This is a genomic window from Paenibacillus sp. J22P165 (assembly GCF_059692015.1).
In genome coordinates, this window is sequence record NZ_JCAUAP010000009.1 from 288,357 (window position 1) to 346,027 (window position 57,671).

General features: G+C 44.8%; 51 protein-coding genes and 1 pseudogene (1 of these 52 only partly in view). 20 read left to right on the plus strand and 32 right to left on the minus strand.

Features of this window, described 5'->3' with window-relative positions; all coding sequences use genetic code 11:
* Nucleotides 1–424, minus strand: partial view of an SRPBCC family protein gene (locus tag AC58QM_RS23805; protein WP_497287336.1) — the 5' portion only. The gene continues 68 nt to the left of window position 1, outside the view; only the first 424 of its 492 coding nucleotides appear in the window; the start codon lies at nt 422–424; its stop codon lies beyond the left edge, outside the window.
* A gap of 244 nt (nt 425–668) precedes the next feature.
* Here AC58QM_RS23805 and AC58QM_RS23810 point away from each other — a divergent pair.
* The 11 genes and pseudogenes from AC58QM_RS23810 to AC58QM_RS23860 all read left to right on the plus strand — a co-directional run.
* Nucleotides 669–1,301: pseudogene (locus AC58QM_RS23810) on the plus strand (ABC transporter ATP-binding protein); the annotation flags it as partial.
* Between the two features lie 91 nt (nt 1,302–1,392).
* The gene (locus tag AC58QM_RS23815; protein WP_497287337.1) at nt 1,393–2,187 is read left to right on the plus strand and encodes an ABC transporter permease; all 795 of its coding nucleotides are present in this window, start codon (nt 1,393–1,395) and stop codon (nt 2,185–2,187) included.
* Between the two features lie 70 nt (nt 2,188–2,257).
* Complete coding sequence (locus AC58QM_RS23820) at nt 2,258–2,959, plus strand: response regulator transcription factor (protein ID WP_497287338.1); 702 nt, start codon at nt 2,258–2,260, stop codon at nt 2,957–2,959.
* A gap of 1 nt (nt 2,960) precedes the next feature.
* Nucleotides 2,961–3,896, plus strand: coding sequence for a sensor histidine kinase (locus tag AC58QM_RS23825; RefSeq protein ID WP_497287339.1), 936 nt, complete (start codon nt 2,961–2,963; stop codon nt 3,894–3,896).
* Between the two features lie 15 nt (nt 3,897–3,911).
* Nucleotides 3,912–4,847 carry an ABC transporter ATP-binding protein gene (locus AC58QM_RS23830; RefSeq protein WP_497287340.1) on the plus strand — a complete coding sequence of 312 codons (936 nt, stop codon included), beginning with the start codon at nt 3,912–3,914 and terminating at the stop codon, nt 4,845–4,847.
* Entirely contained in the window at nt 4,828–5,508 is a 681-nt protein-coding gene (locus AC58QM_RS23835) for an ABC transporter permease (protein ID WP_497287341.1), read from the plus strand. The genes AC58QM_RS23830 and AC58QM_RS23835 overlap by 20 nt, the downstream gene beginning before the upstream one ends.
* A 139-nt stretch (nt 5,509–5,647) precedes the next feature.
* Nucleotides 5,648–6,109 (plus strand): MarR family winged helix-turn-helix transcriptional regulator, encoded by a 462-nt coding sequence (locus tag AC58QM_RS23840; RefSeq protein ID WP_497287342.1) that lies wholly within the window; start codon nt 5,648–5,650, stop codon nt 6,107–6,109.
* Entirely contained in the window at nt 6,102–7,574 is a 1,473-nt protein-coding gene (locus AC58QM_RS23845) for a DHA2 family efflux MFS transporter permease subunit (protein ID WP_497287343.1), read from the plus strand. The genes AC58QM_RS23840 and AC58QM_RS23845 overlap by 8 nt, the downstream gene beginning before the upstream one ends.
* A 411-nt stretch (nt 7,575–7,985) precedes the next feature.
* Entirely contained in the window at nt 7,986–10,121 is a 2,136-nt protein-coding gene (locus AC58QM_RS23850) for an EAL domain-containing protein (protein ID WP_497287344.1), read from the plus strand.
* A 7-nt stretch (nt 10,122–10,128) separates the two neighbouring features.
* Nucleotides 10,129–11,775 carry a thiamine pyrophosphate-binding protein gene (locus AC58QM_RS23855; protein ID WP_497287345.1) on the plus strand — a complete coding sequence of 549 codons (1,647 nt, stop codon included), beginning with the start codon at nt 10,129–10,131 and terminating at the stop codon, nt 11,773–11,775.
* A gap of 33 nt (nt 11,776–11,808) precedes the next feature.
* A complete protein-coding gene (locus AC58QM_RS23860) occupies nt 11,809–12,471 on the plus strand; it encodes a hypothetical protein (protein ID WP_497287346.1) in 663 nt (220 codons plus the stop codon).
* Nucleotides 12,472–12,580: 109 nt separating this feature from the next.
* On the opposite strand, the gene AC58QM_RS23865 is transcribed toward AC58QM_RS23860, so the two are convergent.
* Genes AC58QM_RS23865 through AC58QM_RS23890 form a run of 6 tightly spaced genes read right to left on the minus strand, consistent with a single transcriptional unit; the run spans nt 12,581 to nt 17,391 of the window.
* Nucleotides 12,581–13,525: an ABC transporter permease gene (locus AC58QM_RS23865; RefSeq protein WP_497287347.1), complete on the minus strand. Its 945-nt coding sequence runs from the start codon at nt 13,523–13,525 to the stop codon at nt 12,581–12,583.
* A complete protein-coding gene (locus AC58QM_RS23870; protein ID WP_497287348.1) occupies nt 13,518–14,450 on the minus strand; it encodes an ABC transporter ATP-binding protein in 933 nt (310 codons plus the stop codon). Before AC58QM_RS23870 ends, AC58QM_RS23865 begins: the two co-directional genes overlap by 8 nt.
* A 20-nt stretch (nt 14,451–14,470) precedes the next feature.
* Complete coding sequence (locus tag AC58QM_RS23875) at nt 14,471–15,550, minus strand: hypothetical protein (RefSeq protein WP_497287349.1); 1,080 nt, start codon at nt 15,548–15,550, stop codon at nt 14,471–14,473.
* A 2-nt stretch (nt 15,551–15,552) separates the two neighbouring features.
* Nucleotides 15,553–16,296, minus strand: a complete 744-nt coding sequence (locus tag AC58QM_RS23880) for a hypothetical protein (RefSeq protein ID WP_497287350.1) — start codon at nt 16,294–16,296, stop codon at nt 15,553–15,555.
* On the minus strand, nt 16,297–17,010 hold the full coding sequence (locus tag AC58QM_RS23885) for an ABC transporter ATP-binding protein (protein ID WP_497287351.1): 714 nt from the start codon (nt 17,008–17,010) through the stop codon (nt 16,297–16,299).
* A gap of 3 nt (nt 17,011–17,013) precedes the next feature.
* Complete coding sequence (locus tag AC58QM_RS23890; protein WP_497287352.1) at nt 17,014–17,391, minus strand: GntR family transcriptional regulator; 378 nt, start codon at nt 17,389–17,391, stop codon at nt 17,014–17,016.
* Nucleotides 17,392–17,545: 154 nt separating this feature from the next.
* On the opposite strand from AC58QM_RS23890, the gene AC58QM_RS23895 reads away from it, so the two are divergent.
* Nucleotides 17,546–17,734: a hypothetical protein gene (locus AC58QM_RS23895; protein ID WP_497287353.1), complete on the plus strand. Its 189-nt coding sequence runs from the start codon at nt 17,546–17,548 to the stop codon at nt 17,732–17,734.
* Between the two features lie 374 nt (nt 17,735–18,108).
* On the opposite strand, the gene AC58QM_RS23900 is transcribed toward AC58QM_RS23895, so the two are convergent.
* Genes AC58QM_RS23900 through AC58QM_RS23910 form a run of 3 tightly spaced genes read right to left on the minus strand, consistent with a single transcriptional unit; the run spans nt 18,109 to nt 21,376 of the window.
* A complete protein-coding gene (locus AC58QM_RS23900) occupies nt 18,109–19,929 on the minus strand; it encodes a carbohydrate-binding domain-containing protein (protein ID WP_497287354.1) in 1,821 nt (606 codons plus the stop codon).
* A gap of 32 nt (nt 19,930–19,961) precedes the next feature.
* The gene (locus AC58QM_RS23905) at nt 19,962–20,642 is read right to left on the minus strand and encodes a DUF4956 domain-containing protein (RefSeq protein ID WP_497287355.1); all 681 of its coding nucleotides are present in this window, start codon (nt 20,640–20,642) and stop codon (nt 19,962–19,964) included.
* Nucleotides 20,639–21,376, minus strand: coding sequence for a polyphosphate polymerase domain-containing protein (locus tag AC58QM_RS23910; protein ID WP_497287356.1), 738 nt, complete (start codon nt 21,374–21,376; stop codon nt 20,639–20,641). The genes AC58QM_RS23905 and AC58QM_RS23910 overlap by 4 nt, the downstream gene beginning before the upstream one ends.
* Before the next feature lie 220 nt (nt 21,377–21,596).
* Between AC58QM_RS23910 and AC58QM_RS23915 the strand changes: the two genes are divergently transcribed.
* Together AC58QM_RS23915 and AC58QM_RS23920 are read left to right on the plus strand one after the other, a co-directional pair.
* The gene (locus AC58QM_RS23915; RefSeq protein ID WP_497287357.1) at nt 21,597–22,277 is read left to right on the plus strand and encodes a response regulator transcription factor; all 681 of its coding nucleotides are present in this window, start codon (nt 21,597–21,599) and stop codon (nt 22,275–22,277) included.
* The gene (locus AC58QM_RS23920) at nt 22,277–23,542 is read left to right on the plus strand and encodes a sensor histidine kinase (RefSeq protein WP_497287358.1); all 1,266 of its coding nucleotides are present in this window, start codon (nt 22,277–22,279) and stop codon (nt 23,540–23,542) included. Before AC58QM_RS23915 ends, AC58QM_RS23920 begins: the two co-directional genes overlap by 1 nt.
* A 324-nt stretch (nt 23,543–23,866) precedes the next feature.
* Here the strand turns inward: AC58QM_RS23920 and AC58QM_RS23925 are convergent, their stop codons facing one another.
* Nucleotides 23,867–24,664, minus strand: a complete 798-nt coding sequence (locus AC58QM_RS23925; RefSeq protein ID WP_497287359.1) for a GNAT family N-acetyltransferase — start codon at nt 24,662–24,664, stop codon at nt 23,867–23,869.
* 110 nt (nt 24,665–24,774) lie between these two features.
* Between AC58QM_RS23925 and AC58QM_RS23930 the strand changes: the two genes are divergently transcribed.
* Nucleotides 24,775–26,244 (plus strand): methyl-accepting chemotaxis protein, encoded by a 1,470-nt coding sequence (locus AC58QM_RS23930; protein ID WP_497287360.1) that lies wholly within the window; start codon nt 24,775–24,777, stop codon nt 26,242–26,244.
* A gap of 337 nt (nt 26,245–26,581) precedes the next feature.
* Here the strand turns inward: AC58QM_RS23930 and AC58QM_RS23935 are convergent, their stop codons facing one another.
* The 5 genes from AC58QM_RS23935 to AC58QM_RS23955 all read right to left on the minus strand — a co-directional run bounded on the left by AC58QM_RS23935 (nt 26,582) and on the right by AC58QM_RS23955 (nt 30,384).
* Entirely contained in the window at nt 26,582–27,019 is a 438-nt protein-coding gene (locus AC58QM_RS23935) for a hypothetical protein (protein ID WP_497287361.1), read from the minus strand.
* A gap of 24 nt (nt 27,020–27,043) precedes the next feature.
* Nucleotides 27,044–27,712 carry a YwrJ family protein gene (locus tag AC58QM_RS23940; RefSeq protein WP_497287362.1) on the minus strand — a complete coding sequence of 223 codons (669 nt, stop codon included), beginning with the start codon at nt 27,710–27,712 and terminating at the stop codon, nt 27,044–27,046.
* Nucleotides 27,713–27,727: 15 nt separating this feature from the next.
* Nucleotides 27,728–29,092 carry an arsenic transporter gene (locus tag AC58QM_RS23945; RefSeq protein ID WP_497287363.1) on the minus strand — a complete coding sequence of 455 codons (1,365 nt, stop codon included), beginning with the start codon at nt 29,090–29,092 and terminating at the stop codon, nt 27,728–27,730.
* Between the two features lie 154 nt (nt 29,093–29,246).
* On the minus strand, nt 29,247–29,741 hold the full coding sequence (locus AC58QM_RS23950) for a spore coat protein (RefSeq protein WP_497287364.1): 495 nt from the start codon (nt 29,739–29,741) through the stop codon (nt 29,247–29,249).
* A 199-nt stretch (nt 29,742–29,940) separates the two neighbouring features.
* Complete coding sequence (locus AC58QM_RS23955) at nt 29,941–30,384, minus strand: hypothetical protein (RefSeq protein WP_497287365.1); 444 nt, start codon at nt 30,382–30,384, stop codon at nt 29,941–29,943.
* A 77-nt stretch (nt 30,385–30,461) separates the two neighbouring features.
* Between AC58QM_RS23955 and AC58QM_RS23960 the strand changes: the two genes are divergently transcribed.
* Entirely contained in the window at nt 30,462–30,836 is a 375-nt protein-coding gene (locus tag AC58QM_RS23960; protein ID WP_497287366.1) for a hypothetical protein, read from the plus strand.
* Between the two features lie 845 nt (nt 30,837–31,681).
* On the opposite strand, the gene AC58QM_RS23965 is transcribed toward AC58QM_RS23960, so the two are convergent.
* The 4 genes from AC58QM_RS23965 to AC58QM_RS23980 all read right to left on the minus strand — a co-directional run bounded on the left by AC58QM_RS23965 (nt 31,682) and on the right by AC58QM_RS23980 (nt 37,178).
* Nucleotides 31,682–32,140 carry a hypothetical protein gene (locus tag AC58QM_RS23965; protein WP_497287367.1) on the minus strand — a complete coding sequence of 153 codons (459 nt, stop codon included), beginning with the start codon at nt 32,138–32,140 and terminating at the stop codon, nt 31,682–31,684.
* 53 nt (nt 32,141–32,193) lie between these two features.
* Entirely contained in the window at nt 32,194–32,550 is a 357-nt protein-coding gene (locus AC58QM_RS23970; protein ID WP_497287368.1) for a hypothetical protein, read from the minus strand.
* Nucleotides 32,547–33,752 (minus strand): Alp7A family actin-like protein, encoded by a 1,206-nt coding sequence (locus tag AC58QM_RS23975; protein WP_497287369.1) that lies wholly within the window; start codon nt 33,750–33,752, stop codon nt 32,547–32,549. Before AC58QM_RS23975 ends, AC58QM_RS23970 begins: the two co-directional genes overlap by 4 nt.
* 261 nt (nt 33,753–34,013) lie before the next feature.
* The gene (locus tag AC58QM_RS23980) at nt 34,014–37,178 is read right to left on the minus strand and encodes an ATP-binding cassette domain-containing protein (RefSeq protein WP_497287370.1); all 3,165 of its coding nucleotides are present in this window, start codon (nt 37,176–37,178) and stop codon (nt 34,014–34,016) included.
* Between the two features lie 213 nt (nt 37,179–37,391).
* Here AC58QM_RS23980 and metE point away from each other — a divergent pair, with 213 nt between their 5' ends.
* Nucleotides 37,392–39,662 (plus strand): 5-methyltetrahydropteroyltriglutamate--homocysteine S-methyltransferase, encoded by a 2,271-nt coding sequence (metE, locus tag AC58QM_RS23985; protein ID WP_497287371.1) that lies wholly within the window; start codon nt 37,392–37,394, stop codon nt 39,660–39,662.
* A gap of 23 nt (nt 39,663–39,685) precedes the next feature.
* Here the strand turns inward: metE and AC58QM_RS23990 are convergent, their stop codons facing one another.
* Both AC58QM_RS23990 and AC58QM_RS23995 read right to left on the minus strand, forming a co-directional pair.
* Nucleotides 39,686–40,627, minus strand: coding sequence for a LysR family transcriptional regulator (locus AC58QM_RS23990; protein ID WP_497287372.1), 942 nt, complete (start codon nt 40,625–40,627; stop codon nt 39,686–39,688).
* A gap of 24 nt (nt 40,628–40,651) precedes the next feature.
* On the minus strand, nt 40,652–41,005 hold the full coding sequence (locus tag AC58QM_RS23995) for a winged helix-turn-helix transcriptional regulator (protein WP_310499933.1): 354 nt from the start codon (nt 41,003–41,005) through the stop codon (nt 40,652–40,654).
* Nucleotides 41,006–41,151: 146 nt separating this feature from the next.
* Here AC58QM_RS23995 and AC58QM_RS24000 point away from each other — a divergent pair, with 146 nt between their 5' ends.
* Complete coding sequence (locus tag AC58QM_RS24000) at nt 41,152–41,505, plus strand: DoxX family protein (protein ID WP_497287373.1); 354 nt, start codon at nt 41,152–41,154, stop codon at nt 41,503–41,505.
* A 114-nt stretch (nt 41,506–41,619) separates the two neighbouring features.
* Here the strand turns inward: AC58QM_RS24000 and AC58QM_RS24005 are convergent, their stop codons facing one another.
* The 6 genes from AC58QM_RS24005 to AC58QM_RS24030 all read right to left on the minus strand — a co-directional run bounded on the left by AC58QM_RS24005 (nt 41,620) and on the right by AC58QM_RS24030 (nt 48,994).
* Entirely contained in the window at nt 41,620–43,158 is a 1,539-nt protein-coding gene (locus AC58QM_RS24005) for a lytic polysaccharide monooxygenase (protein ID WP_497287374.1), read from the minus strand.
* A gap of 450 nt (nt 43,159–43,608) precedes the next feature.
* On the minus strand, nt 43,609–43,878 hold the full coding sequence (locus tag AC58QM_RS24010; protein ID WP_497287375.1) for a hypothetical protein: 270 nt from the start codon (nt 43,876–43,878) through the stop codon (nt 43,609–43,611).
* A 78-nt stretch (nt 43,879–43,956) separates the two neighbouring features.
* Nucleotides 43,957–45,687: a CotH kinase family protein gene (locus AC58QM_RS24015; protein ID WP_497287376.1), complete on the minus strand. Its 1,731-nt coding sequence runs from the start codon at nt 45,685–45,687 to the stop codon at nt 43,957–43,959.
* A gap of 183 nt (nt 45,688–45,870) precedes the next feature.
* On the minus strand, nt 45,871–46,335 hold the full coding sequence (locus AC58QM_RS24020) for a DUF8821 family protein (RefSeq protein WP_497287377.1): 465 nt from the start codon (nt 46,333–46,335) through the stop codon (nt 45,871–45,873).
* Between the two features lie 114 nt (nt 46,336–46,449).
* Nucleotides 46,450–48,099 carry a stalk domain-containing protein gene (locus AC58QM_RS24025; protein ID WP_497287378.1) on the minus strand — a complete coding sequence of 550 codons (1,650 nt, stop codon included), beginning with the start codon at nt 48,097–48,099 and terminating at the stop codon, nt 46,450–46,452.
* A 214-nt stretch (nt 48,100–48,313) separates the two neighbouring features.
* On the minus strand, nt 48,314–48,994 hold the full coding sequence (locus AC58QM_RS24030; RefSeq protein WP_497287379.1) for a TetR/AcrR family transcriptional regulator: 681 nt from the start codon (nt 48,992–48,994) through the stop codon (nt 48,314–48,316).
* A gap of 131 nt (nt 48,995–49,125) precedes the next feature.
* On the opposite strand from AC58QM_RS24030, the gene AC58QM_RS24035 reads away from it, so the two are divergent.
* Nucleotides 49,126–50,478: an MATE family efflux transporter gene (locus AC58QM_RS24035; RefSeq protein WP_497287380.1), complete on the plus strand. Its 1,353-nt coding sequence runs from the start codon at nt 49,126–49,128 to the stop codon at nt 50,476–50,478.
* Nucleotides 50,479–50,536: 58 nt separating this feature from the next.
* On the opposite strand, the gene AC58QM_RS24040 is transcribed toward AC58QM_RS24035, so the two are convergent.
* The 3 genes from AC58QM_RS24040 to AC58QM_RS24050 are packed head-to-tail and all read right to left on the minus strand — an operon-like array spanning nt 50,537 to nt 53,917.
* Nucleotides 50,537–52,081 carry an extracellular solute-binding protein gene (locus AC58QM_RS24040; protein ID WP_497287381.1) on the minus strand — a complete coding sequence of 515 codons (1,545 nt, stop codon included), beginning with the start codon at nt 52,079–52,081 and terminating at the stop codon, nt 50,537–50,539.
* Between the two features lie 59 nt (nt 52,082–52,140).
* The gene (locus AC58QM_RS24045) at nt 52,141–53,007 is read right to left on the minus strand and encodes a carbohydrate ABC transporter permease (RefSeq protein ID WP_497287382.1); all 867 of its coding nucleotides are present in this window, start codon (nt 53,005–53,007) and stop codon (nt 52,141–52,143) included.
* A 16-nt stretch (nt 53,008–53,023) separates the two neighbouring features.
* Nucleotides 53,024–53,917, minus strand: a complete 894-nt coding sequence (locus tag AC58QM_RS24050) for an ABC transporter permease (RefSeq protein ID WP_497287443.1) — start codon at nt 53,915–53,917, stop codon at nt 53,024–53,026.
* Nucleotides 53,918–54,251: 334 nt separating this feature from the next.
* Here AC58QM_RS24050 and AC58QM_RS24055 point away from each other — a divergent pair, with 334 nt between their 5' ends.
* A complete protein-coding gene (locus AC58QM_RS24055) occupies nt 54,252–56,519 on the plus strand; it encodes a helix-turn-helix domain-containing protein (RefSeq protein ID WP_497287383.1) in 2,268 nt (755 codons plus the stop codon).
* Between the two features lie 68 nt (nt 56,520–56,587).
* On the opposite strand, the gene AC58QM_RS24060 is transcribed toward AC58QM_RS24055, so the two are convergent.
* Complete coding sequence (locus AC58QM_RS24060; protein ID WP_497287384.1) at nt 56,588–57,421, minus strand: LamG-like jellyroll fold domain-containing protein; 834 nt, start codon at nt 57,419–57,421, stop codon at nt 56,588–56,590.
* Nucleotides 57,422–57,671 lie beyond the last annotated feature (250 nt).

Here is a 57,671-nt window from a genome sequence, read left to right on the forward strand (position 1 = left end):
CCTTGCGCGAAGTAACGGTTCTTCCCTCCAACAACGCCTCAATCACATCAAAACAAACATGCCAACCAGCCAAATCTCTTGGGGTGTGCTCCGTAATTCTATGTAAAAATTCACTAAACACGAAGAGACATCCGCCGTCTGCCTCCGTTTGGAGTTCAAATCGAACGCGATCCTCGTCCCAGGTGAAAGCTAATACACGATGTGTCGTAAGCTCAAGAATCTCCATGGGAATGGACGTATCGTCTGGCATATGAAAATTGATCACGCTGCCCGCTCGGAGTTCCTCCACTTCAAGCTCGGGGAACCATTGCGTAAGCTTATCGTTTTCCGTCAACCATGACCATACTTCTTGCACATCATGCTGCCAATGACGCTCATAGCGAGCCAAATATCCACCTTGCACGGGTTGCAGATCAGCTATCATACGATGCCTCCTCCATTTGGTCCTATCAACAAGCACAACCGAGTTTCCTAGTTTCATCTTACCTGTAGATGCAGGTTTAAATCAAGAAATACGAGGTGTGCCCTATACTTCGTTCTAGGTCAGGGAACCAATCACCTCGCACATCGAAAGACTTTCTTAAGGTTTTGGAAAGAGTCCTGCATGATGTCTCTAGTAAGATAAGCGTATGAAACTTATTGGAGGTACACACATGAACAATTTGAACATACATCCCGTTGTTGAAGTACGCAATGTGACCAAACGGATTCGAAATAAGAACATTGTGGATCAGATTACATTTGATCTTTTCCCTGGCGAGGTCTTCGGCTTCCTCGGGCCTAATGGCGCCGGCAAAACAACAACCATCCGCATGATGGTCGGCCTCATCGGCATGAGCGACGGTGATGTTGTTATTAACGGTCACAGCATTCGCACAAGCTTCCGGGAAGCGATTCAGCACGTCGGTGCGATTATCGAGAATCCCGAGCTCTACAAGCATCTCACCGGGATGCAAAATCTAAAGCAATTCGCTCGCATGGTGGGAGATATCCCGCAAAGCCGTATCGACCAGATCGTGCAGCTCGTCGGGCTGACAGCCCGCATTCACGACAAAGTGAAGACCTACTCGCTCGGCATGCGCCAGCGGTTAGGGATCGCCCAGGCTCTGCTCCATAAGCCCGCTGTGCTCATCCTCGATGAGCCGACTAACGGTCTTGACCCCGCAGGCATTCGTGAAATGCGCCAGCTCGTCCGTCAATTGGCCGCCGAAGAAGGCATTGCTGTGATGGTATCCTCACATCTACTTGCTGAGATGGAGCAAATGTGCGACCGTTTTGGCGTCGTCATCGATGGCCGTTTACGTACCACCTTCTCGCTTGCAGACCTACAGTCCCAGACTGACACACAGACACTTGAAGAGAAATATATCCGCTTAACGGAGGTCGCCAACTATGCGTAATTTCATTAAACTCGTGCAAAATGAAGGTATTAAAATCTTCACCAAAATCGGAACTTGGGTGATGATTGCCTTCATTCCGATACTGGTTATCGCGGTAGCCCTGCTATGTAAATATGCGAACGAAGATGAGCTTGCCGCGAACAATGTATGGGAGTTCTTAGATCTGTGCCTTTCGGCTATTCCTAATCTCATGGATATTGTGACATTGTTCACGATTATCGTCGCCGCGGGCATTGTTGCCTCCGAGTTCTCCGGCGGTACGATCAAATTATTGCTCATCCGCCCCTTCAGCCGCTCCACAATCTTACTTTCCAAATTTGTAACAGTCCTGTTGTTCGGGTTGGGTCTTATGCTGTTGCTTTTATTAACCACTATTCTTGCAGGTGGCATATTTTTCGGATTTGACGGTGCTTCCGAGCTTCATACCGGGGCTGCGTTCTCGAATGCCGCTTACTCCTGGAAAGCTATCGGTTACAGCGGTATCGAAATGATCGTCATGGTCACACTTGCCTTCATGTTCTCTTCTGTATTTCGTGCAAGCTCCATGGCCATCGGGATTTCCTTGTTCTTCTTACTAACCAGTGGTCAGTTAGCCTATGTTCTTAAACAATTTGAATGGTCCAAATTTCTAATTTTCGCCAATACCAATTTATTGAGTTACGTGGACGGCAGGCCGCTAATAAGCAGTATGTCATTATCTTTTTCATTGATGGTGTTAGCCTGTTATCAACTGCTTTTCCTCGCTCTAGCTTGGTATGTGTTCGCAAAGCGTGATGTTTCTATATAAACCACATCCATTTCAATATAAGCGGACAAAGCGGTATACTGGAAGCATATGACATAAAGGTGGAAATTACATGCCTACTCACATTTTGCTTGTAGAAGATGACCCGGCTATTGCTGAAATGGTCCTGGGCCATTTAGCCAAAGAGAGTCTCACCGTTCGACATGCCCCAGATGGGGAGGCGGCACTGCGGCTCTTTGCCGAGGAAGCTTTTGATATGATACTGCTCGATCTGATGCTGCCAGGGGTTGATGGCATGGAAGTGCTTCGGAGGGTGCGGAGCGGAAGTACGGTGCCTGTTCTCATTTTGTCCGCGAAGGATAGTGATGTTGAAAAAGCATTAGGTCTTGGATTTGGAGCAGATGACTATTTGGCGAAGCCATTCTCTCTTATTGAGTTGTCGGCACGTGTCAAAGCGATTCTGCGGCGAGCTTCCCAATATGCCACTCCTTCTGCTATACAGGCTGAGCAATCCAGCTTGCGCATCCATGAGCTGACGCTTCATCCCGATGAGCATCTCGTGACCAAAAACGACACGCCCCTCAACCTCACGGCGAAGGAGCTTCTTATTTTAAAACTGTTGATGTCTCATCCCAAACGTGCTTTCTCTAAGGAGCAAATCTATCGCTCTGTATGGAATGATGCTTATTATGACGATGTGAATGCGATTCAGGTCCATATTTCACGCTTACGGGAGAAAATTGAGGACGATCCTGCGCACCCGCGGTACATCAAGACCGTTTGGGGGATTGGTTACAAAATGGGGGATTTCTGATATGCATGTTGTGTGGCCCTGCCTGTGTATCCTTCTTGGAATCGTTATCTTCATTCAAGTGAAGACCCGAATTGACCAATCGCGTCATCTCCGCTATTTGCAGACGAAATTAACCGATATTCTCGATCAGGAATCTTCCGAGAAAGTTCATCTCCATACCAATTCCACCCAGCTCCAGCACTTACTCATTGTTATAAACCGACTCCTCGATGCGAATCGCAAAGTGGAAGTCGACTATACCCGCATGGAAAATGCGATTAAGAAGATGGTTGCGAACATGTCTCATGATCTGAAAACGCCGCTTACGGTCGTGTTGGGTCTGACAGAGACCCTTGCACATGATCTAACGGCCAGCGAGGAGGAACGGAAGCGACTCTCCCTCAAGGTTCATGAGAGAACGCTCGACATCCTGAATCTGACGAACCAGTTTTTCGATCTAGCACGTCTGGAATCCGGCGATCGCCCCCTCCCTTTATCCAAAATCAATCTGAGCGAGGCTTGCCGGAACGGCATTCTTTTCTACTACGAATTAATTGAGTCACATGGACTCGAAGTCGATGTCGCGATACCTGAAACGCCGATCTATGCCTATGGCAATGCGGAAGCACTCGGACGGGTGCTGCAGAACCTGCTCTCCAACGCCATTCGTTATGGAAACGATGGAGGTCTGATTGGCATTGCATTACGACAGGATGAAACTAGTGTCTATATCGAGGTGTGGGATCAAGGCAAGGGCATTCATGAGCGCGATCGTTTGAACGTCTTCGAGCGGCTTTATACGCTGGAGGATTCAAGAAACCAGACCTATCAAGGCAGCGGCCTAGGTCTCACGATAACGAAGCGGTTAGTTGAACTCATGGAGGGGAGCATTTCCCTGCACAGCATTCCCCATGTGAAAACCGTATTTACGGTACGTTTTCCACTCTTCCGCTTTTGAAAGGAGCCCGATGTGATGAGCCTTATTCTGCAAACAAAACAATTGTCTAAACGGTACAAAAAAGCCGAAGTTGTCTCCGATGTCAACATGCATGTTCGTCGTGGCGAGATCTACGGTTTCCTCGGTCCGAATGGTGCGGGCAAAACAACGGTCATGCGTATGGTTACGAATCTCATCCCGCCTACTAGTGGAGAGATTGAATTATTCGGGGCTCCACTAACCCCCCACTCTTACGAAACGATGAAACGGATGGGCAGCATTATTGAGTATCCGATCTTCTATGACCATCTGACTGCACGTGCGAATTTGGAGCTGCACTGCGAATATATGGGCTATTACGATAAAAATGCTATTCGCGAAACACTGGATCTCGTTGGACTATCCGACATTGGCAATAAGCCTGTGAAGGATTTCTCGCTAGGTATGAAGCAGCGTCTTGGCATTGGCCGGGCCATCTGCACAAAGCCTGAACTGCTCATCCTCGATGAGCCTGTGAATGGCATGGATCCATCGGGGATTCGTGAAATCCGCGATCTATTTCGCATGTTGAGCAAAGAGTTTGGCATGACGCTGCTTATTTCTAGCCATATTTTACAGGAAATTGAGCAATTGGCTGATACGATCGGCGTCATCAACCATGGCAGACTGCTTGAAGAGGTCTCCATGGAACAGGTTCGTGGACGGCATAACGAGTATACAGAGATTGTCGTGACCGATGTGCCGCGGGCTGTACTTGTTCTTGAGGATAAGCTGGCTATCGTTAATTATAAAATTATGGACAACAGCGCCATACGCATCTATGATCCCCGACTTGCACCTGTAGAGCTAAATCGCTTACTCGTACAGCATGAGATTGGCGTTGAGGCGCTGAACAAGAAGACCCGCTCGCTCGAAGACTATTTCCTCGGGGTCATCGAAGGAGGAAACCGTGATGCTTTGGAAGCTCATTAAGCTGGAACTAAAGAAAACGAAGTGGCGAGGGCTGCTTCTTAGCGCCGTGATTACCAATCTCATGGTAGCGCTATGGGTTGTGAGCAGCGACGTACCGAACAATGGCGTCAGAACCTATGACCGCGTTTTCCAGAGTATTATGAACTATTCCGGAGTTACCTTCATCATTTTCGCTTCCGTATTGATGTCACGCATGATCATTGATGAGTATCGGAACAAAACGATTAGTCTTCTCTTCGCCTACCCTGTGCCTCGGAAGATGATCTTCTTGGCAAAATTGATCATTATCGGAACTTGGACATTCGTCACGGAGTTACTCAACAATATTTTCGTGGTAATCTCACTTCTGATTGCCAATTCACATTACCATTACATTACCGAAACGCTCACCACCGAGCGGCTTCAGCAAGAAGCGATTCGCATGCTGATTTTCGCTTTCGCTTGTTCAAGTGTAGCGCTGATTCCGCTCTATTTCGGCATGATCCGCAAAACGATGCCTGCCTTAATCATAAGTTCCTTTCTCCTATCTAATGCCGCGATGGTTATTGTCAATAACCTCTCCGTCGAAGATGGGTATGGAAACTTCATGACGGCAGCCTTATTGTGCTTTGCGCTCGGGGTTCTTACGGCGTACGCAGGCGTGCGAAGGAGCCAATTATAGGTTGGCTCTATTCATCTATATACACAAAATAGGATAAACAACCAAATTTATTAGTTTGACAGTACTTTGCAAAAACTTCTATAATAGTTCGCATACGAATTATTCGCGTGCGAAATTTAATTTGAAGGAAGGAATGAACATGGACGATCAGCAACAACAGCGTACAATCGAAATCATTCAGTCCGCACGAGAGGTCAAACAAGCTTTTCATCAGGTGATGAGTAAAGCTTACCAACATTTGAACGTCACACCGATTCAATCATTCGTCCTTCGAAAGCTAAGTGAGAAGCCTGGCATCACGCTATCAGAGCTAGCCGAATACATTCAATTGGGCAAAAGCACGACGAGCGGCATTATCGATCGCATGGTTAGAGATCAACTGGTATCCCGCGAACAATCCAGCACAGACCGCCGGTCGGTCACCCTTAAGCTGCTAGACAAAGGCGAGCAGTTGCTTCAACGCGTGCGAGAAAACCAAGTGGAGCGCATGTCTCCGCTCTTGCAAATGTCGGATGAAGAAATCGACAGTTTGCTTCGTATTCACCAAAAAATTGTGCGCATTCTGCACCAAGAACTGGAGGAAGATTCTACGTATGAGTAATGCTGTTACGAACACCCTACGAAGAGGCCCGATCGTCGCATCCCTGCTGATCGCGGCTTTTGTTGCCCTATTAGCTCAAACCTTGCTAAATGTTGCTTTGCCGAGCATGATGAAGGATTTAAATGTCAATGAAAACACCATTCAATGGTTAATCAATGGTTATATGCTCGCGAACGGTGTTCTCGTCCCGATCAGTGCCTTCTTGATTTCTCGCTTTACAACGCGAAAGTTATTCTTAGTCGCATCTGGATTTTTCGCACTAGGCACCATCATTTGTGCCTTCTCCCCAGGCTTTAGCCTTTTATTAACCGGGCGTCTCGTTCAGGCGATCGGTGCTGGTATTCTCATGCCGCTGATGACGATTGTGTTCCTAACGATTTTCCCCGTAGCTGAACGCGGGAAAGCCATGGGCCTTATGGGTCTTGCTATGATTTGTGCGCCTGCCATTGGACCGACTTTGTCTGGGTGGGTTGTTGAGCATCATTCTTGGCGTATGCTGTTCTATATTATTTTGCCATTATCTTTATTTGCATTGGTTTTCGGCGCTTTTTCCATGAAAAATGTGATCAAAACGTCTAGAGCTAAATTCGACATTCTTGGCGTCATTTTCTCTACGCTTGGTTTCGGTGGTTTGTTGTACGGATTTAGTGATGCTGGATCCGATGGTTGGGGCAGCACTACGGTTGTGAGTTGCTTAATTATTGGCGCGGTAGCCTTGCTTCTATTCGTATGGCGCGCGCTTAAAATAGAGAAACCACTTCTCGAACTACGCGTATTCAAATACAGCATGTTCTCTTTAACTACTGTCATTAATGTCATCATTACGATGGCGATGTTTTCTGCTATGGTCTTGCTACCGATCTTCTTACAAAATATCCGTGGATTCTCACCATTAGATTCTGGACTATTGCTTCTGCCTGGTGCCATCCTGATGGGCATTATGTCCCCAGTGACGGGTATTATTTTCGATAAAATCGGTGGACGTTGGCTCGCGGTTATCGGTTTGACGATTACAACGATTACAACTTTTGAATTCAGTCACCTTACTGTGGATTCTACGTATTCCCATCTCATGCTGATTTACACTCTTCGGATGTTTGGTATGTCCATGCTGATGATGCCAATTCAAACAGCAGGCTTGAATCAACTGCCAAGACGCTTGAACGCGCATGGTTCGGCCATGTCCCAGACACTGCGAAATGTCGCTGGTGCACTCGGTACAGCAATTCTGGTTACAATTATGACGAACACGGCAACTTCCCGAGCGAAAGATCTTGTTGTAGCAGGTAAAATCGACCCAAAAGACGCGGCAGCTATGGCTGACGTTACGCATCATGCCACGGTATATGGGATCAATTTCTCCTTTGAAATCGCAACATGGATGACGCTCGCCGCGCTGGTGCTAGCCTTCTTTATTAGAAAGACTACTCCAGCCGAAGAACCTAATGTTGATAAAGCAGCCTAAAGAAGACGCGATTTGTTTTACAAAATAGAACGACTAAAAAGCTCATCTGTGAAGATGAGCTTTTTCTACTCTAATCTTTCGTTTATGACAAATCACTATTGGCGATACTCATCACCCTAACGGGGTTTAAGTGAAAAATTGTAAAACCACTTTAGTGTTTACTTTTTTTTACAAAACTAAATATAAATAAATTGACAAAAAACGAGATAAATAGACATAATGAAAATGAAACGATAAATACTGGGGTTACTCTAGATTTTTCAAATATAATTTTTTGCAATTTCATGGTAGCGAAGGGGGATTGCTTTGAGCAATGTATCTTTAATCTTGGAGTCAAAAAAGAGATGTGAAAAGCTAGGTATTAATCCACGGGGGATTCCCACCTTTTCTAACATTTTATCAGAAGGCAATTTGACTCTAAAACGAGCCGAATACGAAGAAATATTATCCGTTATTACTTTTTTTGTTCATAAAATGCTAGAGCTCATGAAAGGGATACCTGTACTGATCTTAATCACTGATGAGAATGGCTGCGTTCTGGAAATGGCCGGAGATGAAGCGATTAAGAGTGTGATCGAGCAATCGGGCATTAAGGTTGGTCTCGTATTTAACGAATATGAAGCAGGAACCAACAGCGTTAATTTAGTTTTGGAACATCGTCAGCCGTTTCAACTTATCGGGGACGATCATTATTACGAATTTTTGGGATATTCTGCCTGCTATACTGTACCCTTCAAGTATTCAGATGGCAACAATTTGCTCGGAACGATATCGATCATGACAGCGATTGATCAGCATAATCCATTTTTATTAGCGATGCTATGCACAGTCGTAGATTCGATCGAAAGAGAACTCATGCTGAAAAAGCAAAATAGGCGATTGCACATTTTGAATCAGGTGGTCATCGAAACAACAAGAAACGGCATTATTATTACTGATCGGGATGGGATCATTACCGAGTTTAACAAGTTTGCTGAAATTTTAACAGGTTCCAAAAAACAGGATGTCATTAATAAACCTATCCCGGATGCCAAAACAAATGATTTCATTCAAGAGGTCCTTCAAACGGGAAAAGAATACGAAGATATGGAATTGATGCTTCTCCCTCAGAAGGGGCAAGACGAGCTGGTTTGCCTGTTCGACGCCTTCCCTATTCGCGATGAGAATATGCAGATCATGGGTGCATTTGCGCAGTTTCGCGATATCACGGAGCGTTATCATACGCAAAAGCAGATCAATTATTTGGCCTATCATGACGATTTAACTGGTTTACCGAATCGAAGATTTTTCACCCGGCATATTGATGAATTGCTGAGACACGGGGTACAAGAACAAAGTATCTTTGCCGTCATGTTTCTTGATCTGGACAGCTTCAAGAAGATTAATGACACGCTAGGTCATAACAATGGTGACACACTTTTGAAGCTAGTTGCCGAGCGTCTAAAAACTTGCTGCCATGCTCCTAATCAATTGGTTTCAAGAATGGGTGGGGACGAATTCACGATCCTATTGCAAGAGATGACGGATCATACAGAAGCCATTCATGTTGCGGAAGTAATTATAAAAGCATTTGAGAAACCGTTTGCAGTGGAAGGCTATGAGTTCTATATAACAGCTAGTATCGGTATTGCCTTCTATCCTCAAGATGGCATGAATGGCGAGATGCTGATGAAGAACGCTGACATTGCTCTTTACCGTATGAAAGAAGACGGAAAGAACAACTATACCATTTTCAAACCTAGCCCAAACAGCAGCGGTATTGAACAGCTTACATTGGAGAATTCGATCCGCAAAGCGTTGCGCGCAGAGGAATTCGTGTTATATTACCAGCCCCAAATCGATACGCAGACAGGGAAAATTATTGGTACCGAGGCGCTCGTTCGCTGGAATCACCCGACACTCGGCTTGGTCCCTCCAGCTAAGTTCATCCCGATTGCGGAAGAAACAGGACTCATTGTCCCCCTTGGGGAATGGGTACTTAGAACCGCTTGCATTCAAAATCAAATATGGAAAGAAAAAGGATACCCTCCTATGAGCGTATCGGTCAATCTTTCTTCTCGCCAATTCTCAAAGCAGAATTTGGTAAAGACTATTACTGAGATTTTACTCGAAACTCACATAGATCCCCAATACCTTGAGCTCGAAATTACGGAGTCGATGACTATGAATGTTGAAGTCGCGATTGAGGTACTCGGAAGACTGAAGGAATTAGGTATACAAATTTGCATCGACGACTTTGGGACAGGCTACAGCAATCTCTACTATTTAAAATTGTTCTCCATTGATCGGTTAAAGATTGATCAATCCTTTGTCAGGGATATTATGACGGATTCGAATGACGCAGATATTGTAGCTACAATAATCGCTATGGCCCATAACCTTGGAATTGATGTAATCGCAGAAGGTGTAGAAACTAAGGAACAATTGGATTTTCTGCGTAGTCAGAACTGCCATGAAGTACAAGGTTTTTATTATCATCGACCATTACCTGCAGAACAAATTGAGCAGTTGTTGATGAAAACAGTGGAAATCGATACCAAATTGTAAAGGTGATATGATGAAAAAGAGAGTGTATACATTATTAGTCGAACATTTTAAAAATTGGGGTATTTCTCACGTATTCGGCATTCCGGGGAAGTCTATTTCCCCGCTGATGCTGGAACTTGAAAATTACGGAATCGAATATGTGCTAGGTCGCCACGAAGCCGGCTGCGGGTTTGAAGCGTCAGGTTATGCACTGGCGAAAAAAACGATGGGAATTGCGATTGGCACTTCCGGACCTGGAGGAACGAATCTAATTCCAGGCGCGGGGCATGCCAAAGAGTTCCAGCTACCTGTATTATTTATCACCGGACAGCCTTCGATGCAAGAGACTGGACGTGCTTTAAGTCAGGATTCAAGCCAATTTTCAGTAGATTTGGTTAAAATGTTCGAACCCGTGACCCTCTTTAGTGCTCGCGTCGAGCGAGGCGATCTTCTTCACCTATACCTTAAACATGCCTTAGAAAAAGCCTACACGGGTGAAAAAGGTCCAGTTCATCTTTGTATCCCATTTGATGTGCTGATGGAAGAAGTGGATTCCTTCTATTTGCCTTTACCGGACCATATTTCACCACTTGTATCCCCTGATATTGATAAAGCCGTATCCTTAATCAATGAGGCTAAGAAACCTGTCCTCTTTCTGGGCAAAGGCGCCGTCGCAGCGGAAACATACAACCAAGTGCGGATTATTGCTGAACATTGGGGGATTCCTGTCGTAACTTCAACTGGTGGGAAAGGGGCATTTTCCACTAACCATCCCTTATACTTGGGCGGATATGGCCTCGGCGGTTCCATATATGCAACAGAATATATGAAATCCGGCATTGACTTGATGATTGTTGTTGGCAGCAAATTGTGCGACATGTCTTTGTCCGGATTTACGGCTGACATGGAGCCAGAGAAGGTATTGCAATTCGAGTATGACCTTACGTTCGCAGGTAAAACCATCCAAGCGCCGACGCAAGTCATCCTAGGCGATATCGCATACAACCTGAATCAACTCATTTTGCAAAGCGGAGCATCCCTCAAAGAGCATGAAGTGCTAGTAGCTCGTGCACAAGCGGCAGCAACGAGCGCTCCAATGGAAACCGCATTGTCAGCGGGGGCGGCGTTCAGAAGTTTGCGGGCTGTGCTTCCGAAAGAGGCGGTTATCTTCGGGGATGCAGGGAGCCACTCTTTTCATGCCGTACAAAATTTCGAAATCATCGAGCCTGGGACATTTTATTTAGCTGAAATGTTCATAACCATGGGAGCAGCGATCGGCTTTTCGATCGGGGCGAAAATTGGCATGCGCGAACGCCCTGTCGTCTGTGTGACCGGCGACGGCTGCATGATGATGCACGGCACAGAAATATCGACAGCAGTTAACCATGGGATTCCGGTTATTTTCTTTGTTTTGAATAACGGTCGGTTAGATATGGTAGAAAAGGGTATGTCTTATAACACGGGACGGTCAGTTGGAGCTATCTTTGAGCGACCGCTGGATGTTAGCTTATTTGCCCAATCTATGGGAGCAATGGCGTTTCGCTGTGAAAATGAAACAGACATTACGAACGCGGTTCAGTTAGCTTTGCAGTCCAATACAGCTACTGTCATCGAGGTAATGGTTGATCCGCTAGAAATTCCTCCGATTCTTACTAGATTGCTTAGTTTAGATTAAACTTACCACCAACAATGAAAAGAGGATCGCACGATGTCGAAGATAGCGGTCATGGACAGCCACTTGGCATCCCATCTCGAAATTCTAACAGGCCCTAAGATTAGAGAAATTATCGAAATCGTTTATCATATTAGCTTAGATGACATCTCCGCTAAAGGTGAAGGCAGTATATTAGCCTTATATCCACTCGAAATCATGAAACCTATTAGGCAATCACTTGGCATAGACCCTGCCTCTACGGATCGCGATGCTGAAATCATGTCTATGACAAAGATAGAAGCTATGGATAGATATCTGTTATCCTATGGACCTACGATAATAGGTGCAGAGATTCGAAGTCTCGTCAATGACATTTTCGGTGTCAATCTAGCAGGAATCGCTACTTTGGATAACGCTAGGTTATCCATCTTTTCGAAAGGTCAATGGATTTTACAAGACCCTGCGGATCTTATAAGTCTCATTACTGGAAAAGGCGATATTGATGTAACCATCAGCGCTACAGATTATTATAAGAACACAATAGGATTCGATCAATTCCCCACCGAACTTCATGACTTCTTACTCACACTAGGTTTTTCTTATCATATAGAGATGCAAAATTATCATTATTCAAACCCAGCAGGTCAATCTATTTCAGAAGCTTTCAAAGGGCAATTAATCGGGAAGCTTGTAACAGTTATAAAAGACTATTATTAAGATTGTGATATAACTATCATTTCTTAGTTCTACATGGATAGATAGCTGATTACGAAATGTAAAGAGGCACCCAGCGGGGTGCCTCTTTATTCTAGCTATTATCCACTTTTTACGCAGCCACATCTCTCTTCGTGAATACAAGCCACGCGGTTAGATTAAACAGGATGAAATAGATACTCAACACGATAATTGAAAATTCAAATGTCATTCCTGGTTGATACGGGCGGCCACTCAAGTACTGAGACAGATCAATATTAGAGAACAGCAGGTATTTACTCCACTCGTAAGGTTGTAAGAGCTCCAAGAAGATCGTCCCAGCAAATAGGGCAAAAATGGAGAATCCAATTGCCATGATACTGCTGCGGAAGGCAGAGGAAATCATGAAGGCCATGGTGACGAAGATAATCGTAGATACGCCATTAAGTAAGTAGGTTTTCCAGAGGTTAGCCACCATGCTTTTCTCTACAATCTGGCCTGCCGCATTCGTGGTCACTAGGGGCAGGTCGATCAACCCGAACTTATATAGAATTCCATTTACAAGAATAGACACAATGAACAGAATAATTAATAAGAACAAACCAAAAGCAATCATCGATATATATTTGGACACTAGGATCTTTGTTCGATTGGCAGGTCGAATCAAGAGCAGCTTGATGGTCCCGGTTGTGAATTCCCCAGCCAAGCTGTCCCCCGCAACGATAACCGTGAACAAGGTGATCAAGATAATCAAATGCGCCGAATCATTTATTCCGCTCCACATCGTCCCCCCTTCCGGGTGAATATTATGCTCGAGATGGTAATCGTACCTAGCGATCTGCTTTTCGATGCTTGCCTTGCTCTCTGCACTCCGTTTGGGCTCCTTCAGTGCATCTGCGAGCTCCTGCCTCTGCTCAATCACGTGATTCCGCCACGCATCGACCTCTCCCGATTTGTCATCGTAGTACCAATCCATGAAACTGCCTAAGAAAACGGCACCAATCATGATAGCGACCATAAGCCAAGTACGTACACGACGGTAAAGCTTCATATTTTCGTTCAGAAACAAACTAACCAACTTGTTCACCTCCTGTCATTTCCAAGAACCGATCTTCTAGGGATTGACGCAGCACCTGGACACCGTAAATGCGGATATCTCTACGCATCAGATCTGCCAAGATGTCAGGAATACAGTCTCTCTCTGTCACAACCTCTACGCCTTGCGGAACAATCTTCGCATCTTTCACACCTGTCATACTAACAATGGCTGAGTGCACCAACTCTGCAGGTGTAGCTTCGATCAAGTACGTTTGCGTCCCATCCTGCGAATCCGCCATGAAATCTTCAATCGTCTTCACATCAACCAGCTTACCTTGCTGAAGAATGGCAACACGATCACACATCAGCTCCATCTCGCTGAGCAAATGACTGGATACAATGACGGTGATGCCTTCTGATCGCGTCAGATAACGCAGGTAATCGCGCAGCTCACGTATCCCTGCAGGGTCCAGGCCATTCGTCGGCTCGTCCAGAATGAGCAGCGACGGCCTGTGCAGCAGCGCCTGAGCGACACCTAGTCGCTGGCGCATACCCAAGGAGTACTTCTTCACTTTGTCATGAATCCGCGTCTCCAACTTCACCAGCTTAACTACTTCGTCAATCCGCTCCTTCGTCACACCAGGTACCATGCGTGCATAATGAATGAGGTTATGATAGCCGCTTAAATACTTATACATTTCCGGATTCTCAACAATCGCACCTACATGGCGGATCGCTTGCTCAAAGTCATGCTTAATGTTCTTCCCTTTAATCATAATTTCGCCCTGCGTGATAGACATTAAGCCAACCATCATACGGATCGTTGTCGTCTTCCCTGCACCATTGGGTCCGAGGAATCCGAAGATCTCGCCTTGCGGCACGTCAAACGTTAGATTATCAATAATGGTTGTTCGCCCGATACGCTTCGTAACCCCGCGCAGGCTTACAATAGGTTCACTGCTCACAGATAAGCCTCCTTCTCGATTTAGTTAACTTGAAAAATGAGAGAGCCTGATGCTGCCTTGGCGTCTATTTTCCTTGTCCCTTTTCCTATGACACCGTTCATTCGGGTTCCATACTCGTTGTCAGTCACCTTCTGGATGGGTAATGGCAGCAAGGATTGTATGCGTCCCGCACGCACGGCAGCATCCAACGTATACCCCTCATCTTTGGCCAAAATGAACCTTATATGACCGCCCTCGTCCGACACCACTTGCGTGTCTCCCTGGATATGGTCAAATTTCATATCGGAACCATGTCCTACAACGGATATAGCACCTTTTATTTCACGAAAGAACACGGATCCGTATTTCGCATTCCCTGTAACTCCGCCTGTAATGTCGGTTAGATACGTATCACCTGATTGATGATCGAGGACCAAATTACCTTGTGTGTGATCAACGTTGGTATCGCTAGATCGGTTGACCAATTCCACATTTCCCTTAATGTCGGCCATGTATAGACTTCCATAGGAGGATTTCACCTTGAGATCTCCCTTTACATTTACGATTTCCAAGAGACCATTTGTAGAAGTAGCCGTAACATTCCCGTTAATCCCGCTAATTCGTACAGCGCCATCTTCATTCTCAATCGTCGACTTCATCGTATCGGGGATAGCAAGCACATAATCGATAGATACATAGTCGGGATCAATGGCCTTTCCGTTCGCTGTCGTAACAAACGTGAGTTGTCCATTCTGGAGTTCTTGTTCGACCTTAACAGCTTCTCTCCTGCGATTAGCTATCTCTGTATTCGCGGCTGAAACAGTTACCGTATACTTTAACTGAATCGTGGACGTCTCTGAACGTTGCACGGATATTTTTCCCCGCTGGCTTGTTAGCAGCACTTCTTTTATCTCTGGCTTGTTGATTTCTGTTAGATGCTGCGCGGTTGCCGTTACAGCTCGCTTCTCGCCGATATAGGCCTCTGTCTTCTCTTCATTCACGAATTGCTCGACGAACGCTTGAAAAACATCTTCCTTACGGATGAACACATCCAGAATGGCAAGTAGGAACAGCATCACAACCGAGATGAGAAGAACACTTCTTTTTTGCCGGAACGACATCCTCACACCTCCACTTCTTTCTCGAAAATGAAACCATTCAGCGCTATTAACCCTATACAGAGTAAGCCGAGGACAATAAAAGGTCCCGAATGCAAGAAAGCCATATCTGAATCCTTATGCCCAATCACGATCTCGGGCGTCCATACCAATAGGTTGGATAACAGCGGGCTGATAAGAAGGCACAGCCAGCTGATGCCAAAAAAGGCGCTAATCATCACAAACCATTTGAATTTTGCTACGAGCTGCCCACATAGAAACGTGAACTGCACGACAATTAATAAGAACAACATAACGAAAAGGCAGATCCAGTAGAGATTGAGCACTAGACTCATAAGGTTGGGCCCTAGCTCAGACCAATCCTCGCTTGTGCTTACTTTCTCCCACATCACACGGAGTAACAAGCTCGCAAAGCTTACTGCAATCGCAATAGACGTTGCAATCAGCAAGGATAGCACTGCCGCTAGCTTAGCCGCTAGCACCTTCCATCCTCGAATAGGCAAGGAAAGGAGGAGGTAAATCGAGTTCGTTCTCCACTCCACATGGAGTTGATAGTAGCCCGTTCCTATCGCTAAGGCGACTAAGAATAAGTAAGGGATTATGAGTGCCAATACCATCGTCGCATCCATTTGGAAATCGGCGCTTTTGTACAAAACAATTACGTGCAGCGCAATAACGCCCACTGCGAAAAAGCCGAATAAGGGAAAAATACTCTTTATTTCTTTCTTAAATAGGTTCCAGAGTGCCATCTACCCGTACACCTTCTCCCAAATGTTCTCTAGCGAGCAACCGTACGTTTCGCGCAAATTCTCGGTTGAATCGAATATCGTAACTTGCCCATCTTGTAGAAAAATAACATCATCGAACATGGGCTCCGATTCATTCACGGAATGGGTTGAGAGTATAATCGTCTGCTCATCCGATTGAAACTCGCTAATGATCGAGCGGATGATTTTGGCTCTAGACGATGGGTCAATACCAGAGAACGGCTCGTCCAGCAGGATTAATGGCACTTTCCGAGATAAGGCTGCAATCAATTTCAATCGCGCCCGCATCCCTTTGGACAGATTCCGAACCTTCTGGTTCTCATCCAGCTCCATTTTGACAAGCATCTCCGCCGCTCTCTCTGCCTGCCAATCCTTGTAGAACCCCGAGATAAATCGCAGCGTTTCCTTCACTGTCATCCACCCGTAGAGATTGTCAATCTCCGGCAAGTAAGCGACATGCTGCTTATTGTGGACATCCGGCTTCCTGCCGCCTACAAGAATCGTCCCCGAAGTTGGATAGATAAGACCGGCCATCATCTTGAGCAGTGTTGACTTGCCACTCCCGTTCGGCCCCAGTAAGCCGACAATTGTCCCCTTCTTAACCTGAAGGTCGATGCCTTTTATGGCTTGTTTTAATAAATACTTCTTCTGAATGCCTTTGAGCTCAATCATGTACGGATTCTCCTCGATCGACACGGTCTATCCCTCCTTACGTTCCATATGTAAAGTATCGCGGAGCATATCCGCCATTTCGTCCGATTTAATGCCTAAACCGCGCATTTCCTCAATGAATTGATGAACCGCAGCCTGCGCCATTTCAGAACGAATGGATAGGAGCATCTCCGGATCATTCTTGATAAAAGTACCCTGCCCTCGTAACGTCTCCGTCAAACCCACCCGCTCCATCTCTTGGTAAGCCCTCATCACCGTATTAGGATTCACTTGTGATATTTGTGCCCGTTCCTTATGGGACGGAATTTTATCACCTGGCGATAACTCGCCCCTAGCCAATGCCTTCTTGACCTCATCGACCATCTGCAAATAAATCGGTTTCGGGCTATTAAAATTAAGTTGCACCGTCCTACCCTCCTCTTCACCGCAAACCAGTGCACTATTGAACTAGTGCACTATAAGAATATTTGCATCCTTACGAATTGTCAATGGCTTTTTCCAGATAAGAGAAAAGTGTGGGGTGGTAAGCCCTCTTGGGGGGAAAACGGGAGCTGGGACGGTGGTGATAGAGGTGGGGATTGGAGTGGGGGTGGAAGTGGAGGTGGCGTTTGGGGGAAATGAGGGAAACGTGCCTTACACAGTTGTATTAACTGGAAAATATGTAGCTATTTTCGAGGCATTTCTTCGAAAACCCGATTTAACTGTAAAATATGTAGTTAAAACCGCCAATTTTGCTTATATTAGATAAACTGTATAAAATTAACTGTAGGTTATCCATCTATTCCTCATTTGGTGGGAAAATGCTGAAATTTAACTGTATAAAATCCATCTTTTTGCCTAGAACACAGTAGATTCACGGATTTTCTTGCCCCCTTTCATATGGGTCAGCAATTCAAATTTCTCTATTTCTACTGACTACATCTGCTACTGCTCCAACTGCTACTCCTGTTCTACACACAACCAGCTTGACATGCGTCATTCCCCCTGCTAATTAGCGGGAAGCCTCGCTCTCCAACATGCAAAAAGAACGCTGCTCAATCCTCTTAGCGTGCGTGTATGAGCGAAAAAGCCGTCCCCACATAGATGATCTACGTGAGGACAGCTTCTTAAACAACATTCAACTTACTGTGCGGTTCGTTGCGGACGTTGTCCACCACCTTGTGGCGGCATCCCGCCTCCACCTCCGCCTTGCCCGCCAGGGCCTCCGCCACCGGGACCACCCATCATCCCGCTTCTCGCGGCGGTAACACCCGATTCGGACAACCACGTAATCAAGGTTGATGTCTTGAAATCAACGACCTTTGTTCCGCCTTGGTACGTGCCACCGTCATAAAGGCCTTTTGCAGCGGTGCCTGTCGATGTTCCGCCCGTGCTGAGCGTATACGAAGCATCCTGCTTCAGGTTCGGTGAGCTGACGAACACGGACTGATAGTTCTTCGCTGGCGCAAAAGTGATAATGGCGTTGCCTGCGCTATCTTCGAGATGAACCAGCGCCCCCGCTTGCTGGGTCTTGGTGTATGTCATGAGCACGCCGGCTTGCGTCGACTTGTCGGACGTCGCTTGCACCATGCCGGAGCTTCCCGCTGCGACGAGGAAGCCACCAGTCATGACGAACGTGCCGTCATAATCGAGAGCGCCGTTGTTGTTCTCCGTCGGCCCGTTGACTACTACTGTACCACTACTCATCGTGATGGAACCGTTCGAGTCCAACCCATCGCCCTTCGAGTCGACGGATAGGAAGCCCCCAGTAATCGTCAGCATATTGGTCGAATTTGCACCGGATGCGCCTGGTGCACCGCCTGACCTCCCAGCCGGAGCCGCCCCAGCCTTGCCGGCGGCAGCTCCCTGAGCCCCGCCGCCACCCTCAGCGGACTCAGCGTCGCCGCTGGAGATGTTCACACCGTCGTCCGTAGAGACGACATTGGTCGTACCACCAGAGATCAGAACCGCAGGTGCCTCGATCCCTTCATTGCTTTGCGTGATATCGATCGTACCACCTGCGATAGCAAGGGATACCTCAGCGTGAATGCCATCATCGCCAGCATGAATGTGAACATCTCCACCGCTCACATCTAAGCCGCCGCTGCTATGCAGCGCATCCTCGCCGGATTTGATCGTGAAGGTTCCACCTGCAACGCTGATATAGCCTTCCTCACCCGCAGTATCGTTCGAGGTTTTGATGCCGTGTCCACCCGCATCGATGGTCAAGGTACCCGCTTGGACAGCGACCAAATCGCGGCCCATTACACCGTCATCCACTGCGAGAACGTCCAGGATGCCTCCTGTAATTTTCAGCTTATCCTTGCTGGTAATGCCATTGTTGTAGTTCCCTTTCACGACAAGTTTCCCTGTGCCATTAATCGTCAGATCGTCTTTACTGAAGATCGCCGAATTAGGCTCGTCTGTCGCCGCATCCGGATACACATACTTCGTTGCATCCGAAACAAGGTTCTCTGTCCCCTCGGGTAAGCTAATAATTACCTTACCCGCTTCTTCGACAAAAATTGCAGAAGACGTGCTATTCGAAATCTCCACGCCGTTTAAAACCAAACGAACGACGCCCTTATCCTTCACATTCACCGTTATTTGACCATCTGTCAATTTACCATTCAAGACATACGTTCCAGCCGCCGTAATGGCAATTTTACCGTCTTTTGCCGCTGCGCCAGAGCCCTCAATCGTTGCGCTGCTCCCCGTCAACGAGATCTTCGTCGGATTCGCAGAGGCCCAGTCTGTAAAAGCATCATCCGCTGCATACTTAACTTTCTGGATGATGTCTGTCGTCGTTTCTTTTCCACTTGTAGCCGTCGCTCCCGTTACCGCTGATGTTGCTGCAACCTCGGTCGTAGTCGAAGCTATCTCAGTCGTTTCATTGCATGCTGCTAGCACAACAGTGCATAATAGCAGAACACCTGCGCCTTTCATATTCAACGGTTTTTTCATAAAAATCTCATCCTCTCACATTCGCATTATCTTTAAAATTCAGCAGCTGTAGGGCTCATCGTTAATGTGATATCTAAGTTCCCATTTCTGCATCTAATGGCGTCTAAGAACTCTTTTTGACTCGTCAAATGATCAATCGTCACGATGTAAACCAATTCATATAGGCTGCCTAACTCAGTTGTGCGTACTTTTTTCAATTCATAGGCAATATCGTACATCTTGAACACTTCATCAAACGCTTCTTCATATCCCAGACTCTCGGGAATTGTCACTTTCAATAGCTTCTGTGCTGCCTTCTTGGCACCAAAATTGGTTACTTTCAAGACAAACATCAGGACACACAGGATAAGTGTGAAAAGTACCGCATAACCAAACGATCCCACGCCGCAGGCAAGACCTGCTGCCATTGTGAACAACACGAAGGCAATATCCTTTGGATCTCCCGGAGCGCTTCGGAAACGAATGATGGAGAATGCTCCTGCAAGGCTGAACGCTCTTGCGATGTTGCTGCCGATTAATAGAATAATAATGGCTACGATAACTGGCAAAACAATTATGGTTAATGTGAAGCTCTGTGTGTAGTTAATTTGTGTTTTCATATAGGTGAAGCTGATCATGGCACCTAGTAGAATCGCAATAATTATCGTTAATACAGCATTCATGAGTGTTAATTCTGTGCCTGCTGTGACTTGTGCAAAAATCGAATCGATCATAATGGAATCCTCTCCCCCGTTAATTGTTCATTTCGCATTTTCTTATATTCGTTGCCGTACTTCGAGAAGCTCGTTCGAAACATCTGGTGCTCAGACAGCATCTTCGACAGCCAGAGCGGAATTGTTTTTTCTGCTTTCACTTCCATGAGCCATTGCCCGCGACCCATCAACTGCTCCCCATGATCGCCGTTCTCCAGCTTGAGATCATACCGTCTGGAACGGATATTCGTGTCGAATGTGATCCGCAAATCTCGATTATTTTTGCAAAACATCGCAATCCGGTCATATGCCAGATACACCTTCGGCTCGAGGTCGTAACGCTGTAGGAAATACTTAATTTCCTGAATAACCTGCTTGTTCATATAGTCCTTGAATTCAGGCTCGACCTTCGATCGTACAAAATCATACGACTCATTCAGCTTCAGCGCTGTTCTTCTTTTATTCACAAGACCAAACACCTTCTTCTTTAGCTCCAGATATACTTTCGCATCTCGATCCGGCACCCCGTAAGCTCTTATTCGCAGCTTCTCACGGTACTTCGGCTTCGCCAGCGAATTTCGAATTAATGAATCATGTTCCGTGTCAAAATAGATGTTACTGATCGAATAGAATTGTTCATTCTTGTTGTAAGCGTCCATCTCCATATATTCGAGCAGTCGATTATAGATCGTATAAAAGGCTTTCGTATCCATCAGATACTTGTTTTCATACCGATTAAATACTTCAATCGCCATTGTGATGCGCCTCCTTCTTGTTCATCCTTGCGTGTCGCTTGCTGTTCATGTCTGTATCTTAGCCCCCGAACCTTTAGTGAAGCTTAAATGGGAGATGGTTTATGTTTTTTTCGTAAATCCACATGGGTAGTGCTACTATTAAGGTTGATTAAAGGTTCACACGCCTATAATGAAGCCATGCCATTTGCAAGCACCTTGAGGCACTGAGGGGGAAACGACCATGAGAATTCTAATCGTGGAAGATGAAGTACATTTAGCAGAAGCTTTAACTCAAATTTTAAAAAAACACCATTATTCCGTTGACGCCGTTCATGACGGCCAATCCGGGCTGGATAACGCGTTAAGCGGTATATATGATCTACTTTTGCTCGATATCATGTTGCCTGAGATGGACGGGATCACGATTCTCAAGACACTGCGTGCCAAAGGGATTTCAACACCTGTCATTTTGCTTACGGCTAAAGGAGAAATTTCGGATAAAATCGCGGGGTTGGATTACGGTGCCGACGATTATGTCGCCAAACCGTTCTCAACGGAAGAGCTCTTAGCTCGGATACGCGCGGCGTTAAGACGCAAGGGCGAAGTAGTACCAGAGGATGCCTTGAAATTCGGGGATATCGAATTGCATACGGGAAATCTCAAGTTGACCTGCAAAGGGAAAGAATTAAAGCTGATTTTGAAGGAAAGCGAGCTTCTGGAGCTCCTCATGACGAGAAAGCAGGCCGTAACTTCTAAGGAACAGATCATTGAGAAGTTATGGGGCTTCGATTCTGAGGTGGAGCATAACAACGTGGAGGTTTATATTTCTTTTTTACGCAAAAAACTAACCTTCTTACACGCGGCTGTTCGCATCACCACACTAAGAGGCGTCGGATATGTGCTGGAGGAGGTGACATCCTAATGTTCAGTAAGCTTCGCAACCGATTCCTGATTGTGAATCTCGTTATAATCTCCTGTATCATGCTCTTATCTTTCGCTACGATTTATTTCATTACTTATCAGAACGTGCGAACCGACATCGATATGGAGCTGCACCGCGTTTCTGAATTCTTTTTGAAGCCTGATGGGAAAAAGGGGAATCCACAGAATGGACCTGGAGGAGGCCATCCTCCGCAGGAATATCAGGGGTTTACGAACCCACCGCCAGAGCGGTCTGTTTCTTTCCAACTGCAGACGAATGCGCAGTGGGAACTCATGGGAACCAACTCCCGTTTTGACATGGACACGGAATTCTATGAGCTTGCAAAGGACAAAGTTGCCACCAGCAAATCGGATATCGGCCAGTTCACACTCGATGGCAACCGCTGGGCCTATATGGTGCAGAAAAATAACGCAGGTTATGGCATCGTCTATCTCGACGTTACGGCTCAGCAAAACATTCTTACGAATCTCGTCTATACATTCACGATCGTCGGCTTGGTGATGTTGATTGTTATCTTCTTTACGAGCCGATATTTCGCGAATCGTTCCATCGCGCCAGTCCGCGAAGCCTTCCAGAAGCAGAAACAATTCATCGCGGATGCTTCCCACGAGTTGAAAACACCATTAGCGGTCATCAATACCAATGCAGATGTTCTCTTAGCGAATAGTGAGGATACCATCGAAAGCCAGTCAAAATGGCTGCATCGCATCAAATCGGAGACGGAACGGATGAAGACGCTCACGAATGATCTCCTCTACCTCACTGAAATGGATGATTCCAGGGCAAGTATGCTGTACAGTGATTTCAATGTGAGTGAATCGGTTGAAAGTGTCCTTCTGACCATGGAAGCTGTCGTGTTCGAGAAGGATCTCTCGTTAGACTATGAAATCGAACCTGACTTGATTTTGCACGGCAATAGCGAGCAAATCAAACAGGTTATCATGATTCTGCTGGATAATGCGATCAAGTACACGCCACCGAAAGGCGCTATCACGCTCACCTTCAAGAAGCATCATAACGATACGCTTCTCACCGTAACGAATACAGGGGAAGGGATCCCGCCGGAGCATGTGGAACGGATCTTCGATCGCTTCTACCGTGCCGATCCCTCGCGTTCACGCAAGCATGGCGGCTACGGGCTGGGCTTAGCTATCGCGAAGTCCATTGTAGAGCAGCATAAGGGGAAAATTTATGCCAAAAGTGTGCAGCATGAGCTGACGTCGTTTTATGTGCAGCTCCCTTGATAGATTATTTGAGAGCTAAGCGGCTTATTAAGCGTTTAGCTCTTTTTCGTTTACCGGGAGCCGCGTGATAATTCCGCGGCAAGCGGGGCTTTAAGACCCAACAAGTGCCTTATCCTTCGGCTATTTGGCCCCGACCACTGCAATAGCGCCCTTTTGGGGCGCTATTCCTGCCTCTACCGCGCCGCAGCTCTGGCACGCAGGGCTTTAAGACCCAAAAAGGGCCTTATCCCGCGGCTATTTAGCCCCGACCACTACAATAGCGCCCTTTTGGGGCGCTATCTGTGCCTCTACCCCGCCGGGCTTTACAGAGAAGCGTTCCACCTCTTATTTCTTAATCCACAATGTATTCATGTATACCGTCTTGAAGCCTACCTTTTCCATGTTCGCGTGGCTTATGGAGCCAAATTCAACGTCTGTGAACACCGTTTTCAAGCCTAATTGCTCAGCATATGCTAGCCTTTGCTTTAGCAGCGCTGATTGGCAGCCTCTGCCTCGGAAAGCGGGGAACGTGAAATCGTTCGCGATGTATCCCGCTTCCCCACTCCGAAAGAGAGATCCCATTGCCGCAGGCTCCCCTTCCATGGTCATCAGGTAATTGATGAAATTAGGGCTGTAGAAATACGGCTTCGCGCGTGCAATCATCTCTTCCGTCACGATCATATTCTCGTGTGATAACTGAATCCACTGGATCAGCTGCTCAGCATTCGCCTCCGTAACCCGCTCAATGAGGTGAGAAGTCCTATTTTCTGCTAAATTGGCGTTACCAGGATGAATCACCATAAAGACCAGTTGTTCCACGGGGAACATTCCTTGGGCGATTAACGCACTTGTCACCTCTTCGGTCATATGATTCGGTGTCATATCAAATGAGGGAACAGCAGGCTTATATTGGCTGATAAGGGTAGGCAAATGCTGCATATCCTCGGGACCGAAACCTTTGATCCGGTTATAGTAAGCGGATGATTGGCCTGATATATCCTTTAGCAGCGTACAATTACCTCGTTGTGTAACTTCGAGATTTCTTGGCACCGCGGTCAGTGATCTGCTTGCATTAAGTTGAGTGAGCTCCGTTTCGATCTGTTCAATTTGTTTCAAGTACTCAAAAGGTTTCCTGCTAGACATGATGGGTTGAATTCTCCTTATTGGTTGAGACCTACGATACGGTTTCCATGTAAAAATTTGTCGTTTTATGTTATCATCTTAACGTAACAATATATGGAAAAGGTGGACGGATGATGAATTATATGGAAACATTGCACCGCCGCAACAAATTGCTTGTCAATATTATTTGGGGAATGCTCGTCCTAGGCATAGCTGTCGATTTCCTGACTGCTGCAGGCATGGATTCGATCATCGTCCTTCTCGTCGTAGGCACATTGACTAGCGGATTGGCAACTATTCTTACCTACAAACGTTGGCTAACCACCTACATCATGTATATCATATCCGCCATCATCACACTACTGACTTGGTTGTTGATACTGACGGGTCCCATCTTCACAACCTATCTTCTTGTCTACGTGAATATAGCCATTATGACGTTGTATGGCAGCTCGCGTGCGATTGGTTTCTCCAGCTTCTTGGGTGTTGTATTAACCGCCTACTTTTTCATTAGCCCTTATAAAACAGAAATTTTCGGCGACAACGATATCGTTAATATGTTCATGTACCTTGCTTTAATCGCTGTGCCTTTATTCGTATCGACGAAATTCAGTGAGAAATTGCAAAAGGCTATTTTTTCCGAGCAGGAACAAGCTGTTCTAGAGAAGAACAAATCCGTCGATTTAGTTAATCTCGTCTCTGCATCTCTTGTTTCACTTACACAATTCAGCTCAAATCTGAAGCAAAATGCGACAGCTACGGGCTCTATTTCTAGAGAAGTTACCTTAGCCTTCGGGGAAATTACGGCAAGCACCGAAACGCAGACATCCAGTATTAGTGATATCAGCGAATCTATTCGCCATATCGAGCAATCGGTCACTTCGCTGGCGGACCGCTCAACGGAAATGAGAGATCTTTCTGTCCGCTCTGCACAACTAACCCAAGTGGGTAGTGAAGAAGCCGTGTCCCTCGAGGTTCAAATGAAGAGTGCCCACGTAACGATGGATTCATCGGTTCAGTTAATGAACGAGCTCGACAGCCAGAACTCGCATATTAGCGATATCGTCGCAACGATTAAGCATATTTCGACGCAAACGAATTTACTCGCGTTGAATGCCGCCATTGAAGCCGCACGTGCCGGTGAGCACGGTAGAGGATTTGGCGTGGTTTCGCACGAGATTCGCAAATTAGCCGAAACCTCGCAACAATCTACGGAGCAGATCGAGCGTATTCTCGAGGATATTCGCTCCAAAACAACCCTAGCCGCGGCGCAAGTGTTGCAGGGGCAGCAATCTGTAGCGAATGGCAGTGATGCGGCGCAGAAAGTCGTACAAGTCATGCATGCGCTGGCGACCGACGCAGGCCACTTGGAGAGCCAGTCCGCTCAAGTGGAACAGTCCGCAGAGAGTCTTCACCAACAGTACACTCGCATTACGGATCAAATCGTTACAATTGCTGGTATTACCGAGGAAAACATGGCGTCCATCCAAGAAATGTCTGCAAGCATGACGACACAGGACAGCCGAATCAGCGACATCCAAGAGAGCTTCCTTCAACTCGATAAGCTCACATCCGATCTTAGTCGCATGACGAAGGGCTGATTACAAAGTAAAGAGCGCTCCCCGCAGAGGTGAGCGCTCTTTACTTTGTGCATGTTTAGTTACGCTGCCTGAGAGCTACCGCTTTTTCAAATCTACACGCGCTATTTGCCACCCTTATTGCTGCTCTGGTCCTGTGTCCGCGTGGTTGTATTTTTTCTAGATTGTCCTTGCTGTTTGTGGCCTGACATGTTGTCACACTCCTTGAAATCTAGGTTAGATAGAGCGTGTTTATTATGAGCATTTGGCTGAATTTAATACGATGCATTTCACATATGAGAAAATGAGTAAAAAACCACCTCTAATTGAGAGTGGTTTTCTTCAAATAATCTCAGCCATCTTACTTTTTACCTTTGCCTTCTTTGCCTTTGCCTTTTTCTTCTTTTTCTTCTTTACCTTCTTTACCTTCTTTACCTTCCTTGCCTTTTTCCCCTTTACCCTTACCTTCTTTATCTTCCTTGCCTTTTTCCCCTTTACCCTTGCCTTCTTTATCTTCCTTACCTTTTTCCTCTTTACCCTTGCCTTCTTTATCTTCCTTACCTTTTTCCTCTTTACCCTTGCCTTCTTTATCTTCCTTACCTTTTTCCTCTTTACCCTTGCCTTCTTTACCTTTACCCTTTTCCTCTTTATGCTCTTGTCCTTTTGCTGCGTCCTTACCTTTTTCTTCTTTCTGTTCTGTTCCTTTTGTTTCTTTCACTTCTTGTTCTTTACTGCCGTTCTCATTCTTGTGTTCACCATGTTCATGGCCGTGTTTACCAGGAACTTTACCTCCAGGCATGCGCATTACCTCCTAATTATATAGTTACATCGTTGGCGAATGGACGCTTTTTATATGCTGAATATTCGTATAAAAGGTCCTGCCTTCCGCTGTAATCATGTGGACAATATTATTTTCAATTTCTTTGAGTAATCCTATCTTACTAGGGCTTCTCCCCAAGTCAAAAACAACTATTTTACCCTCCAGCTTTTTCAGTTGCTCCTCAAAAGAGCGAGATAAGGGCAAATCGGAAGGATTTACAGGGAAAAATTTTTTATCCAGAAGGTAAGGTGTATTGTAATCCGTATATGGAATTAACCACTTCAAATGGTTTAACGGTATAAACATCGTTTTATAAACAGGGGAATAAAATTCGAAGTAATTTGTCATGATGTGGGTGATATAGCCATGTACAGGCTGAAAGCCTGAAACAAAAATTTCTGAAAAGACCCCTTTGGAATTCATTAATATTTTTCTATATGAAATTTTATCACCATTGATCGGCTTTTCAGTAAGAGCAGAGAAGTCCGTTGAACTTTTTTTGGTATTCATATTGATGGTCAGAATATGGAAAGAAGGAATATAGATATATCTCTCGCCGTTATATATAACTAGGATATCTTGCCCCACATCTACCAAAACGCCCGTGTGCCATTTATCACCGAGCAATTCAACATCAATAACCGCTCCTAGCTTCTTCTGAAAAAGGTCCATCAATGTCACCTCCTTTCACTTAAATAACCAGCCCGTCCACACGTATAAACAAAGGAGACTTATAAAAAGACCGATAGGAACGATCATAATCGTCACTTTAATATATTGGCTCCAGGTAAGTCTGATATGATGTCTTCTTAGAATATGCATCCAGATCAATGAGGCAAGTGTCCCCATTGGTAACAATAATGAGCCGATATCTGCACCAAGTACAGTTGCCAAATATGCTGTATGCATAGTAAAAGAATCTAAACCCATATTTTGCAAAGATAAGGTACCAATCATTATTGACGGTAAGTTATTAAACAAATTGGACATTGCAGTAAGTAATATCCCCATTAGAAAGATGGCATTAAAGTGATTTTCGGCAACCGCTCCACCAAGCCATTGTACGAGAAAGTCAGTCAGTCCTGAGTTATGAAGCCCGTAAATAATGACATAGATACTAAAAGCGAATATTAGAATATGCCAAGGTGTTTTTACTAGAATATCCTTTGGCCCAATGCCTTTACGCATCCACCTAACTACAATTAATAGGATAGCACCAATGATTGCAGGCCATTCTGTAGCTACACCCAAAGGTGTCAGCAAGAAGAAGCTGCATCGTATCAAAATGACGACCAAGATACAAATTCGAAACAGTCCCCAGTCTATATATCCCTCGTCCTTAGGATCTGCCTTAAGAGGATGATAAGTTGAGGAATTATCGTGTACAATAGCGTTTATTGAAGAGGGCCGCAAGGACATAATTTTCTCTGGAATCTCTCGCTTAAAATAAACAAAAAGCAAATACGTAATCGCAATAATTCCCATCATGGCAGGTACAAACATCATAGATGTATATGTGTTAAGATCTAAACCGACTGTTTTTAACGCGATCAGATTGGCTAAGTTACTGACACCGATAGGTGCGCTTGCTCCAGTTGCAACTAGAGCACCAGAGATAAGATAGGGGATTTTTTGCCTCGTTTTTAAGTTCAGAATAGATAGGGTTTGGATAATGATGGGGGTTGTAATTAGGATGCTTCCGTCATTATTAAAAAACATCGTCATTAAAAAGCATAAAATATTAATGTGCCAGAAGAGTGCTCGACCGGATCCCTTTGCCCGAACAGCCAAATTAATAGCTGCCCACTTAAACACCCCAATACTCTCTAATACAATAGACATTACAATTGTTGATATAATGGTTATGCTTGCCCCACTAACAATGGAGGCTATATGGTATACACCTGTAAGGGGCACAATGCCTAAAGCCAAGAAAATTAGAGCACCTAGGGTTGTTGGAATAGATTCGTTAATACCGAATGGCCTCCAAATTATCAACAACGTAACGGTAACAAAAACGATTGAGATTACCGCAGTTGTTATATCAAACATGATCTTGCACCTCACAAGGGTTGGCAGATGATGATCCAAGTTTCAGTACAGTGTTAGGGAGGGTGAGAATTTTAAATAATGTTGATCCAGCAAAGAATAATATGATCAGCATATTTCCCCCTCCTCCCACCTACAATTAAGATTCAGAGATGCATTATTTTTTCTCGTTACTACTATCTTTCTTTTGTTCCTGATTTTGTTCTTTCTTTTCCTCTTGATTTTCCTTTTTAACGCCGTAAGACATGCTTTTAACATGAAAGTTGAAAATAGTGACTAGTTCATGGTTAACAACCATCGTAATATAATCATCATTAGCATCGGCTAAAACGCCTTGAACACTTTCATGGCCCCCACGGTTAACTTGGCACCAAAGGTTTTTCATACCTTTCAATAGACCAACAAAATTGTCAGCTTCCATAATTTTTAATGGAGCTACATTCGCTTGTGTTAGCAAATACTCTGCAGAGTCTTTCGTATTCAGTGTGAGACTTTTCAAATGACTTGTATTGTAGTAAATAAGTCCATCCTTCTCATTGTAAATACCCACATAATCGAATCCCACCGCAACGATCTCGCCTTGTCGAGACTCAGGACCCCCGCGATCCAATCTTACTTGTTTACCCATTAGCAAAGAATAATCGAATGCCATAATAATCATTTCCCCCTTCAGGTGGTAGTTAATTGTTGTTGCATGATGTATATATACTCACATGGCAAAGGTTTGTACTCAACGAATGACCCGTCTCTTAAAAACTCCACGAATATCACTAGAGGGTATTTGTACGTGGATATAAACACAGATCCTCTCCACTTAATAGGCTGGAAGGGATCTGCACAAATTTCAGACGTTACGTTGTCTTCACATTCGATACTTCGGAAATACATCTCAATGCAACAGCGTACACGGTATCTCGCGTGGATAATACAACAATCTCTTCGTTTAGTCCGATAACTGCCGCATTGGATATATCGTTTAACTGTTCAGCCAACGTACTAAAGTCAACCTTGGCTTTGCCGACTAATGAATTGAACAAGCTCACCATACCCGAGCTCTCACTGCTATCGGAATTTTCTGTTTCAGTTAGCATCTTGCTATCATAATCTCCTGACCAGACCTCTACACCTGCAATAAGATCCATAGGTACGAAGTGCTCAACGCCATTGCTTGCAAAATTTAATAAACCGTTTTCGGCAGAAATTATTTTTACATTTGAATATTTACTAGTGGAATAGTCTAATGTGTGCAGCTCTTTCAGCTTAATATTCTTGAGCTGACTTATTAGATTTTGCATGCTGTCATTCCCCTTGTGACAGCATTTACAATCCTCTTTACTGGACCTATCCTCCTGTTTTGGAGGCCCCGGCGGTTTTGGCGGACCAGGTGGCTTCGGTGGTCCTGGCGGTTTGGGTGGTCCAGATGTCCCTGCTGGCCCTGCTGGTCCTTCCGGTCCTGCTGGTCCTTCTGGTCCTTCGTGTCCTTTTGGTCCTCTTGGTCCTTCTGGACCTTTTGATCCTTTCGGTCCCTCTGGTCCTCTTGGTCCTTCTGGCCCTTTTGGTCCTTCTGGTCCTTTTGGTCCTTCTGGCCCTTTTGGTCCTGCTGGTCCTGCTGGTCCTGCCGGTCCTGCCGGTCCTGCCGGTCCTGCTGGTCCTGCTGGTCCTGCTGGTCCCGGTGGCCCTGCTGGTCCTGCTGGACCCCTTTCGCATAATCTACAATGATGTTTTTTACACCTATTTCTTTTTTTGATTTTTTTACAGACCAATTTTCTCTTCTTTTTCTTATGCTTCGGACATTTACATGGCTCTTTTCTTTTACATACTAGACAAATATCCTCTAATCCATTTACCTGTAACGATGGGATGTTTGTTTTCTCCTTAACTTTGTGCGTTAGCTTAGGAATAACTTTTTCTACCCGAAAAGTTTTCATACCAATAGCACTAGGATTAAAAAATACTTTTGCTCGATTCATGATAACGTTACCCTCCTTTCAAAAATCTAGACATTTGTTACTAGGGAACATTTATCTAGTTGGGTAGTTGCAGTATCAGTGTATGAACCTAAAAAATAGCCTGTTCTAGTGAAAGAGCACATTTTGAGAATTATAACTGCCAAGTAGAAGAAATAGGGCTATCCCCTAGAGCTTTCTTGTACACGTGACATATACATGCAGTATAAATAACGATTCAAGTCATTTGTCAGGTAATAAACGTGGACTGTACGTAGTTACACTCTACCGAACAGGAGGTATCCTGATGTTTGTCGTTTGTCTACTTATTTTTTCTGGATTCGGATTGTATGCAACCTTAAAACCTCCGATGGAGCTATATGACCAGTCTTTAAAAAATGATATATTTTCAGAGCTCACAATCGATAGTGTCCAACAAGCTTTTGAAGGTGCACCTTTCAGGAAAGAAGACTAACAACACACTATGAAAAAAATCCCCTAAGTAGGGGATTCACATTTAGACTCTTATTTAAGCTAAGCACCTGTTACAAGAATAAAGCGCAACCCGAAAGGTTGCGCTTTCTATGAATCTGTCACCTGATCCATTATTCCTCATTCTGTCGCTGCCAAACCATTCTGGCTCAGCTCAGTTCGCGATCTGTCTCCATTCCGGATAATCATCCAGATACCCGTACAGGCTCAACTCTTTCAGCGAATTTCGTATGCTATGTTCGTCCTCACCAGATTGACTCGTTAACTCCATCAAGTCTTGCAAATGAATATGCGGGTTATCTTTGCAGAATATGAGCAAGCCCTTCGCCGCCCAGGAGAGGCGGTCATCTTGGAAATCACCAACCATTCGGCGATATAATTTGTGCGGAAGAATCTTCAGTTCAACAAGATCTTGCAACGCCTTCATCGTCTGCTTGTCCGTCATTCGGGCAAGCTTCGAAATGACTGGCAACTCAGGAAAATTGGACTCTGAGCCACAACTTTTCAAAATAATATAGACCATTTGAGAGTACAGATCTAACCCTGGTTGACGAAAAATATCATCCGACAGCGCAAAACTCCGTGTACCTTCGTTTGTTTCTCCGTTAGACATTTCGATGTCCTCCTTTTCATTATGATCGGAGTTCACCCCACCCAGTTATAAACTTACATTAGCTTACCCGCATTGCGGCTAGCTTGCCGAAATATATCTTCCAAACTCAAATTGTTCTTGCTGTTAAAAGCGGGGAGCTCACTTGGTTCCTGGTCTTCCAGCACGGATTCATACTCCTTATCTTCCAAAGTGGCTCTGAGATGATTGGGAGCGTCCTCACTATCCCACATCGTCGTCGATCGCTCTTGCAGGATATGCTTGGTCAGAATTTCCATGATGCCATGACTAAACATACCTTCCGCTTTTAACTGGTTCATATAAGTAATAACCTCTGGCGGTGTATCCGATGGGATATAGAGGGTCACATCCTTACCAGGGCAGACCAGCACAGTCGATCTCCGTTTCTTCAAGCCGATCCGCTCCCGCTCCCACCATCAGATCCTTCCTTAGCTTCCAGGCTTGCCGCTGCTTCAGCGTCAGCGCTGTGCTTCAAGGCATGTTCTAGCAGGAAGAAGGTCCCGCGAGCATTGCGGAATTGACTAAACTCGGAAGGGTCGAAACGGAGCGGCAAGCCTAACTCGGCATTTAATCTCTCGATCCATGGTTGAAGCACAATCGCTCCGCCACCGATAAACCAGAACTCATTAGCATACCGAGCATGTTTCCATGCGTTACGGGCGTATTTTAACACCTTTTCAGCTAGAATACGCATATGGCGATTTACGAGGTTGGTCATGTCAAAAGCAACTTTACCCTCAGCATAAATTTCGTATTCCTTGTTAATGAGCATGATTGTCAGTTCCGCTGTGCTGGAGATTAACTCTTCACCTTCGGAATTGATTTCATTACGTATGCTTTCCAAAGCATCGTTTAAGTAGATTTTGGCTCCCGTGGAATGCCGTTGATCCAGATCTAACCCCGGTCTGAAAAACGCGATGTCCATATCAACACCACCAACATCCGCTATGCCAAAACCTTTGTGTGACAACTGCGATTTGGAGGTCGCCTCCATGTCATAGACACCTGACACATCATCAATACTAATATCCGAGGGTAGTGTGAATTCCATTTCCACCGTTACTCCTTTAAAAACAGGGGTCGTAACAAACGTAATGGAATGGATGCCTCCTGTTATTTTATGTGCGAACTCCTCACTGAATTTCGTGATCTCTCGGATGGGTAACCCCGTTCCTAGTCGTACCGCTGCCTTAATGCGATTCTTACCGCGTTTAATAGCATCCTCATGTTTCGTAGCGATGGCATAGGCCGCAGCCGTTAGGAGCGTAACCATTGTTTCTGGTCGCTGCGCCTTCTTCTGTACGGCTTTATCACCTACAATCTCATGAACAATCCCTTCGTCGCCAATGGCCAAATTCCCAACATAGACATGACGGTATTGCTCGGTATCGATCGCCGGCGATGTAATCTGCACATCTAAGAAATCCAAAGGATCTCCTTGCTCCATCAATAAAAATCGCTCCCCAAACGGTTGTGCGACCACATTAGGGAAAATAAAGCTGTTGCTCAAATCGTCAAATATGCCTTTGATATGACTGCTGCCATTATCGATGGATAAGTGAATGGTTGTAGTAAGAATATCGTGTTTAGCCATGTCTATTTCCTCTCCCAACCTTATTGAGATAGTATAATAGATTCGCACTGCGCAAGGGTTTTAAGAGGGTTATTAGGAATTTTTAACATTTCTGATTTGGAGGAGGAAGTGAAGTTTAACGTTTAAAGTTTAGAGTTTAAACGTTAAAGTTTAGTTGGTTAACAGTTAAAATTTAAACTTTAAATTGGTATAAAAATACACTGAAGCTACGCAAATAGCACCGACCCCAAGGTCAGTGCTATTTCACTAAGCTAGCTTATCTCACTTCAAACTATGATAAACAGCCATCATATCTTGTTTATTCAGCTCACGAATCCGGTTGAAAATCGGAATATCCGCCACTTCTTCCGTTCGTGCGCTCTCCGCGACAACATCTCTTACTTTGCCCGTTAGCCAAGTCTGTACATCGATACCCTCGACAATTTCCTTACGACCCTCATCATTGATGCCACTTACATAACAACTCACACAAGGCACCGACAATTTCTGAACGCCATCATGGAGTCCATCTTCCGAAATGACCCTCTTACCACCACAGAATGGGCATGGATGACTTGCCTTAATCTTATTAATTTGGGTAACAATTTTATTGTAACCAAACGCTTCATAGACATAAGTTAGCTTTTTATATTTCCCATTAGTGAAATACTTTTCAATAATGGTCTCTCTTGTTTCATCGATATTGGCAAAATCACAGATGCTGATCACATTTTTCCTGCTGATCGCCTCAAGATTACTTTTAATTTTCTCCCAAAAAGGTACAGCATTTTGCAATACAACTTCATAGCCCACGAAGCTTGCCAGCTCTAACTCGAGCATTTTCAAGGCAACCTGTGTTTCCCTCGGGAGTAAGGACACATCTTCCGTAAGTGCGACATCGCCGCCAACAATGGACTTTAACTTTTCTAACACTGGCAGCTTCCCTACGGTTTGTATGGCCTGATCAATCGGCATCTGAATAATCTCACGAATATCCGTACCACCAAACTTAAGCTTCTTATGATGCTTTAACACGGTTCCATGGCAAACGGGGCAGCTAATCATTTCTTTGGAAGCTTTCATAGCCTCTTTCAGCGGCAGGTTTTTCGAAATAACCATGTACCGTCCAAGGACAAGATTAAACCCTTCCCATGATCTCGAAGCTTTCCCGGCTTTATCGTAGAATGACTTTTCCCAATACCCATATAGGAACGTATGCTTTTCGGCTTCTGACATCTCGTTATAGCTTTTACTCATATCATGGCCAAGCTCATTCTTAATTTCTTCAAAAAGGAAATGTAATTTAGCATGCTGGTAATATTTCAAGACATCCATCACTTCCGGAAGCAGCATACCATCCCAGAATGGGACTGTTTTGTCTTGAATGAGAACACCCATATCAAATCGGTCAATCACACGACGCCCCGAGCAGCTCGGACAATGATTATCTTGATAATAGAAATCAAAGCTGCTTGTATCTTTATTCGTCGGATGAGCAGCCACAATATGGTTGATCAGTCCACCGATTTCATAGAGAAAACTGTACTGACTATAGAGATGTCGTTCAAGATCAATCGCGATAACAGGTGCAATTTTTTCGGATTCATATTCCCCATAAATCACACGAGCAATTGGCGATAAGCTTTTTAAAATACCACCTTTATAGATATTTTCCGACTTTTTGAAATAGGCGATCTGATTTTCTTGCACATATTGAATACCTGCTTGTGGCTTAAGTGTGGAAGAAATAGGCGCTGGGGTCGTATGCTCTTCCGTGCTTTTACGACGATAATAGTCATCATGAGAGGCAACATCCAGATGTTGTACGGGCTCAAGCTGCCTTTTTCCAAAATCAACAATAAAATCTGAGCTTTCAAGCATATAAGCATTATGTTCAATCATCAGGATCGAGACCGATTCATCCTCCAGAATGTCCCTCACACTATCGATAAACTGGTTGAGAATATTTTGGGATAACCCTTTGGATGGTTCGTCGAAAATAAACAGCATATGCGGGTTTCTTGTGTTGGCAAACAGCTCCGAAACTAAATGGACACATTGAAATTCACCCGTCGATAGGGACTGTGTTTTTCTTTCTAATGTCAAATAACCAAGTCCAAGCTTGATCAATAGGCTCAACCGTTTATGTGCGATGTCTTCGTTCGGCAATTCTTCAATAATATCTTCGATGGAGCGTTGGAAAATATCATCAATATCCTCGCTATATTTGGTCAGCTTCTTTTTAATATCCAGAAAGGTTGCAACGGTTGACCGACTTGAAATCGATTGGTTGCGATCCTGCCCTACCACGACCAGCTTATCTTTGGGATAACGTTTCTGAAAATCTTTCACGATACACTCATTAACAAGCGTAGATTTCCCACATCCCGACTCACCTGTAAAAGTTACAAGTCTATTCTTGGGAATCTCAATGCTCGCCATTTGAATATTACGACAGTACAGATCTTGGAATTGGTAGTATTCTGTTGGCACGGCATCATTTCGCTCTGAAATGATAGGTGCTGGACGAGGTGATTCCTCCACGATTTTCCCACCATATTTGCCACTGCCAGGACCGAAGAACAATTGATCATCTGTCGTGTCTAGCACCGTATCCGAATGGTCGATCAGCCAAATCTGATTCTTCTCCCCTAGCTGTTTAATCTGTTCTAAAATTTTCAATAGCGTTTCGTGATCGAGACCTACAGAGATTTCATCAATGATAATAACCGTATTCTCACTTGTTGCCATGAATTCTGCCAAGTAAAGCCGTGTGATCTCCCCACCTGACAATGTCCCCATGATACGATTTAAAGATAAATAACCAATATTCATATTGATGATATTTTGGAGAATATGCTGCTTGCCTTCACTGATGCGTAATTCCTCGGCTAGGGAAAGAATGGTTTCAATGCTTAGACGGTTGATATCAGAAATGCTATGCGGTTTATTCAGTAATTCCAGCTTATATTGTTCAACTTCTGGATTGTAGCGATTCCCTTGACACTTGGGACATTCGACATTCTGAGTCGTGCTGCGCCCTTTACAATCTGGACACCAGCCTAGGGGATTATTGAAGGAAAACACTTCTGGAGAAAGATCAAACTTTTCAGCGATACGCTCACGAATCTCTTTAAACACGCCGGTATGCGTACCAATGGTTGAACGCGGGTTGGATGAAATGGATGATTTTCCGAGAAAAAGGACTAAAGGCATGTCTTCCATCTTGATGGCACTGAAATTAGTCTCCATAATATCGGGAAATAAATACTGATACTCCGCCTTAGGCAATAAAGAAACGAGACGTTTCTTGGATTCTTCGCCTATCGTTTGACAAAAAGTGGTTTTACCAGATCCGGATAATCCCGCGATCCCTAAAGATTTATCAACCGGTAGGGCCGCATCTAGTAGATGAATATTATTAGAAATTAATTGTTTAATTTGCATATGTACGTCCTCTCTATTCTTATAAACCTATTATTTCCATGTTAGCATAGAGTTAAAATATTAAATTCATTTTTTTTCGAATCTACTATAATCGATAGGATCGTTGCTTCCCATATAAAAAAACTATACCTTAGCATAGTATTTATGTATTTCTCTATAGCTAACTTTTCACCCTATACTTAGATCAAAATGAAGCGTAGGGAGCTGTTACCATTGAAAACATCCATTATAGGCTATCCGAGAGTCGGGGCATTGCGAGAGCTTAAATTCGCATCCGAGAACTACTTTAAAGGGGAGATTTCGATTGATGAACTCCACCAGACAGGCGCCAACCTGCGAGCAGCACATTGGAAAATCCAACAAGAGAACGGCATTGATTACATTCCATCCAATGATTTCTCTTTCTATGACGGTTTACTCGATACCGCTTGCTTACTAAATATCATTCCAGAGCGCTATCAAGCGCTTGGTCTCAGCTCGTTAGAAACGTATTTTGCCATGGCTAGAGGTTATCAAGGTGCGCAAGGCGATGTGAAAGCATTAGCGATGAAAAAATGGTTTAATACCAACTATCACTATATGGTTCCTGAAATAACAGATGCTACTAGCATTCGCTTAGCGGGAACGAAGCTGTTCGATGAGTTCTTAGAAGCAAAACAGCAAGATGTTGTAACGAAACCTGTTGTGATTGGTCCCTTCACTCTGCTTAAGCTAGCCAAATACACAGGTGTCAAACAAGCCAATGACTTTGTCCATGACGCCGCAGAAGCGTATGCCGCTATATTGGAGCAGTTAAATGAGCTTGGCGCAGCGTGGGTTCAACTTGACGAGCCAGGATTAGTAACAGACTTATCCCAAGAGGATGTCGCGCTGTTCACGCAGCTATATGATCGTATTCTAGCTGCCAAAGGGAACGTTAAGGTTCTCGTTCAAACCTACTTTGGCGATATTCGCGACTGCTATCCAACGCTTCAAGCACTTCCGTTCGACGGGATCGGCATCGATTTTATTGAAGGTAAACAATCGCTAGAACTTGTGAAGCAATATGGGTTTTCAGACGATAAGGTGCTGTTTGCTGGCCTCGTGAACGGTAAAAACATTTGGAAAAATCAATACAAACGAACGCTTGGGGTTCTTCATGAATTAAGCGCACATGTAAAGCACATCGTGCTTAGCTCCTCCTGCTCGCTTCTGCATGTACCTTACACTTTGCAGCATGAAACCAAATTGTCGGATGCGTCCAAACGTTACCTGGCATTCGCAGAGGAAAAACTGCAAGAATTCGCACATCTTAAAGTGATTGGAGCTCAAGCAGATCCCTATGCCGCTGTACGCTATTTGCAAAATGAGGAACTATTCAGCAGCGCTCGGTTTACGAATAATGAAGCTGTACAGGCGAAAGCAGCGGCTTTAGCGGAAGCTGACTTTACTAGACTGCCGGCCTTCAGTGAGCGAGAAGCGATTCAGAAGGTGAAATTCAATTTGCCGCAGCTGCCGACTACAACGATCGGTTCCTTCCCTCAGACAGCCGAAGTTCGAGCGAATCGCTTTGCTTTTAAGAAAGGCGAAATTAGCGAGGAGCAGTATAAGCAGTTTAATTTCGAGAAAATTGCAGCGTGTATTGCACGCCAAGAGGAAATTGGGCTTGATGTTCTCGTTCATGGTGAATTTGAACGCAATGATATGGTTGAATACTTTGGCGAGTGCTTGGATGGATTCATGTTCACTGAGAAGGCTTGGGTGCAATCTTATGGAACAAGATGTGTGAAGCCGCCGATTGTATGGGGAGATATTTCCCGTTCCAAACCGATGACCGTTGAATATTCGGCTTACGCCAAAAGCTTGACCAACAAACCGCTTAAAGGGATGTTAACAGGCCCTGTAACGATTCTAAACTGGTCCTTCCCTCGCGAGGATATCAGCCTTAAGGATAGTGCTTTCCAGATCGCGCTGGCGATTCGTGATGAGGTACTAGACCTAGAGGCAAACCATATTGAAATTATCCAAATTGATGAGGCTGCTTTACGAGAAAAACTGCCATTAAGAAAGTCTGATTGGCAAAGTGAGTATCTAAGCTGGGCAATCCCTGCATTCCGATTGGTGCACAGCGGTGTTCAAGCCGAAACGCAAATTCATACCCACATGTGCTATAGCCAATTTAGCGATATTATTCGCGATATTGATGCCATGGATGCGGACGTCATTACCTTCGAAGCTTCTAGATCAGACCTTGCGATTATCGACGTAATCAATGAATGCGGGTTCCAAACAGAAGTCGGTCCAGGGGTGTACGATATTCATTCTCCGCGTATTCCAAGTGTAGAAGAGATCAAGCTTGGACTGAATCGCATGTTGGAGAAAATTGATATTGCGAAGTTGTGGGTCAATCCCGATTGCGGACTTAAAACACGCGGCGACAAAGAAACGTGGGCTAGCTTGAAACAATTGGTTCAGGCAGCGAAGGAAGTAAGAGCTACGCTATAACAGCATCACCTAAGAGGATGAACTCAGCCGAGTTCATCCTCTTGGCTTATAATCGTATAGCCGAAATCTGAAATTACACTTTTCAGCTTCCGAACATAATCATCGGCTAGCAGGCTCAGCGTGACCTTTTTATTCGTGATGTATCCAATCTGCATATGCTCATCCGTACGCAGGCGCACCGATTTAATCTGCTCGCCATTCAAGTCTGAATTCAGGACGCCAGAGCTGATTGTATAGCCATTTAACCCAATGAGGAGATTGAATAACGTCGCCCGATCACTAACTAATATTTTCTTCCTATGCGTCCTGGTGCTTAGGATTTCCTCTGAAAAGTAAAAGGAATTGAATTCCCCTTGTTCAAACGCTAAACACGGAAACTCATCTAAATCTTCGATTTCCAGTATAGACTTCGCCGCAAGCGGATGCTCCGAGCTAATGAACACATGAGGCTCCGCCACGAAAAGCGGGTGGAATTGCAAGCCATTTTCTTTCAACATCTTCTGAATAACCTTCTGGTTAAAATCATTGAGATAGAGAATGCCAAGCTCGCTGCGCATATTGCGCACATCTTCAATAATTTCATGCGTTCTTGTTTCGCGCAACGTACATTCATATTCATTTGTGTTCAAGTCTTTCAGTAGACTGACGAACGCTTGAACCGAGAAAGCATAATGCTGTGTGGAGATTGAGCACAGTTTTTTGGAAGGTTTCTTATTCATATACCTCTGCTCAAGGAGCTCTGCTTGCTCTACGACTTGCCGAGCATAGGATAGAAATTCTGCCCCTTCATTCGATAGGGCAATACCCTTCGATGAACGCAGAAAAATATCAACGCCGATTTCCTGCTCGATTTCTTTTACCGCACTAGACAGACTTGGCTGCGAGATGAAAAGCTGTTTGGCAGCCTCACTTATGGAACCACAATTCACAATGGTTAGTATATATTTTAACTGCTGCAATGTCATGATTATCCGTCCTTAGCGCTTCATTTACTTCGATTCATTCCCTGCACGATCTTCTCCATATAACGCATTCATATGCGCAATATGGGTAGCGCCCCAATCGTTCAATGGCTGTAACACCGCGCTTAAACCTTTGCCATATTCCGAAATTGAGTACTCTACTTTGGGAGGAACTTGGTTGTAAACCTCACGGTGCACGATATCATTATATTCTAGCTCTCTTAGCTGTTGGGTAAGCATCTTCTTGTTGATGTCTGGTATCGACTTTTGAAGCTCGCTGAATCTCATTGTGCCGTTTGAAATAAGCTGAAGTAAGATGACAGGCTTCCATTTTCCTACCAGGATACTTAGCGCTGATTCAAATTTACAATACTCTTTCATTGAACTCCTCCCACTTCCCGTTGCATGGTTAGGTAACTTTTTCGTTACTCAGTCTAGATAAAGTGCCTACTTGCTTGAATGGATTCCTAGGGTCTACTATACCATTAGTAGATAGCCCATACATAGTCAGGAGGTTGAATCGTAGCATGAATATCATCATATGGATCATTCAAGGTCTTGCAGCATTTGGTTTTGTTTATTCTGGCTGGTTGAAGGCGTTTCAGTATGACAAAGCCCGAGCATCTTGGGGATGGGTAAAAGACGTTCCGAAAGCATTCGTCGTCTTTATCGGGTTAGCTGAATTGATCGGGGCACTTGGACTCATTCTACCTCAAGCGACGAATATCGCACCGATTTGGACACCGATTGCTGCAACTGCTCTTGCCGCTGTCGTTCTGCTCGGCGCCCTCTTCCATGTTGCTCGTAAAGAGTATCGAGACATTGGCGTGAATGTAGTCTTTTTCGCGTTAGCTTTACTAGTTGCTATCTGTCGTTTTTAACCTACTGATGCCTGTCATCTCTGTGAGTTATGGCAAAGTCGAAGGGTTACTTATGCTCAACCTGTGTATAAGTAGTAAAAAACCTCTATCCACATGTGGATAGAGGTTTGACTTCTATTCGTTGATCAGCGTCCATACCCCAGCTTTACCTGGGATCTCACCTTTGGTCCACCATTTCGCTTGATACGTATGGCCTGCATACACGACTTTATCGCCGCCATTGTAGGCTTTCACATTGTTCCAAGTCAGAACGGCGTCTTTGGCAACAGCCTTCCAAACATCTGATGTATCTGGTTGTTCGCCTTTGGTCCACCATCCGGCTGCATATTCAATGCCGTTGAAAGTGACTTTGTCCCCTGCCAAATAAATCTTGGTGCTGTCCCATGCCGTTCCCTGTGCTGGTGGCGTAACTGTTGCTGACTTCGTCGTAACGGTCAGCGCAGCGCTTGCCGTGGAGCGATTGTTAGCCGCATCCAAAGCAATTACCGTGTACGCGTATGCTGTTGATGCGCTCAGACCGCTGTCTGCATACGACCTTGAAGCCGTTGTGCTGATTAACTTGCCGTCACGATACACCTCGTACTTCGTTACGCCGATATTGTCCACAGCGGCTGACCAGCTTAGTGTAGCAGCAGATTCTGTCACGTTACTGGCGGCTAATCCCGTCGGCCGCGATGGTGCCTCCTTATCTGGCGTCGGTATAACCGCCGCAGGCAGCGTACTTGCCGATACAGCTGGGCTAGATGGCGAACGATTACCCGCGTTATCCACCGCTACCAACGTATAAGCAAATGTAGTGTTTGCTGGCAGTCCGGTATCGGTATATTCCGTTTTCGTCGTTGTACCTACTACGTTACCATTCCGACTAATTTCATATTGTTTAATCCCTGCTGAAGCCGTTGAAGCTGTCCATGCCATCGTTATGGTGCTCTCTGTATGCGTAGAGCACCAAGCACTTGCTGGAAAGTTCGGCAGCACAAATGGCGGCTCAGGATCTGGTGGCGTCGTGCTGCCGCCTTGTGTTAGATTCACGTCAACTGCCTGATAGAAGGCATTGCCCGTATCGCCAATCTCCCACACGCCTAGAATGATATAATAACCAGTTCGGTCTGTCGGCACATTGCATTTATGCGTTACTGTCATGTCAGGCTTCATATTATGGCCATCCACCGTGCAGAAAGGCTTTGATTCCAATTGGTCGCGTGTAAGCGGCTTATTCGGGTCCCAGCCAATTTTCGTTATGTAATACTTCCATTCCTTCGTCAGGTGATTCGCTGTGAATTTCCAGGTAAACGAATTTTCGCCACCTTTCATCTCAACTTTCTTCCAACGATCAGCTGTCTGGGCATCCAACTCAACATATTTGCCCGCTCCCGCAATCTGACCGTCTGCCGGTCCTGATGCTGGGAATCCTCCTTTGCCTTCCGCACTTTGTGGTTCGTACTGAATAGCACCACAAGACTTATTAGTCCCTTGTTGGCATAGCAGCGTACGGCTAGATGGCGATTCGATGTAGCCATGAGCAGAAGCCTTACTCGAGAAGGCAAATGTGCAAGCAAGCGCTACTACCAGGAACCCAAGTAGAAGTGCAAGCTTAAATGGGCGGGAGCTTAACCCCAGCTTCCCCCATACGGATTGTTGCGTAATGACCATGTCGATTTTCCTCGCATTCTGTAATAGGATTATAGTTTCCAATCTTAGCCAGTTATTAAGTGTTTAACCAGTTTCAAAAGACCTAGGGGGAATTTACTACCACTGCATGTCGTATATAAACAACAGCACTGCTAAAAAGTATGACGCTTGACCCATATTTTTCTATTTTTTATTAAAACTACTGTACATTTCGTTATTTTCAAAAAATTAATCGGTTTTTTCTTTCTTATAAAATAGGCCGATATCATCTATTGGCGTTGAGATATTGAGCCCGTTATCCTATCATTTCTAATGAACTACTTCCAGTTGCCAAGCTTTTTCTATGTCTGTGGTCCCTCATGCGACGGTCAAAGAGTCGATTTTATCTGCCTTTTTTGTCGTATGGAGCTTAATAATGAAAAAGAGACCGTCCACAATCAACGGTCTCTTTCGTATATGTTTATTTTAAATTTAGGCCTTCCTGACCTTTACTAGGACAACCTTTGCAGCAGCGAATAGAGCCATACCTAACACCATCGTTACTACTATAGTTAAGGGGCTGGTCGTGTTCTTGACTCCAAAGGCTATCGTACTTTCCGGGTACGTAGCAGTTAGATTAGCCGTAATTTCAGGCTTATAGCGAGTCGTTAATAGGATACCACTGATGATTTGAAATGCCATATAGCAGAGATGCAACAACAAAGAGAATAGGAATGCCTGAATGATTGTTCTTATTGTCATTTTGAGCTCCTTATTTGAAATATCTCTTAGTATAGCATTAATTTACAAATAAAGGATATTTGTATATCGCTAGTTGTATTACTTCCTGCCATTCGGACCTCCTTGACCATTCCCCCTCTGTGAAAACATGGTGATTTGTTCTGTCGTCAGTCCAAGCGCAAGAAGCTTGGCTTTTACTTCATCCGTAATGGTTCCTCCAGCATCTTGAATGAGCTGCATAGCCTGTTGCATAAATTCGCGATCCAGTCCGCCCATTCCAGGGAAACCACCTTCACCGCCTGGGCCTCCTTCACCTCCACCACCCTGTGAGCCTAGAGCTTTCAGCGTAATAGATGATGCATCAATGAGTGCACTTGAGTCCTCTTTCTGACCTTCAGTCGTTGCTGGTATTGTTCCATTCAGCTGGCCTTGGATGCTCTCTGCGCGCAGTGTCCCAAGTTTTTTCAGTTCTGCAATCCCCGCTTCATATTCCTCGTAGCTATAAAAAGCAGATGTATCATTTTTTACATAATCAGAAATCATCGCATCTAGCTTATCAATCGTCTGTTCGAACTTACCATCACTGAAGTAACCGTTAACGATCTCTTGTAAATACTGATGGTATTTCTCCCCATACTCGGGTACTTCCAGCAGCTTGGCAATCAAAGGGCGATCTTCCAAGCTTACCCCCGAAACCGGGGTGTCGATTGGAAAGTTCACGACATTTGACGCATCACCCGACTGGAAGCCGCCGAACGCAAGATTGTAATCCCAAGGAAGGATGCTCAATTGACCGTCATTTTCATAAAGGTAGTAGTTGTGCCCCATATTAGAAACATAGCTATCCAGATTGACAACCACCGTGTGCGCGGCGAAATACTTAAGCACAGCGTCAACATCTACACTTGCTTCAAGATTTTTGCCTTCGCTGAGGTTTTTCAAAGCTTCAATAACGCGCTGTTCGTCAGCTTCATCGGTCTTCGTTTCCGCGTTGTCAAAGATCGCCGAATAACTGCTGCTCTCTCCATCCGTATATTGCAGGGAGACGCCGTTATTCGCCATGCCTCTCATACCGCCCTCATTCTGTTCAGGAGGTTGGGCACCCTTCTCTCCCTGTTCTGCGTTCGCACCATCCGGCAACTGCTCTCTGTCCTTACCCGCAGCGCCCATTGCTGTTTCGGGCTTATACAGTTCGCCTTCGCCGTCATACACACGTTCAAGATAACTACTGTCGATATCCTCGACAGCTAGATAAAAGCCCCATGTCACCCCGTTGAGTGAGATGTCTGCAAACGTAAATAGCGGTGCATCCACGCCAATATAAGACATAATGTCATAGGATAAGTACTCCTTCAGGCTAGTTGCATCGGAAAAATTGCTGTTAAGCACGATTTTGTCTAGGCCAAGCCACGTTTGCCCCTCCACATACTCATCAAATTTTATTTTGAAACTGTATCGGTCAGTATCCTCATCACGCACAATGGAAGAAAGACTGGAATTACCTTTGGGTCGAATGCCCACATTTGTAATTGTCGTACCATTGATAGTAATGTTGGCTGAAATATATTCTTCCGCTGCCGCGTTGTCCAACATGGCCTGCCATTCGGCTTCGCCTACTTTTATATCAAAGGTCGTGATTTTGGTTTTATCCATCTCACCTACATATTTAAGCGTTGTAGCCTGTGTGTCTCCGCTCTGCGTAGTCGGTGTATTCTCAGATTGTGTAGATTGCGTCGCAGATGGTAAAGTCGTCGTACACCCGGTCAACATAGAAGTTATCGCTAAAATTAACAATAGTATTATTGCAAAATGTGTTTTCTTAAACATCATTCTCATCGCCTTTCATTTATGATTTGGAATTCAGAATCAGCTGTGTAAGGATCCTGTCACTATCTTAGGTTCCGAACCTTTAGTGAATCTTAAATGGATTTGCCCACCACAAATGAAATAAAGCCTCCATTCCGTAACTCGGAATAGAGGCTTGTATCTTGTACGCTACTATTTTACGAAAGCTTACTCATATTGACCCTTAATGACGAAAAATGAGCCCCGAATGGTGCCAGCGAGTTTAGACTTCTGCCTTGCGAACTTAAACTTCGTTTCTAGCTCCTTTGGTATCTCCATCCCCTCAGAGAGCTTAAAACCAACAGCCCGCTTCTTCGGGTCATCCACTGTGTACATCACATTAATTGAAAGACCATCCTCGTAAAATACGTAGGTAAATTGGATGTTTTCCACTTGAAAACGAGACGTTTCTAACGGTTTGGCCGCAAACTGAATATCACGTTCTTTCAAAATTTGGTTGGCATAGTCAAGGCTCTCCTGACTCTCGCTAGCAGGTACAACAATAAATTCATGCTTATATTTGTTCATAAAATAACGGGCTTCATTCGCACGTAAACCAGCAAGCGCTTCTGCTACAGGTGAAGATTCTAGACCAACCGTGGACACATTTTTAAAATCAACGATATACGACATTTCCATCCCTCGTTTTCTCACCATATTTCTTATCTATTACTAGTATACCAAAATATTACGATCTCAAAAGAGATTACAATATAATAAACGCCTATGCGATATTTCGCTGCTGAGTTAGTAACTAATTCTGACTGTTCGTGTCTTTTCCTCATATTCAACCTTAGCGCCGAGCACTTCAGATAGCAGTCTCACCGGGATAATCGTAGAATCGTTGTCCAAAATAGCCGGAGAGTCCGTTGTAACTTCTACACCATTTAGCATATACGCACTTTTAGACGTAAAAAGTGTGATCGTTCTGCCTTGTTTTGTGTATATGGCTGCTTTCTGAGTATCGTCCCATTCTACCGATGCCCCGAGTGCCCCTGCTAAATCTCTAATCCAAAGGTAAGAGCTTCCCTCTTTAATGATAGGCTTTTGCTTCATTGGCACTTTAACATCATCCAGGATGAATTTATTATCGGTTAGTCCAAAAGAAACCACATGCTGTAACTTGCTAGGTTCGCTCATTTTCTTCAGATACAGCGATGAATCGCTATGTAATTTATTTTTCCCTAAATACGCAATAGGTTCCGTACGAAATTCCCACTTCTTTTCATAGATTTTGGGTTTATTATCTTCAATAACGGACAATTTAACGTATGCCGTGTAAACGGTATCCGGAGAGAGCGGCTTGGTCGGAATCAACATAACCTCGGTCTGCAGATGATCATCATCAACCGGCGTATTCAGCAATAACTCCAAGCTCTTGCCTGTACTGTCGGTCAGTTTGGATTCTACTAATTTGACATCTCTAACAAATCTTCCTGATAGCTGTGCCATGATCGGATAACCGACAGGGTACTTTGAACCGGAATGGCCGCGTATCGGGTCCGGCGTCTCGTGACCATCAAAATTAATGGGAACGTAAGGATCGCCAGGAGCCGGAGAAACGACTAATCGCGAGTTCCATTCATTCGTTAGTCCAAATTCAATCACTGTATAATCACCTTGTTTATCGAGACCAATCTCTACGGCATCCAGCGTTAAGAACGGAGTCCGGTGATAAGGGGCATCGAAAAGACCATCTATCGCTTGTGTGATCGCTACTTTCGAGCTTCCATTGTAAGATACGTCCTCTGAAAAATTACCCGCGTAACCTGCGTATAGGCCGCGCTCGTATAGTTTACTTCCGATGTAGCCCGGGAGTTTACTGTTTTCTTCGTGCATCGATACTCCTGTTTCGACGACCTTGTTCGTTTCTAAATATTGCGCATGCAGCTTTGCCGCATAGGTAAGATTTTTGTTGAAGGTAAGTGGATTCAAACCATGAATAACTCGATAATCGTTTATCGCCTTAATGCCTTCTAATTGCTGGGCTGTAGGCGTAGAAGGCAGATCAGAAATTGCTTTTTCGTCAACAATAAATGTCCAACTTCTCTCAAGCGGTAAGTAGCTGTCATCTTTTAGCTCCATGACAATATGAACGGTATGCTCGCCCACTTTTAAGTCAGTGGATGGCGTATACGACATCATCATTCTGCCCATGTCCCACTTCGCATCCACTTTAACTTGATCGATTTTCATCGTAAAACTTTTGAATTCAGGTGTAATATCCGTTTTCATAATTTCAAGCACGATCGTTGGTTTCATTAATCCAACTTTTCCTTGTGGATACCAATAAGAAGAATAGGATGCCGCCTCAGCTTGTGGCTGAGCCATAAAGAGCCCTGAAACTGCTAGAAAAAGACCAAGCAGCACTTTTAAAAATCTGTTTCCGAAAACCATTGACGCGTTCCCCCTGTGTGATTGTCATAACGTTATTAACTTCAACAATTCCTAAACCTACCAAATATTAACTTTCGCTATTTTTCGACCCATTTCCTTCTTCTTTATTATTTTGGTATAAATCAACGCTGGAAACAGTGGCCATTCTGTACGGTACAAAAAAAGGCCACCCTACAGTAGAAGAATCTACTTATCGGACAGCCCCTAGCCTATACTACTTTCCCTGCTCCTTTATTACCTGTTCAATCCCCAACAGAATTAACTTCAAACCGAACTGAAACGCCTCGTCAGTCCCCATCAGATCGAACATTCGGCTCATGTACATTCTCCGAAACAGGCCAGCATCTGTCTCGCTCATGGAGTCCAGAAGACGGATCATCTCCCCATTGGGATGATCTCCTTGCTCCTTACGGATAGCGGACACATTGCGCTGATGCTCATAATCATCTAGAACGAAATAGAACACATAATTCACAAGCGTAAGAACTGCTTGCAATTTCTGCTCTTGCTCGAGCGGCGTCGATTCCATACAGACTAACATACGATTGGTGAACCGGATGATGTCCGGCTCGTGGGGGAGCGTCATCATCATGAGCTGCGTGGAACAGGAGTGCCGTCGGAGCACACTCCGTACCGTTACCGCGAACTCCGCCATTTGCTCCTTCCAGTCTCCGTCGGAATGGAACTCCTCCAGAATTATTTTCGACACATGGTTGGCCATACGCTGGTAGAGATCTTGCTTGCTCTTGAAGTACCAGTACAGAGAGGGTGCCTGAATGCCAAGCCGGTCGGCCAACCGCCTCATGCTGAATTTCTCGATGCCTTCCTCCTCCAGAAGTTCCCACGAACTTTCTAAAATCTTATCCTCCGAAATTTGAGGCTGCTGTTTTTTCATTGCTATCCGTCCTTTTTATCTAACAGTGTAAGTTTGTTCTTTACAGGTTCATAGCTTCATGATATCATCTAACACTGTAAGGTTCAATCTAACGCTGTTAGACAAATTCAACGAAGAAAGAAGTGACTCACATGGATGCACAAAACCTCCATTATTTTGAAAAAGCGCCCATTGCTAAAGCTGTCGCTCATTTCGCTGTACCGATGATGCTAGGCACGTCAATGAGTGTCATATATGCCATCTTAAATGCCTATTTCCTTGGTACACTGAACAATACGGCCATGTTAACCGCACTCGCACTAACCTTGCCCTTATTCGCGGTCATTATGGCACTAGGTAACCTGATTGGCATGGGCAGCGGTACATTCATCTCCCGTTTGCTAGGCGAGAAAAAATATGATGATGTTAAGCATGTATCTTCATTCGCCTTTTTCAGCAGTTTAGTTCTAGGTCTTATCGTGATGGCTGTTGGCCTCCCGTTGATCGATTCCATTGTCCACGGCCTGGGGGCAACGCCTGACTCCTTCGGATTTACAAAAGACTATGTCAGAATTATGCTTATCGGTTCACCATTCGTCGTCTTATTCTTCACATTGGAAAATATAGTACGCTCGGAGGGTGCCGCAATCACATCTATGGTCGGTATGATTCTGAGTGTTGTTGTGAATATTATTCTCGATGCCCTAGTCATCTTCGTCTTCCATTGGGGCGTGATCGGTGTTGCGTCTGCTACGGTCATTTCTAACTTGGTTGCAAGTATCTTTTACGCCTTTCATATGAGATATAAGAGCCAGTTCTTAACGATATCTGCACAATGGTTCAAGATTACTAAGGACATTCTGAGCAATGTATTCAAAATCGGAGTTCCCGTCTTTGTTATGAGTATATTCTTGGGTGCAATGTCACTTATTTTAAACCATTTTCTTATCGAATATGGAGATCAGGCTACAGCGGCTTTTGGAATCTCATCACGTTTATTGCAATTTCCTGAGTTTATTTTGATGGGCTTATGCGAGGGAGTCGTACCGCTGATTGCCTTCTCTTTTACAGCAAATAAATTACGTATGAAGCAAACCATAGGATTTATGATCAAAGCGATTATAGCGTTAGCCGTCATATTCGGTATCATCGTCTACCTGATTTCCGATCACTTGATTGGTTTATTTACGAATGACCCGCAGTTAATTGAAATGGGCAGTTATATTCTACATGTGACGTTCTTATCCTTGTTCATCACGGGAATGACCACTTTGTTTACGGGGATCTTCCAAGCAACTGCGCAAGGGACTGCCGCGTTTATTATGTCCGTCATTCAAGGTATTACTCTTATTCCGGTGTTGTATATCGCCAATCGCATGAATGGCTTCCACGGGGTTGTCTGGTCGCTTGTCATTGCAGACACCGTCGCATTCCTTGTTGGTGCTATCATGCTGTATGTTCTACGGACCAAATTGCAGCCTGATTTGGAACATTTAGTTCAATAGAACACAAAAAGGCAGGATAAGGGACACTCCCTGATCCTGCCTTCTTGTGAAAACGACTTTATTTTTTCAAAGCTCGATCATACGCTTTTTTGTAAATGTCTACAATTTTATCAACGCCTAACGCCTTCATGTCACTCACATATTTCGGCCAATCTTCCAGACTGCGTTCACCAACGATGAACTTGGAAATATTCTCATCGCGCTTCTTCATAATCGTATCCCCGCTTAGAGAGAGAGTTTCCATCTCAGCGCTTGTGAACGCCGGACGAGGCTGCTGCTGACTATCATATTTCGGCGCTTCCTGATAAGCCTTCTGCAGCTCAGGCGATGAGAGGGAAAGATGCGCATCATAATCGAACCACGCGTACGTGCCGTCCGTAGAAATACCGCTTTTCTTTCTCATGTCTGCGACATCCGCATATTTCTCAATAAACTGCTTCTTGCCATTTTCCGTTTTGTACGTGACGCCTTCTTTCCCCCAGCTGGCCAACGTTTTGCCTTCTTCACTGTAGAAGAAATCCATAAACTTCAGAATCTCTTTAATTTTTTTCGACGATGTCGCGATCATGAAGCCTTCGTCCAAATATTGCGTGTACGCATTTTTAGCTGGTGCCCCTGCAAATCCGGTCGGCGCCCCCATGAAAGCCAGATTAAAGTCTGCTTTATCTTTGCGCAAAGCGGAGTTGAAGAAATCAATCCGTCCGATGTAATCGACGGTGACAAACGCCCGCTCCGTAGACATCAGGTCTTGCCAAAGCTTCGTATCTGCAGATAAGAAATCAGGAGGAATGAGGCCTTCTTTATAAAATTTATTTAAATACACGATCATTTGCTTGTAATTGTCTTCTAGCGGACCATAGCGCCATTCTTTTTTATCAAAATCATAGTACACATCCGAACCGGTGCCAAAGGCTGGAGCAAAATTCAAGAGACGCTGCAAGCCGTTCCGGAAGGAAAGCGGATAGCTCTTCGGATAAGCTTCTTTTATTTTCTTAAGCGCTGCATACAATTCATCCCACGTTTTCGGCTCAGAGAGCCCCAGCTTCTTAAATATATCATCGCGATACATCCAAATCATGCGATTCGTTTCCCCGATTCCTGCATTCGGGAACATATACATTTTGCCATCCGACGAAATCGTATTTTGCGTATCAACCGGGTACTTTTCCATCCATTTCTTTAAATTCGGCATCTCATTTACATAATCCAAAATATTAACCAATGCACCTTGCTGTCCGTACTTATCCGCCAACTTTTTGTCCTGCGTCATCATCAAATCCGGCAAATTACCCGAAGCAATTGTAACGCTAAGCGCGTCATCCAGCTTCCCGGACGGCAGCTGCACATTCAGGGAAACACCAGTTCTCTCTTCGATTAATTTCCAGGCAATATTATCTTTATTGTAAGGCCAGCTTGGATTTGAATAATTGAGCGCGGTAAAGGATTGTTTAACCACTTGCGCAGGAGCTGCGGCCGTTGACCCCGCGCTGGCAGCAGGCGCTGCCGTCGAAGTCTCGTTCGTACTCGTCGAACAACCGGCGATTGCCGTCATGGATAGTCCCAAAGCTAAACAAATTGAAATCCCTTTTATTGTTTTATTCATAGAACCCATCTCCCTTTTCATTTGTTTAGACCCACTGCCTTTTTATTACTGAATATGAACTAACCTTTCACTGAACCGATCATCACCCCCTTGACGAAGTATTTTTGCAGAAACGGATACACAAGGAGGATCGGTACAGTGGAAACAAGGATGGTTGTAAATTTCAAGGCATCATCAACGACCAAATTATCGCCGCCTACGCTGGATACGTTAGCTGAGTTAATCTGCCCTTGCAAGACGATATTGCGTAGAACAACTTGGAGTGGGAACATATCCTGGTTGCGCAGGTAGAGTAAGGCGGAATAGAAGTTATTCCAGATGCCAACGGCATAGAAAAGTCCGATGGTGGCAAGCACCGCTTTGGAAAGCGGCAGCACGAGCCGAAAGAAAATACCGAGATCGGTTAATCCGTCCATTTTACCCGATTCTTCCAACTCTTTGGGCATTGCGGAGAAAAAAGTTCGCATCACGATGAGATTCCACGTACTGACCGCCGTAGGGAGCACCATGGACCATAGGCTGTCTACCAATCCGTAGCTTTTGACGACCAGGAAGGTCGGAATCATACCACCGCTGAAAAACATCGTAAACACAATGAGCAGTGTGAACAGCTTGTGATGCGGCAACTCCTTTTTGGAAATCGCGAACGCGCCCATGGCTGTCATAATTAGTGAAACCAAGGTGCCGACTACCACATATTGAATGGTATTGATATAGGCGGAGGAAATGCGCGGATCGTGTAAGACGATTTTGTACATCTCCACGTTGAATCCTTTTGGCCAAAGCGTAACTTCGCCTTTTAAAATGTGCGTACTATCGCTGAACGAGACAGCCATCATATACACAAAGGGGTACAGCGTTGCGGCGACGACCCCAAGCAGCACTAGGATGATCAGTAGGTCAGTCACACCAAATTTCGTTTTCATAAAGCGTACCTCCTTTCTACCACAAGCTGGTTTCTCCCGTTTTTCGACTAATCCAGTTGGCGGAGTATATGAATACTAAACTGACGATCCCTGTAAACAAATCAATGGCCGTCGCATAGCTGTAGTTGCCCTGACCGATCCCTGTACGGTACACATAGGTGCTAATAATATCAGCCGTTTCATAGATGGCGGGATTATAGAGCAGAAACACTTTTTCGAAACCGATATCGAGAACGTGCCCAACATTCAGAATAAAAACGATCACAATGGCCGGCGTAATACCCGGGAGCGTGACATTCGTTATTTTCTTCCACCTGCTTGCGCCATCCATCTCCGCCGCCTCATACAATTGAGGATCAATAGACGTCAAGGCTGCCAGATAAATGATCGTTTCCCAGCCGACATGCTGCCAGATTTCCGAAATGACATAGACCGAGCGGAACATGTCAGGCATCACCATGAAGTTAATCGGCTCAAAGCCGAGAACTTGAATCAGGTGGTTCACGATACCACTGGAAGGCGAAAGGAACATGAGCACCATGCTCGCCGCCACCACATTGGATATAAAATGGGGCAAATAACTGACCGTTTGTACGAATCGTTTGAAGAACGCGTGCCTTGCTTCATTTAGAAGGAGCGCCAATAGAATCGGTGCAAGAAAACCGAAGATTAGCCGGTAGACTCCGAGCATGAACGTGTTGTAGATGAGCTTAAAGAAGTCGGGATTTTCCCAAAACAACTTATAATACTTGAAGCCGACCCATTCACTTGCCCAGACACCCTTAAACAAATTGTAATTTTTAAAAGAAATGACCAAGCCGAACATAGGAACGTACTTGAAAAGTAAATAAAACAGCAAGGTAGGCAGAAAGAGAAGAAATAAATATTTCCCTCGTTTCCACTGCTTCAGATAGGTACTTCTTTTCGACCGGAGATTCGCTTGCGAAACAGACGTCTGTGTCGTGGCGGCCGATGGGTTCGTACGCAATAGTCATCTCTCCTTTTTCTCCATGTGGGTTGCCCCCCTCTGGTTATTGAGGCTCTGTATCGACAAGCCCATCGTATCGGAAAAATGCCGTGCCGACTATCCACTTCCTCATCAACTCATTCGCAAATTTCTCAAAATCGAGAATAATAATAAGAATCGTAAAAATTCATATAAGGAATTGTAAATATTTTCTCACACCATAAATTTCACCATGCTATAATTTCCACATACTACTGGCTAGCGAAAGGAGACGACTATGCAAACCGCCTATGTCCCTAGAAAAAGATACAGCACGTCCTTGTTCTACCGACTATTGATCAGTTTCATTATCATCATTTTGCTACTCGTATCCTTTAATGTAGCCTCCTTTACCTTCTTTCGAAGCAGCATTCGAGAAGAAATTATTAAGAACAGTAGTCTGAATCTCGATACGACCGTTGCCAGCTATGAGAAAAACATTTCGTTAATCAAAAGTCTGTTAGTCAGCCTATATTTCAACACCCATACCGAAGCGCTCAAAAATAATCCGGAGAAACTCGACTTTATTATTTCAAGTCAGGTGCAACGCGAACTGCAAAATGTGTTAGCGAACAATCAGCTTTCTTTATATAACATCATTTATTACTTTCCGAACCGTGACTTTGTTATCGATAAAGATGGATCCCGAGATGCGCAAATGATGTTTAGCAAATTTTATACGTCCCCCACGTATCCAGAGCAGTTCTGGTCAACGGAAACCGGAAAATCTTCGCTCTCCTTCCGGGTGTACCCTTCTGCGGAATTTCAAGAACGTACAAGCTTCTCTACTAGAAGTTTTGGGAATTTTAACCCCGTTCTTTTCAAAAGCGCCGCAACGGACGGCTTATCCATTATCGCCTTGCTAGACAGCGATCAAATGTTTGAGGCATTCAGCCATTTTCAGGCCGATTCCGACTTCTATATTTTGGATGACGCTGAGGGCACAACGTACGCCGTAAGCAGTCGCAAGGATCCTCTGCATTTGAAGCCGCACACTGGCAGTTCCGGTTATTATTTGGAAGGCACCAATTATTATTTCTACAAACAAGGGGCAGTGACCGGGAACACCTATGTGTTGATCGTGCCTTTTGCTACCATTTCCGAACAGTTCTTTAAGCTAAATGTGTTTATGGTTGGACTAATATTCCTTTCCATTATCATCGGAGTCGGCATGTCCATTCTCTTTGCCAAACGGTTTAACAACCCGCTCACCACCATTATTAGTTCCATTCAACAGATGGATCGTCCCCAAAGTGCACCCTTTGTCAGTCCAATTCGCGAGTTCAATGTCATTAGCCAGAAGCTGCATGATTTATTTCTAACCAACGAAACGATTAACCGGGACTTACTAAGCAAAAATTCCTTGCTCAAGCACTACGCCTACTTAAATAAGGTGAAAATGATTCATACCGATATTGAGGATGCAAAAATATCTATTGATTCCGATAAACCTTATGTCATCGTCCTATACCAGCTCATGTATATCGACAACCAGTTAGCCGCTATGGACATGGACCCTAATCGCGCTTCGTATTACATTAAGGAATTCGTTCAATCGCAGTTTATTCAGGCCTATAAAGATGCCTTGACCTTCCAAATTGAGAAGGATCAAATTCTGACCATTATTTTTACAAACGATTCCGAGCTTTCCGTATTGGACAATCTGTTAATCGATATCAAAAAAATATTTGAACTGGATGCGTCCTATTGTTCAGTAACCATAGCCGTGAGCCCTGTCCATGACAATGCGTTCATTTTCAACGAAGCTTTCGAAAACACGCTGCTGTTAGCCAAACAACGGAAGCTTGGGGAAGGTGTCCAAATCATTCGGGAAAAGGAAACACTGCCTCCGGATCTCTGGTTCACAACGGCTAATATGAAAGAATTTACGGCGAATTTGACTTCGGGTAACCCAGCGATCACCATTCCTATCGTTTCGAAAACGCTAGAGCTCGCCGTTAAACGCGGCGCTTCCTACGCGCAGATCCATGACCTTGCCAAGGAAATCGTCAACTTGATTATTAAAACACTCTATTCTAGCCATAATCCGATCTCCTTGCTCGATGACAAGAGGAGCCCAGCGGATATTCTCAAGAATTGCCGCACACTGGAACAATTTCAGCAGTTTTTTAAAGAAATCCTAACACAGTCCGCCTCGGATATTCGTCAGAAGAAAGAAGCGACCGACCACATTACCAGTTTCGTAACGAACTACGTCAATGAGCATTTCGGCAGCGATCTATCGCTGGACTTACTAGCCGATAAATTAAACATTACAGGCGCTTACTTATCAACCTATTTCAAAGAGAAAACAGATACCAACTTTAGCGATTATGTGAATACAGTCCGAATGAATAAAGCGATGGAGCTGCTGGAGAAGACGGACCTCAAAATCCAAGACGTCTCTACGCTTGTCGGCTATTACACGATTGCTTCCTTCAACCGCATGTTTAAAAAGCATACAGGCATTACGCCGAGCGAGTTCAGGCGAGCTCGGTGCCAGTGAAAAAAGGACGATCCTGACCGAATCGCTTCGGAGGATCGTCCTTTTCACTGTCTAAGCTGCTATATAGCTTAGTTGGTCATCGAGCTGTAATGCGCAGCCAGCTGGGTAGGCGTCAGCTCATAATCGTACACGGCAACTTTGCCGATTGCGCCTTGGAAGTACGAAGCGAGATCTCGCGTGGCGATTCGCATCGGAGCCGTTCCGTTGCCTGGAACGATGCTGTAATCCGATAGTTTGTCTTGATCACGCAGGACGCCGTTTTTAAACACCTTGGTGTAACCTGTTGTGTATGTGGAGCTCGTATTTACGGTATTAATCACCAAGGTATAGTGAATCCATTGACCGGCGGTCACCGTATCCTGGAAGTAGGAGCCTGCACCTAAGCCGCCGCTCAAATTAAATGAATACCCGCTGATGCGGTTTGGACGGTTTTCGGTGTTTGTCTGATTGTACATCCTCGCCACCCAGGAATGTTGTCCGGATGTCCCTTTCCCCATCCAATGCACATACCCGCTGCTCTCATAGTTCGTAAATTGCAGTGTATCCGGCCGCATCCAAGCCTCGACGGTCAAGATGCCTGTGCGCGTAACCTCAAGATAGTCGTTATCAGGAATTGTAAAATATTGATTCGTCCCGTTGAATACCGGAGCTGCGTCCCCATTCGGCATCGTCGTGTTCGTCGGGCTTCCGGTGAAGGTGCCGTTCATCCCGTTACCAGATTGATCCGTCGTTACCGCGGAAGCTAAAGGCCAGTATCCAACGGGATTGTCAGCCAATACGGCCGTGTCATAGGTGGATGTTGCCTGAACGGCTGAAGAAAAATTGAAGCAGGCGGAAAGCAGAATAGCCGTCATCATCGTTGCTGTAAGCTTGGACATTCGGAGTGAAAAAGGGTTTCTCATTGTCAATCGTCTCCTCTCCTATTGGCAAATCACTTGCTCCGTTGCACCTGCGCTAGTTATACCCGTTTCGCTACACGCGGTCGTCAGCTGTTCAACTTCCCTCCCTTCACCTTCGTTATTTTCATCTTATCGGGAAGGGGCTTACTTCAAAATGGCATCGTTTTGGGATGATGATGAAATCTTAATCCAGCCAAACAATTCGTCATAATCGATAAAAATGCGAAGCATGGATGCTCATGTCAAACCTTAT

What these genes read in the sequence shown, in the direction of transcription:
- AC58QM_RS23815 (WP_497287337.1), top strand. Translation starts at nt 1,393, where the DNA reads ATGCGTAATTTCATTAAACTCGTGCAAAATGAAGGTATTAAAATCTTC.
- AC58QM_RS23820 (WP_497287338.1), top strand. Translation starts at nt 2,258, where the DNA reads ATGCCTACTCACATTTTGCTTGTAGAAGATGACCCGGCTATTGCTGAA.
- AC58QM_RS23825 (WP_497287339.1), top strand. Translation starts at nt 2,961, where the DNA reads ATGCATGTTGTGTGGCCCTGCCTGTGTATCCTTCTTGGAATCGTTATC.
- AC58QM_RS23830 (WP_497287340.1), top strand. Translation starts at nt 3,912, where the DNA reads ATGAGCCTTATTCTGCAAACAAAACAATTGTCTAAACGGTACAAAAAA.
- AC58QM_RS23835 (WP_497287341.1), top strand. Translation starts at nt 4,828, where the DNA reads ATGCTTTGGAAGCTCATTAAGCTGGAACTAAAGAAAACGAAGTGGCGA.
- AC58QM_RS23840 (WP_497287342.1), top strand. Translation starts at nt 5,648, where the DNA reads ATGGACGATCAGCAACAACAGCGTACAATCGAAATCATTCAGTCCGCA.
- AC58QM_RS23845 (WP_497287343.1), top strand. Translation starts at nt 6,102, where the DNA reads ATGAGTAATGCTGTTACGAACACCCTACGAAGAGGCCCGATCGTCGCA.
- AC58QM_RS23855 (WP_497287345.1), top strand. Translation starts at nt 10,129, where the DNA reads ATGATGAAAAAGAGAGTGTATACATTATTAGTCGAACATTTTAAAAAT.
- AC58QM_RS23860 (WP_497287346.1), top strand. Translation starts at nt 11,809, where the DNA reads ATGTCGAAGATAGCGGTCATGGACAGCCACTTGGCATCCCATCTCGAA.
- AC58QM_RS23875 (WP_497287349.1), bottom strand. Translation starts at nt 15,550, where the DNA reads ATGTCGTTCCGGCAAAAAAGAAGTGTTCTTCTCATCTCGGTTGTGATG.
- AC58QM_RS23880 (WP_497287350.1), bottom strand. Translation starts at nt 16,296, where the DNA reads ATGGCACTCTGGAACCTATTTAAGAAAGAAATAAAGAGTATTTTTCCC.
- AC58QM_RS23900 (WP_497287354.1), bottom strand. Translation starts at nt 19,929, where the DNA reads ATGAAAAAACCGTTGAATATGAAAGGCGCAGGTGTTCTGCTATTATGC.
- AC58QM_RS23905 (WP_497287355.1), bottom strand. Translation starts at nt 20,642, where the DNA reads ATGATCGATTCGATTTTTGCACAAGTCACAGCAGGCACAGAATTAACA.
- AC58QM_RS23910 (WP_497287356.1), bottom strand. Translation starts at nt 21,376, where the DNA reads ATGGCGATTGAAGTATTTAATCGGTATGAAAACAAGTATCTGATGGAT.
- AC58QM_RS23915 (WP_497287357.1), top strand. Translation starts at nt 21,597, where the DNA reads ATGAGAATTCTAATCGTGGAAGATGAAGTACATTTAGCAGAAGCTTTA.
- AC58QM_RS23920 (WP_497287358.1), top strand. Translation starts at nt 22,277, where the DNA reads ATGTTCAGTAAGCTTCGCAACCGATTCCTGATTGTGAATCTCGTTATA.
- AC58QM_RS23925 (WP_497287359.1), bottom strand. Translation starts at nt 24,664, where the DNA reads ATGTCTAGCAGGAAACCTTTTGAGTACTTGAAACAAATTGAACAGATC.
- AC58QM_RS23930 (WP_497287360.1), top strand. Translation starts at nt 24,775, where the DNA reads ATGATGAATTATATGGAAACATTGCACCGCCGCAACAAATTGCTTGTC.
- AC58QM_RS23935 (WP_497287361.1), bottom strand. Translation starts at nt 27,019, where the DNA reads ATGCCTGGAGGTAAAGTTCCTGGTAAACACGGCCATGAACATGGTGAA.
- AC58QM_RS23940 (WP_497287362.1), bottom strand. Translation starts at nt 27,712, where the DNA reads ATGGACCTTTTTCAGAAGAAGCTAGGAGCGGTTATTGATGTTGAATTG.
- AC58QM_RS23945 (WP_497287363.1), bottom strand. Translation starts at nt 29,092, where the DNA reads ATGTTTGATATAACAACTGCGGTAATCTCAATCGTTTTTGTTACCGTT.
- AC58QM_RS23950 (WP_497287364.1), bottom strand. Translation starts at nt 29,741, where the DNA reads ATGGCATTCGATTATTCTTTGCTAATGGGTAAACAAGTAAGATTGGAT.
- AC58QM_RS23955 (WP_497287365.1), bottom strand. Translation starts at nt 30,384, where the DNA reads ATGCAAAATCTAATAAGTCAGCTCAAGAATATTAAGCTGAAAGAGCTG.
- AC58QM_RS23965 (WP_497287367.1), bottom strand. Translation starts at nt 32,140, where the DNA reads ATGTCTAACGGAGAAACAAACGAAGGTACACGGAGTTTTGCGCTGTCG.
- AC58QM_RS23975 (WP_497287369.1), bottom strand. Translation starts at nt 33,752, where the DNA reads ATGGCTAAACACGATATTCTTACTACAACCATTCACTTATCCATCGAT.
- AC58QM_RS23980 (WP_497287370.1), bottom strand. Translation starts at nt 37,178, where the DNA reads ATGCAAATTAAACAATTAATTTCTAATAATATTCATCTACTAGATGCG.
- AC58QM_RS23990 (WP_497287372.1), bottom strand. Translation starts at nt 40,627, where the DNA reads ATGACATTGCAGCAGTTAAAATATATACTAACCATTGTGAATTGTGGT.
- AC58QM_RS23995 (WP_310499933.1), bottom strand. Translation starts at nt 41,005, where the DNA reads ATGAAAGAGTATTGTAAATTTGAATCAGCGCTAAGTATCCTGGTAGGA.
- AC58QM_RS24000 (WP_497287373.1), top strand. Translation starts at nt 41,152, where the DNA reads ATGAATATCATCATATGGATCATTCAAGGTCTTGCAGCATTTGGTTTT.
- AC58QM_RS24005 (WP_497287374.1), bottom strand. Translation starts at nt 43,158, where the DNA reads ATGGTCATTACGCAACAATCCGTATGGGGGAAGCTGGGGTTAAGCTCC.
- AC58QM_RS24010 (WP_497287375.1), bottom strand. Translation starts at nt 43,878, where the DNA reads ATGACAATAAGAACAATCATTCAGGCATTCCTATTCTCTTTGTTGTTG.
- AC58QM_RS24015 (WP_497287376.1), bottom strand. Translation starts at nt 45,687, where the DNA reads ATGATGTTTAAGAAAACACATTTTGCAATAATACTATTGTTAATTTTA.
- AC58QM_RS24020 (WP_497287377.1), bottom strand. Translation starts at nt 46,335, where the DNA reads ATGTCGTATATCGTTGATTTTAAAAATGTGTCCACGGTTGGTCTAGAA.
- AC58QM_RS24025 (WP_497287378.1), bottom strand. Translation starts at nt 48,099, where the DNA reads ATGGTTTTCGGAAACAGATTTTTAAAAGTGCTGCTTGGTCTTTTTCTA.
- AC58QM_RS24030 (WP_497287379.1), bottom strand. Translation starts at nt 48,994, where the DNA reads ATGAAAAAACAGCAGCCTCAAATTTCGGAGGATAAGATTTTAGAAAGT.
- AC58QM_RS24035 (WP_497287380.1), top strand. Translation starts at nt 49,126, where the DNA reads ATGGATGCACAAAACCTCCATTATTTTGAAAAAGCGCCCATTGCTAAA.
- AC58QM_RS24040 (WP_497287381.1), bottom strand. Translation starts at nt 52,081, where the DNA reads ATGAATAAAACAATAAAAGGGATTTCAATTTGTTTAGCTTTGGGACTA.
- AC58QM_RS24045 (WP_497287382.1), bottom strand. Translation starts at nt 53,007, where the DNA reads ATGAAAACGAAATTTGGTGTGACTGACCTACTGATCATCCTAGTGCTG.
- AC58QM_RS24055 (WP_497287383.1), top strand. Translation starts at nt 54,252, where the DNA reads ATGCAAACCGCCTATGTCCCTAGAAAAAGATACAGCACGTCCTTGTTC.
- AC58QM_RS24060 (WP_497287384.1), bottom strand. Translation starts at nt 57,421, where the DNA reads ATGAGAAACCCTTTTTCACTCCGAATGTCCAAGCTTACAGCAACGATG.